Raw genomic sequence first — 57,671 nt, forward strand, 5'->3', positions numbered from 1 at the left:
TCAGCTAACTATCCGTGTATCAGGTTATGCTGTACGCTTTAACTCTCTGACTCCAGAGCAGCAGCGTGACGTTATTGCTCGTACATTTACAGAATCTCTTTAAGATTTAGCACATAGTAAAAAGCCACGGTTAAAATCTGTGGCTTTTTCATACATTAGCTATCTCTCTTCTGGTTGCCCAAACCGAACAATCTTGCCACCGCTCTCTTCCTTATCAGCATTCTCAAACAACTTATCGCGCTCATTGAAGGGAACGCAATCGAATAGTGCCGATATGAGATGAAATTCATTCTCTTGCAAGCCCTTGAGAGTATCTTCTTGTTCCTCAAGCAACTGGTCTCGACTTTCCAACTTATTGTTTAACAGTTCAACTTGTTCTCTTAACTCGCTGTACTTTTCGTCTCTTTTATCAACCTCATCTTGGCGTTCCTGTTGCTCACCATCTTTTCCCGCATTGATAAGATCAATCTTCTCCATGATGTTTGGGTGCTTTTTTAATGCACCTCGTGTTACTCCCGCTTCAATTTCTACTGTATTGTAGTTCAATTTAACGGTCTTTCTGTTGAGTAACGTCTTTGATGTATATGTACCATAGCGAATAGCATCTATCGCATTGATATATTTTTCCAAAGCATTAGACATTAACCACCTCCACGTTCTCGTTACCATCAATTATCGCCAACAGCTCATCTGGAACCTCGTAAACTTCATGCTCAAAATCAAGATCCTGAAGTATTTTTTCCGCTGAGCGAATATCAAGAAGGTACTTGGTAGCACTACTTCTGTTCAGTTCATTGCTATCCAATAGCAATATGATGTTTCTCATGGCTGTCATTCGCAATGATTCTGCTGTTAAGGCATCTTCTATGATATCCCATGCGCAACCAACACATTCAGAAAGGTCAATGGATGCCCTCATTGCACAGGTTCTTTTTGTGCAATACATGCCTTGTCCTATAGCGTGTATGTGGACTTTTCCTGTTTTTATTTGGTCTTCCCAATAGGTTGCGTCTAGCTTTCTTTGGTTTTCTCTTTTAGAAAAGTAATCTCTGTCTTTCATGGTATCTCGAACCAAACCAGTACCAAGACCACCTGCTAGACGCTCTTTATTCGCAAGCTTCGAGTAAAGCCTTGCAATCAATTTTGAGCATTTAGCATTTCGCATGTTTTGAACTTCGGTGTAAATCTTTTTAAATGACCATGCATTTCTTGCATACCATTTTGTCATTGCCATCGAAACATGACTAAGCTGCTGCTTCAATTGAGGGTAATCCATTAACTCATAACCAATAAGATAATAAGCAAAAGAACGTCTGCACTGGTGGTTAGTAAAATGGAATTTATCACCAACGTTGAACGTCTTCTCAGGTTCTGAAGCTTTCAAAAAATCTATGTCATTCAAATTTAACGTGAGCAGGTCTGTATATATTGTATTGATTGCTGAGTTTACAACCTTACCAAAACCAACTTTACCAATAGGTTGAGGATGATAGACTTCGCTTAGAGCAGCAAAAAAGTATGAATACTCCCCCTCTTTAAACCTTTTCCTAAATGGCTTATGGATCGAATTAAGCACCTGATAAGCTCGAAACCCTGTTCTGCTGGTAACATATATGTCATCTTTGGTCTGACTATCAAATGTAATTTTCTCTTGCTTGGTGGTAAACATGTAAATTGTCCCACCTTTTACTTTTATATGGTCTTGAGCGCCATATTCTGTAGATACTCCCCATAGTTCTCCAATTCGCATACCACTTAATGAGCAGCACAAAAAACAACAGTGTCCTTGAAGTTCACGTAAGTAATCATTGAACTGGCTTCTTCCCTTTATGATCCTACTTCCTATCACCACCTTGAACTCAGGGTAGTGCTTTTTTACACAATCAAAACTGTACTGAATCTTGTAGCCATTCCACACAGAAAGCCATTTATCGTTACTATTTTTTTCGTTATCAACTATTGCAATACCTGCTTCTAAAAAGGACTTCTGTATGTTTAATGCCATATCCTTATAACTTGGAGCTAAACACGTAGTTAGACTTAGCGTTCCAGTTCTTAGCCGATGAATTATATCGGCTTTAATCGAATCAGTTTCCGCGAGATAACATTCCGTTGCTTCACTTAGAGCTTCTATGTGCTTAAAAGCATTCTGCATTTCATCAGAGGAAGTATTTACCATTTCGAGAAACTGCCTGTGTGGGATAACAGGATACTGCTCGGATTCGGTAACAACTTTATTAAATGTTTCTGGCTTTAGCTTTTCATGGATCGGTATAGCAATGGATATGTGCGCAGAAGCTTGAACAAGTCTATTTATGGCTGACAGTGTTTTGTTTCCTTTACCGTTAACCGTAAAGCCCTGCTCATTAATCATCTTGAAAATCGCATCAATATCGAGTTCATGAAACCCTTCCAGACCAATATCAATTGCTGTTTTGGCAATATGAGTAAGCTTACCAACCGTATCAGAAATGTTCTGATATCCATAAGGAACGGTGTCTGAAAAAAGTTCCCAAGCAGCAAAGCATTTGATTTGGTTCCTGAAACAAGTTGGCAAAATGTAACCATCAAATGATTTTTTTGTACTGTGATTAAAAAGCAACCTTTCTGATTGAAAACCATCGCCAAACTCTGAGACTGACCATGAGTTGCAGGAATACATAACTTGCTTACCTGTACCTTTCTCTTTGAGTACAGGCATTTTTTCCAGAGACTTCCAATCCCCTTTTTGTACAGCAGGTAAGAGAACATCAGTTAGGTGGTCTTCTTCAAAGTAGCTAAGAAACTCTTCGTAAGATACGGTTCTAGCATTGCTTTTACTTTTGATGTTTTTCACTGTAAATACCTTCCTAACAGCATTTGAGTCTTGTAAAAGTCAAGCAAACAGGAAATACCTGCCTTTCTCTTCCATGATTTTTAGTGCTTCTTCAATCACTTCTTCACTAATATTTTCCTGTAAAACCCTCTCAAGTCCATCCAGTCGTTCTTCTAGTTCATCGACATTTGCTGGATGATTGTCAATAGTGTCAGTCAATGAATCCAAAAAAGAAATATACTTATAGATCTGATATGGATGCTCTACTAGCTTACACGAGCCACATTCATAACATTTGTCATACTGGAAACAGGCTATATCCCCCCCCTCAGATACCTCCATTTTCTTTGCTTGAGCCTTTGCCAATTTATGCTCTTTGCCTGCAAAGTCTGGTTTACCATTGCAATGTGTTCCGTTGGGGTTTGTTTTGGGTTTGCCTTTCGCCAAATACTCGTCAAATGTTAATACATCCACTTTCCAGTCTTTCCTGACAATATCTTTTGCCAGCTCTAAATCCGCGCCCTTAGCAATTTCTTCTAGGATTTGTATAGACTGAGCAGTGATTTCATTGTTGCGTTCAGGGTGTCCGTTAACATACCTTGATTCAAATATCTCTTTGGAGTTCTGAAGCATTAAGCGAGCTGAATACTCATTACCTTGCAGATACTCATTGTCAGCATTAGTTAACCTGATACGTCTAGAGTTAAGTGATATAAAAAAATACGAAGTGCTAATGCCCAACATGCTCAGCAGCTCGCTATCAACAGGGTGCATATTGTAAGGCGTGGTTTCTTGTTTCCGTCCTTTGGGTAATAAATATGCTGGATTTTTGGCTGGCTCTATAGGCCGCTGGCTTTCTTCTTGTCCCGTAAGGTCAATATGTTCTCCAGTATATTGATTAATGCCTTTGGGGTTTCGCGTAAAGCGGTATGGAGAGTTCCTTTCAAACGCCAGTTCTTCCACCAATTTGACAGCGTCAATATGCTGCACTGGCACTTTAAATGTTATCTGTTTGCCATCAGTATCTTTAGTGGTAACTGTAACGATATTATTTTCATCTTTATCAGAGTACGTTAGTGGGATTGTAGCTGTTCGCAATGTATCACTCGTCATGCACTGTAAGATAGCTGTTGCTATACGATGAATTGCTAGAGTTCTCTGGTTAGTGCTTGGCTTATAATACTTGGTCTCATGTTTGATCACGTAGTGGTCATCAGCCAGAGTTTTCTTATATGTTTGCACCCTGTTATGCTTCACTAATTCAGTAAATGCTTCAGACAAACGGTCTATAAGTGACACCCTAATATCAGCGAACAGCTCAAGCTCCCTCGCAACTTCATCATGATCTGAACGAATAGCTAGCTCTACAACTTCTCCATCTTCATCAATATCATATATAAGCAAACCTTTTTCATCAGGATTAAAGGTGGCAGATAGTTCTTGAAGCATTAGTAAAAAAGCTATGCCATTTCGCTTGTCAATACTGGCTTCCAGTTCACCTTCATGGTTGGCGATTTCATTACTGAGCATGGACTGCACAACTTTATTGCCACGCCCTTTATAGGCTGTAATTCTCGCAAACTTTGATGACTTGCCCTCTACGCCTGATTTTGTAATGCTGATTGGACGACATACTCTAGCAACCACTGAATCGTTGAAAGAGGTGTAATGACAAAATATGTAATAAGCAATCTCCATACAGAAAGAAAACAACGCCCTTGGTGTTTTTTTTCGAAGGCAAAGCATTGATAAACCAGAAGGTGTATTAGTCTTCCCAAGAGACTCTATTACTAATTTATGCGCGAATTCTGTTGAATTTGAGAACGTAGTATCACCTTTAAACTCAGATATAAGCAAAGGAGCGATAATAAAGAACATTTCATTAAGCTTTTGAATTGATTCGGTATGTTCTCTAGGAGAGTAGGGGAAAGTAGGCTTCTTTGGTAATCCAGCTAGAGAGAATTGTTTTAATCCCTTATCCCAAGAAAATATATCCAGCCCCACTGACTTGAAAAAAACGTTTAACAACCGCTTTTTACCTGCTGCCGTTTTTTCAGAAATACCTAGCGGTTCACCATCTTCATACATGAACCTATGTGCTTTAGTTCTGCTGCCATACTCAACTAGCGTCCAAAGGAAGCCTTTTCGCGAAAAGTAAGCTCGATAACCAGCTTTGGAGAGAGGGTCGATATCCTTTTTGTCCAGATACTGTAAATAATGCCTAGCTGCCAAATATAAGTTCTTAGCTTGGCTGTATTGCTCAGCTCTAATGTTATCCAATATCTGAATTTTGAGCTTTTCAATATATTTATATTTGATACTGGTAGGCTTATACACATCCAGTTCAGTTAAAACTAGCGTTCTGGTATTGCCTCTATTTTGATATGAAACTTTGTCAGGTATTGATATCGGTTTAGGTGCTGTTAGTTCAGTGCCAAGAACATCAAGTATTGGACTTTTAGCCATTTGCCTTCTCCTATGCAGCCAATTTGTTGTGTCGTGACGCTATGTGCCTAAACGTTTCTTTATCCTCTAAAAAGCTAACGTAAGCTTCAGTTTCAGTATGTTTAGAATGCCCCATGAGCGATTGCAGCTCTCCTCTATGGAAGCTGTAGGGTAATTTGCTTTTTGAGGCTGTTCTGATCAGAAAATCTGTGGCAAACGTTGATCTAGTGTCATGAAATCTGTAGTACCAACTGGGGTGTTCCATCCTTATTTCAGCTCTGATTCCCGACCAAAATTTCTGGATTGTTTTCTTGCTATAATTGCCTGCTGAGTAAGAGCTAATGAATAATCGCGGATCATCATTAGATATATCATCATCTGACTTATTAATATTCTGCTCTGACTGGTCGTGTTCTAAATTTTCAGAATCCTTCTCATTTGCATCCTTAAGAGCCTGTGTTCGTATTGCAGATGATTTGTACTCAAAGAGCCGTTCCATTAGCTCCGTAGGTATCTCTGTTGTGCGGGTTTTGCTGTTCTTAGTTTCAACTCCTTCCTTGACATCTAGAACCAAAGAGCATGTTTCAGTATTATGCATAGGTTGGTAAATCGCACTCTCATTCAATGTGGCAATTTCATTGATTCTTAAGCCCCCTTTGATGCCAAGTTCAACCCATAGCTGTTGGGTTTCTGCCTGATAAAATTGCTTTTCTTTTCCAGAAGCACGATCTAACTTGCTGTTAAGGTATCGGTAGAGAATATCTTGATCTTCTTGCGTGATCGGCTTTAAAGACAAATGCCTCGGTATATCAATATCCTTGGGAAAGCCAGACATCAAGCTGTTGGTCTGGACTGTGATCATGGTGTTCTTCGTTATATGACTAAGCATCTCATTTTCACCAAGATCATCTCTTTTTTGTCTTGGTATACGTGTAGTCTTGAATTCCAAAGGCTTACGGGAAGAACTCCACTTCAAAATCGCCTCTTTATTCAAAAACTTGTAATAACGAGCAATAGATCTAGCATATGTTTTAGCTGTGCTTAGTGATAAATGACCTTTCTGGTATGCATTGTTTTTCACCAGAGCTTTAAGCACTTCACCAAACTGATGCACTACACCATCAGCAGGGTCTTTGAATACATCCCTATACGACTTGCCCTCACCATCGAGCCATCTAGCGAACATCAGGAGAGCATATGCATCTGACGCAATGGATTTTGTTGTCTTCGCTCGATCCCTAAGAAAAAGGTTTGCAGGAAAGTCTAAATGACCATCTCCCCTGACTAGCAAAGGCACTTTTTTTCTTGACTTTGTCAATCTGAAATTTGGATATTCATCGCCATCTTCTTGTTTCACCACAAGGTTGGGATAAAGACAAACTTCAAAGTAACCAAGTCTAATCTTGCACTCACCATAAGATTCAGCTTCATGCATAGTCATCATTTCCAAGAAAACCACCAACCTCAATATTACATCCAAGCATTTAAAAACCACAAGGCAGCAACAGAAAAGAAAGGCAAACAGTCTACTTTGGTCACATTTTGATGACCTACTTTTGATAAGCAACTTTACGCATTAAATTTTACTTATGTGTAAAGTTGTAAGGAACACGAAAATGGATGACTGCTTGCGTAACAGCAGCACAAGATAGACAAACACTACTGTTCTCTAGGTGCGATAACCAACTGGAAACAGAGGGGGTAAGGTGTCTCCACGTAAATTAGCTGCAATGGTTGATATCTCACACACAGCCGTAGCTCTTGGCTTTACCTTTGGCTAAGGGAGTTACGATGGAAGATGTAGAAGAAAAAAGTGAAATAGCTAGGGCGTGTTGATCTTTGCTGTACATTTCGCGTTCAACAATACATCGGTAACCACATTAACATGAATGCCAGCGATAACATGCTGGCATAATTCCTTTCTAGCTTGTCATATCTAATTGAAATAGCTCGATAATGCTTAATTCTCCCAAAGGCATTTTCGACCAAGTGACGATACTTGTATAGACACCAATCCATACTGTCTTTGTCTATATCTTGTCCGTAATTGCGTTTAGCAATTACTGTTTCTCCGCCACGTTCCTTAACAAAAATGCGGAAAGGTTCGCTGTCATATCCTTTATCACAAACGATGGTATTCACTTCATCGAGTTGCTCAACTAAGCTTTCGGCATGCACTATATCGTGGCGTTGTCCTTCTGATAAATCAAAGCAAATCGGCAGGCCACCACTATCCACGGCTAAGTGAATTTTGGTTGAGTTGCCCCCGCGACTTTTTCCTATTTGCTCTGAGCTTTCAGTCGCTGCACCTGTACTATGCTGATGCGCTCGAACTATAGAGCCATCAAGAAAGACCCATTCAAAATCTGCCATGCTAGATAAGCTTTTGAAAAGTTTATCTAAAACCCCTTTCTTTGACCAAAGATTAAATCGTCTGTAAACGGTACTCCACTCTCCGAACTCAGAGGGCAGATCCCGCCAAGGAATGCCTGTTCTCATTCGATAAAGTATTCCTTCAAATGTCATTCGATGTTCAGTTTTATCGTAAATACGACCCGTACTTTTCATAACTTGGAGTAGCAGTTCCCAGCGAATATCAGTTAGCATTGTTCTTGGCATGGTATTGGTTATGGTTTTACTTTTGGCGAAGCAAATTATAACTCTTTACCATGCTGTTCAAAAAACACTCACGAAAGATCAACACGCCCTAGTAATCTATGTTCGGAAAGCACTGTTAAACAGGAATCACCCTTTCTATAAAGATGCATTCCTGAGTCCAGTAAAAAGCCCATAATATCTTTACTATCAATTCGTTAGTAAAGCCCCTTCCCTAACAACCATGCGAACAAGATCACATGACTAACCTTTAGAATAATATTATATTGTTTACATAATACAGCAAGAAGAGAAACCAAAAAATGCTAAAAGGATTTATGTCTCTATTTGAAGATAAGTTTTCTAAACAAAATATCTTGGCGCAATTAGACAAAGATATCGCTTCTGGAGAGGGATTTTGGACAAGATTCAACCAGCACGATTTTGACATAAGTAAAACTAAGGAAGGGGATGATTTCAAATCAATAGTTCTTGTTCACATTAACTCCGCGATACTTGAGTATTGGCTTATCGAAAATAACTACGTTGAACCTCTACTAAGAAAGCAAAGGCAGCTAACATATGTTGATGAGTATGGAGATAAAAATACAGATGATTTTGACAAGGAAATTGATAAATTTGTAAAAAAAAGAAGGTACTCCATTGAAGACTACGTATATCAATCAGCTCCAAACTATTACAAAGAACTTGCTAAGTCATTTGACGGTGAGATCTATTTATTTACTGATGACTTAAGTGACTTACTATTAGGGATGAGTAGCGCTGTCTTTTCCGTGCTTTGGGATGCAGCAGAGACCTCAAGTGATACAGATAACTACCAAGAAGATAACGATGATATTACACCATATGAGTATGAGAAACTGATATCACAAAGACTTACTGAGCTAGGTTGGGACTCTTACGCTACTAGCGGCTCAGGAGATCAAGGAGCAGATGTACTAGCTGAAAAATATGGCGTTAGTATGGTAGTCCAGTGCAAAATGTACTCAAAGCCTGTAGGAAACAAAGCTGTTCAAGAAGTTTCTTCCGCTAGAGATTACTATGAAAAAGATCTCGCACTAGTAGTAACAAATAATGACTTTACCAAGTCTGCACGCCAGTTAGCTGACTCTCAACAAGTTTACTTGTTACATGACTCTCAGATTGAAGAATTCGATTCGCTCCTGTTCGCAGAAGAGCAGTAGTTAGCTGCCCTGTCAGAACTCACAATAAGGAGATAATATGAATTTTTCCGATTTCTCAGTCATAGGTTTAATTGTTCTTGCGGTACAAGCTATCATTCTGGCGATTTATACTGGATATCTTAAGAATGGGTATCTCCCAGAAAAAGGGAAACTACGAGCTTTAGCAGAAGAAAATGAAGATATACGCGAGAGACTAATTAAGAATACAGATATTGTGGAAAGCATACGTGACGATTTAGCAAACAAGTCATGGGCAATGCAGCAGGTATGGGCAGCAAAGAAAGCTTCATACGACCAAGTATGGAAGAACCTTCTAGATATGAAAGAGTATGTTTCTGACCGTATGGCCGTAGATGGCTCATACTACGAAATCTTCATAAACAACTGTGGCTATTCTGGCATTGATGAAGACATGTACCCAGAAGAGCAAGTCAAAGACTATTATGAAACTGCTGACCAAGAAATTAAATTGGAAAAGGAAAAATTCAATCGAAAATACAATACTGAACAGTATGTTTCAGAGCTGGAACTAAAAAAGAAGCAGTATATCAAAAACCTGAATATATCCATCAATAACATAGAGTTACAGTCTATATACTTATCTCCTGATATAGCAAAGGTAAGCTCCTTCCTGAAAGAACTAGTTTCACACCAATTCAAAGATAACTCATATACATGGGAAAACTCTGAACAAGGGAGCCTCTCTATGTGGGAATGGTACGAGCACATATTAGAAGAGTATGAAAGGCTATCGAACGAGATAGATCAACAAATGCTGTACGTTAAAAACCTCGCGAAGCAGGAACTACATCTTTGAGCAAAGAACTCTGACACTTATTTATTCAATTAATTCATAGCACTGACACGCACTAGACTTAACCATTTAAATGTGTCGCTTCGCCCCAACTTCAAAGTTGGAATGCAATTATCCGCGAACAGAGGTAAAACTCTCAACAGATAACAATGACTTGTACTGAGTGGCTCTGCTAGTCCTCAGAACAAGGATACAGCATGGATCTAGCCAGTGTGTATTTGGCGGTAAGAGTCGCAACGGCAATCGTTGTGCTAGTCACTTCTTGCGTAAAACTTTACAAAGAGCTGCGTAAGTAAACTATAGGTCAAATGAAAATCAAAACTTACCCTTAACGGGTCTCAGGACAACCAAAGTGAGTTAGTCTTGAATACATCGAAAAATAAATCTTAAATTAGTAGCGTCTTCACCTCGCATGATTGCCGAGTTTGGCGCTCTCCTCATAAAAACGAGAACTCACATTCAGAAAGAATAGCAGCGGTCATATTGCGCCAATTATGTGTAAATAATTCAGCCTCGTGTTGATCATGCAACTACCTCCACCGTACAGTGGTGAAGCCATCCATTTTCAACCAAGCTTCCAGCTTGAAATGTTCGATTCGAGGCATAATTCCACAGAAATAGATTTCCACTTACACTTTTTACACCTGTAATCACATGTAAAGTTCTAAGGTCGGATTCAACCTCTGGTTGCTCAACTATAGATTTCTTTTTTTGTTTTTTATCTTCCAAAAAACAGAAAGTCATCATTTTTTCGAGAAAACCTCCACTTTTTTCGTGAATTTCAAACCCCCAACTTTACACCTTAACGTTAACGTTCTTAACCGCGAAACTCTTGAAGACGCAGTTAAGCACCCAGAGAAATACCCTCAGCTAACAATCCGTGTATCTGGTTACGCTGTACGCTTCAACTCTCTGACTACAGAGCAGCAAGCTGACGTAATCGCACGTACATTTACTGAATCTCTATAAGCTCACGCTTAATAGACAAGTAAAATGATATTAGCCCCGCCAATGTGCGGGGCTTTTTTATATCACCCAGAAATTTATTATTTCGTCTTCACTATACGAAACGTCAGATTGAGCAAAAAAACCCGTCATCTATTCACTTTTTTTTCACACCTAAACTCTAATTACGGTACTATCTTGGTTCATAATTTAAGAGTAACTGCTCCATGAAATACCTGCGTTGTTTACCCCTGATCCTTCTCTCTTTTTCATCTTTAGCATCTGAGCGTTCTACGCTAACTTTTGCTTTAGATAATGATGGTATTTTTGGTGTCGACCAAGACTATACCAATGGCTTATTTCTGGGTTACACATCGTCAAGTATTACGCCATACAATTGGGTGAAACCATTGAGTCTTTCCTACTGGGGCGCAAGCTCTCTAGATAAATGGGAAATCACCATTGGCCACAAGATGTATACGCCTTCTGATATTGAGTTAGAAACGCCATCGGCTAATGACCGCCCATACGCAGGTTACCTACATACAGAATTTAACTACATCAGTTTGAACCCACAACAAGCCCAACGTTTTAACATTACCTTCGGTACCACAGGCGAACGTGCGCTGTCTGAAGATGCTCAAAAGTTGGTTCACTCGATCACAAAATCAGATGAGCCTATGGGTTGGGAATATCAGGTTGATGATGAGTGGGCGGGGAGCGTTGGTTATTTAAGTCATTTCAACCTAATGCGTAATCAAGCATTGGCGAATACTGACTACGAGATCTCTAACGTTTCAGAGATCAATGTGGGTAACTTTAGAAGTGATATCTCGACTGGCTTTATGTTCCGTTGGGGCACTGACTTAGGCGGCAACTTTGGTGCAGCTAACATCAGCACTGAAAACCCATTTAAAGCTGGCATGATTGGCGCATCTAATACGGGTTGGTTTACCTATGCTGGCCTTGAAGGACGTTACCGATTTAACGACCTAACAATCGAAGGTGATCGTTCAGGTGTCGACGAATACGCCAATAAAAATAGCCAAGATCCAGCTATCTACGACGTAACGTTAGAGAACATCCAAGCGACAGCCGTACTGGGTTTTGCTTGGTATAACCAATATGTTGGTGCCTCTTTCGCGCTAACGGCCAAAACGCCTGATTACGAAGAAGCGAAAGAATCAATGTACACCACTGGCGGCATCACCATGTTTGCATTCTTCTAGCCACCAGCAAGGGCTTTCGTCCTTAACTTTTCAAGTTTAACAAAGGCAATCATCTTCACAGGTGATTGCCTTTATTTTTAAAGACCTCGTTACCATTTGACCCTATTTTATGTACCGTTTTTGTAATAAAATAAACGGTATAAATTCCTCTACGAGAATAGCTCATGTCTACAACTGGTCGCATTCACTCATTCGAATCTTGTGGTACCGTCGATGGCCCTGGTATCCGCTTCATCGTGTTTCTTCAAGGCTGCTTAATGCGTTGTATGTACTGCCATAATCGCGATACATGGGATCTTCATGACGGAAAGGAAGTAACGGTCGAAGAGATCATCAACGAAGCAAAATCATACCGTCATTTCATGAAAGCCTCTGGTGGTGGTATCACCTGTTCTGGTGGCGAAGCGATGCTACAACCTGAGTTTGTTCGTGACTTTTTCCGCGCAGCTCAAGCCGAAGGCATTCACACCTGTCTTGATACTAATGGCTACATTCGTAAGCACACAGAAGTGATTGATGAAGTACTCGAAGCCTCTGATCTAGTGATGCTTGATCTTAAGCACATGCGAGATGAGATTCACCACGATTTCATTGGTGTATCGAATAGACGTACTCTGGATTTTGCACGCTACCTACACAAAATCGGTAAGAAGACTTGGATTCGTTATGTGATTGTTCCTGGCTACACGGATACGCCTGAAGATGCTCATCTTCTTGGTGAATTCATCAAGGATATGGATAACATCGAGAAAGTAGAACTGCTTCCATACCACAAACTTGGTGCTCATAAATGGGAAGCTCTGGGTTACGACTACCCGCTTGAAGGTACAAACCCGCCAAGCAAAGAGAAAATGGACGAGATTGTTGCCGTTCTTAGTCAGTACCATTCAAACGTAAAATACTAATTTAGACTTACGTTAATAGTGATTTCAAACGCCTCAATTTCGATTGGGGCGTTTTCTTTTTTGGTTAAAACAATCCTTTCACTTTTCTTTACAACTTTTGTTTATCAATTCAAAAAATCATATTAAATCCGTGTTGAGATCATGTTTCCACTCGTAGGAATGCTGTTACTCTTACTGCAACAAAAGAATATAACATTTAGTTTTTTAGTGAGGCTCCTCCCATGGAAATGACCAATGCTCAGCGTCTAATTCTATCAAATCAATATTACCTAATGTCTCAAATGGATCCTGAGAACTCAGCTAAATACCAACGTCTACAAACGGTTGTAGAGCGTGGTTACGAACTTCAAATGCGTGAACTGAACAAAGAATTTGGTTGTTTGACTGAAGCAGAATGTCGCGAAGTTATCGACATCATGGAGATGTACCATGCCATGCAAGAGTCGAACAAGATGCTAGCAGAACAAGAGCGCGCTGAAGTTGATCAACGCCGCCTGCAGTTCCTAGGTTTTGATATCGCTTCTGAAGCACAAATCGTACATTACGTACGTTTCCTTGTTGATTCTGAAGGTCTTTACCCTCAATTCGACAAAGCAGATCACCACTTCAATAGCCAAATGCCAATGCTAGAGAAATACCGCCGCATGCTAACAACATGGCGTAATTGCCCTCGTCAGTACCACCTATGTGCGACAGAGCTTTCTCAAATCTTTAGCGCTTAATACGTTAATACATAAGCTTTAAGTTGGCTTATCACAGTTTCGAAAAAAGGGTTACTCATGATGAGTAACCCTTTTTTAATGTTCGTGTATAAACAGACAAACCAAAGTAATTAGAAGACGTAAGCAACACCGACGTTTGCAGCCATGTTAATGCCACTTTCAAGTATTGGGCTGTTCTCAATATCACCTTCAAGGTTGGTATAACGAACACCGCCGGTTACTCGGATATTTGGCGTCACATGCAAATAACCACCTAAGCCAATAAAGTACTGACCATCCCAGTCTGCATCGAACTCATTCAAATTAGTTCTCGCCGCTTCTGCTGAACTCACCCCGTACAAGTGATTATTCAAACGCTCACTGTTATAGGCATAGCCAATAGAAGGGGTAATCGCCCAACCATTGCGACGAATAGGTAAACGCCATGCCGCTTCTGCATAGATGCCATTGTGTCTAAACCCTAAGTCAGAGCCAGCTGTCGCTTCAAACATCCCCACCAAGGTGATCACTTGGTAGCTGATACCACCTAACACTGATGCTTTACGTTCATCTAATTTTTGAATATCAACGTTATCAGAATCACCCGGCTTTAATGTTCTCGAATCATAAACCGCTCGAAACACAATATTCTGTGGAGAACCAGCAGGAAGTAAGCGATAACCTGCACTGAATCCACGCATGAAAAAGTGCTCACCTTCATAACCAATCATAGGGATCACAGCACGGTTTGACGGTGTATCTTTATAGACAGCAGGAGAATAAGAAGCGGCGACGCCCAGTGACCACTGTGAGATTTTTGCATGTGTTGCTGTCGAAGCCAGTAACGCAGCACTGATAGCCACTATTTTAAACCCATTATTCTTCACTACATCTACCTATTTATTGAGCAATTTTTGATAACGCCGCGCATTATATGGTACTTCATTCTAGGAAATCAATAGAGCTCAGTTATACATCTAATACACATAAATCTAGTATGGGTATTATTAAGCGACCTAAAATCACAAAACAAACGGCTATATCCTCTCGAATGTAAAATAATTGGATTCTACACGCCTCAAGTTGCCTATTGCTCTCACTACGTTTTTCACACGCAAAATTGTAAATAAATACATAATTGTTAAGCAAAATTGTGGAAGCGGGTCTAATCTTAAAATGTAGGGAGAGCCTATTTTTCAATCGCTCATCAGTTTTGACTGGTTAACAAGGGGAATGTGACTATGAGTATTTTTGACCACTATCAATCACGTTATGAAGCAGCCAAGGAAGAAGAGCTCACATTGCAAGAGTTCTTAGGGCTGTGTAAAGACGATAAAAGTGCTTACGCTAACGCTGCTGAGCGCTTACTACTGGCCATCGGCGAACCGGAGGTTATAGACACCGCTCAAGACCCCCATCTAAGTCGTATTTTCTCGAACCGTGTCATATCGCGTTACAGCGAGTTTAAAGATTTCTATGGCATGGAAGATGCGATTGAACAGATTGTTTCTTACCTAAAACACGCTGCACAAGGTTTAGAAGAACGTAAACAGATCCTTTATCTACTTGGCCCTGTGGGCGGTGGTAAATCTTCTCTTGCTGAAAAGCTAAAAGCACTGATGCAAAAACTGCCAATCTATGTGCTGTCTGCTGATGGTGAGCGAAGCCCAGTAAATGATCACCCCTTCTGTCTGTTCGACGTAAACGAAGATGGCGATCTTTTGAAGCAAGAGTACGGAATAGAGAAGCGCTACATCCGCTCTATCATGTCACCTTGGGCTGCAAAACGCCTCCATGATTTCGGTGGTGATATTTCTAAATTCAAAGTCATCAAGCTGCGTCCTTCGATTCTCGACCAAGTTGCGATCGCGAAGACAGAGCCGGGTGATGAAAACAACCAAGATATCTCTTCACTTGTAGGTAAAGTCGATATTCGTAAACTTGAGCACTTCTCTCAAGATGATCCGGATGCCTACAGCTACTCTGGTGCACTGTGTAAAGCCAACCAAGGTGTGATGGAATTTGTGGAGATGTTCAAGGCGCCAATCAAAGTCTTGCACCCTCTACTTACGGCAACACAAGAAGGTAACTTCAACGGTACCGAAGGGCTTTCCGCTCTGCCGTTTGATGGCATGATTTTGGCTCACTCGAATGAGTCAGAGTGGCAAACATTCCGTAATAACAAGAACAACGAAGCCTTCCTTGACCGTGTGTACATTGTAAAAGTCCCTTACTGTCTACGCGTCTCTGAAGAAGTGAAGATCTACCAGAAATTGCTTGAGCACAGTGAACTCTCAAATGCACCATGTTCACCAAGTACACTCGCTCTGCTATCGCAATTCAGCATCCTTTCGAGACTGAAAGAGCCTGAAAACTCTTCTCTGTTCTCAAAAATGCGTGTTTACGATGGTGAGACTCTAAAAGACACCGATCCAAAAGCGAAGAGTTACCAAGAATACCGAGATTATGCTGGCGTTGACGAAGGCATGTCTGGACTATCAACGCGTTTCGCCTTTAAGATTCTGTCTCGCGTGTTCAACTTCGACCAAGCCGAAGTGGCGGCAAACCCGGTTCACTTGTTCTACGTTATTGAACAACAGATCGAACGTGAGCAGTTCCCTCAAGAAACCGCTGAGAAGTATCTTGAGTTCTTGAAAGGATACCTAGTACCGCGTTACGTAGAATTCATTGGTAAAGAAATTCAGACCGCTTACCTAGAGTCTTACTCTGAGTACGGACAGAATATCTTCGACCGTTACGTCACTTACGCTGACTTCTGGATTCAAGACCAAGAGTACCGTGATCCAGAAACCGGACAGCTATTTGACCGTGCTTCTCTGAATGGTGAACTTGAGAAAATCGAGAAAACAGCTGGTATCAGTAACCCTAAAGACTTCCGAAATGAGATTGTGAACTTCGTGCTTCGTGCCAAAGCCAACAATAACGGTCAAAACCCAGTTTGGACGAGCTACGAGAAACTGCGCACTGTGATTGAGAAGAAAATGTTCTCCAACACAGAAGAGCTACTTCCTGTTATTTCGTTCAATGCTAAGACCTCAACGGATGATCAGAAAAAACACGACGACTTCGTTGCTCGTATGATGGAAAAAGGCTACACCGAGAAACAAGTGAGACTGCTATCCGAGTGGTACCTAAGAGTTCGTAAATCCTCATAACCAAACTGTACTGAGCTGTTCAAGTGAGCAGCTCGTACAAACCAATAACTCTTACAACCTATAAAAGTAGGATCGCGACATCAGCTGAGAGGGAGTTCTTATGGCACAATTTATCGATCGGAGGCTCAATGGCAAAAATAAGAGTGCTGTAAATAGACAGCGCTTCTTAAGACGCCATAAAGAGCAAATCAAAGAATCTGTGGCCGATGCAGTTAACCGACGCTCAATCACCAATACTGAAACGGGTGAAGACGTTACTATTCCTCATAAAGACATCAAAGAGCCTAGCTTTCATCAAGGCCAAGGCGGCGTAAGAGAACGTGTTCATCCAGGTAATGACCAGTTCATCACGGGTGACAAGATCGAACGCCCTAAAGGTGGTGGTCAAGGTGGCGGTTCAGGTCAAGGTGATGCGAGCCCTGATGGCGAAGGCCAAGACGAATTTACTTTCCAAATATCAAAGGATGAGTACCTAGACATTCTCTTTGAGGATTTGGCACTCCCTAATCTTGAAAAAAATCAGGTCAACAAAATCACTGAATGGAAGATACACCGCTCCGGTTACCAAAGTGCGGGGATTCCATCCAATATCGCTATTGTCCGCTCTCTACAACAATCTCTCGCTCGAAGAACGGCGATGACGGCGGGCAGAAAGCGTGAATTAAATACTCTAATGGAGCAGCTCGACCAAGTTAAAATGACTGAGCCTGCACAACCCTTTGAAGAAACACGTCTAAAAGAAGAGATCGCCGAACTGCGTAAACGCATTGAGAGCGTGCCATTCATTGACACTTTCGATTTACGTTACAAAAATTACGAGAAGCGCCCTATTCCATCCAGCCAAGCGGTAATGTTCTGTCTAATGGATGTATCGGGCTCAATGGATCAAGCAACCAAAGACATCGCTAAGCGCTTTTATGTGTTGCTCTACCTGTTCTTGAACCGTACTTATGAAAACGTCGATGTAGTGTTTATTCGTCACCATACTCAGGCTAAAGAAGTCGACGAACATGAGTTCTTCTACTCGCAAGAAACTGGCGGCACCATCGTTTCTAGTGCACTGAAACTAATGAAAGAAATTGTCGCAGATCGTTATCCTGCTAATGAGTGGAATATCTACGCAGCACAAGCTTCTGATGGAGATAACTGGGCTGATGACTCGCCTCGCTGTAAAGAATTGCTGGTCAATACACTATTGCCGACTTGCCAATATTACTCTTACATCGAGATTACGCGCCGTTCACACCAAACGCTTTGGCACGAGTACGAGAAGCTAGAAGCGAGCTTCGATAACTTCGCCATGAAGAACATTAAAACGGTGGATGATATTTTTCCTGTGTTTAGAGAACTGTTCCAGAAAGAGACAGCGTAAGGGGGCTTGCCATGACAGCGAAATCAAACGTTGCAGAAAAAGACAAAGCGACACAGAAGAGAAACGACAAGATGCTGCCTGATGGTCCAGATTGGACGTTCAACCTCTTAGAGCAATATCACGTAGAAATTAAGCGTGTGGCGCAGCATTACCGCTTAGACACTTATCCGAACCAGATTGAAGTGATTACCTCTGAGCAGATGATGGATGCTTACTCCAGTATTGGTATGCCCATCAATTACAACCACTGGTCTTTTGGTAAGAAGTTCATCCAGACAGAACAAAACTACAAACACGGCCAAATGGGCTTGGCGTACGAAATCGTGATCAATTCAGATCCGTGTATCGCTTACTTAATGGAAGAGAACACGGTCACCATGCAGGCGCTGGTAATGGCTCACGCTTGTTATGGCCACAACTCTTTCTTTAAAGGCAACTACCTGTTCCAAACTTGGACTGATGCAAGCTCGATTATCGACTATCTATTGTTCGCGAAAAAATACATTACTGATTGCGAAGAAAAATACGGTGTAGCTGAAGTCGAGAAACTTCTCGATTCTTGTCATGCTCTCATGAACTACGGCGTAGACAGATACAAACGCCCAGAGAAGATTTCCATTGCGGAAGAAACCGCAAGACAAGAAGAACGTGAAGCGTATCTGCAATCTCAAGTGAACGAACTTTGGAGAACGGTTCCTCAGAACAAAAGTAAGGAAGAAGAAACCAAGATACGTTTCCCTAGTGAACCTCAAGAAAACATTCTCTACTTTATTGAGAAGAACGCCCCACTGCTTGAACCTTGGCAACGTGAGTGTGTTCGTATTGTTCGCAAGGTAAGCCAATACTTCTATCCTCAGAAACAAACTCAAGTAATGAATGAGGGCTGGGCAACCTTCTGGCATTACACCATTCTTAACCACCTTTACGACGAAGGCTTGGTGAGTGATAAGTTCATCTTAGAGTTCCTACACAGTCACACCAGTGTGGTTGCTCAACCCGCCTACAACAGCCCTTATTTCAGTGGGATAAATCCTTATGCACTTGGCTTTGCGATGTTTAGAGATATCCGACGCATCTGCGAAGAGCCCACCGATGAAGATAAAGAGTGGTTCCCTGAATTAGCCGGAAGTGATTGGTTAGAAGCCGTGCACTTTGCGATGCACAACTTCAAAGATGAAAGCTTCATCAGCCAATACCTTTCTCCAAAAATCATTCGTGACTTTAAGCTGTTCTCAGTACTCGACGACGACCGTAAAAATACCATTGAAGTCAGTGCGATTCACGATGATCCTGGCTATCGCCTGATTAGAGAAAAGCTCGCGGCGCAGTACAATCTAAGCAACCTTGAACCGAATATTCAGGTGTTTAATGTCGATGTTCGTGGTGATCGCTCAATGACACTGCAATATGTGCCTCATGACCGTATCCCGCTAGATAAAGGCTACGATGAAGTATTAAAACATCTTTATCGCTTATGGGGCTTTGATGTGATTTTGGAAGAGCTCAAAGACACAGGTCATAGAGAAATATTGACCACCTGTCCGAAACGAAATGATTATGGAGCCAAGATTTAATGCTAATCACAATAAGTAAGTGATTGGTATAAGACTCCGCTCCCCCTACAACATAGTGGTTAAACCCGCTCGGAAGTGGAGCAATAAAAAAGCGCATAAGTCTGATGACTTATGCGCTTTCTTTTTTAAGGCTCAAACATCTTCAACAGGTACTAAACCTAGAACTAGATATTAGAGGCAAAACTAAATAAGCTTAAACAATCGGCTTTTGACCGCGTTCAATCAGCTTCATCAGCACGCTGTCTGCAGATTTACCTGCAACGCCTGCTAGCTTATCTGACAGTTTTTTCTTTTGTACGTAGTGAATCGCTAGAACCGTCTTGTCCTTACATGCCGCTACGACTAAATCATCAGAAGTGCTAATCTCATCCACCAGCCCAAGTTCATGCGCTTGTGTACCAAACCAGTGCTCACCCGTTGCTACTTTTTCAAGATCTAGCGCAGGTCGATGGTCACGAATGAAGTCCTTAAACAAACCATGAGTTTCCTCTAGCTCTTCTTTAAACTTCTCGCGTGCTTTATCACTGTTCTCACCAAACATAGTAAGCGTGCGTTTGTACTCACCTGCCGTTAGCTGTTCGAATTCAATGTCGTGCTTTTTAAGCAGTTTGTTGAAGTTTGGCAGTTGAGCGATAACACCAATAGAACCAACAATAGCAAAAGGTGCAGATACAATTTTGTCTGCGATACATGCCATCATATAACCGCCACTTGCTGCGACTTTGTCTACCGAGATAGTCAGAGGCAGACCTGCTGCTTTGATACGATCAAGCTGAGAAGATGCCAAACCATAGCCGTGAACCATACCACCGCCAGACTCAAGCTTAAGCAACACTTCGTCACCTTCGCGAGCCACAGCCAAAACCGCCGTCACCTCTTCACGTAGAGAAGCCACTTCTTTAGCATCAATGCTGCCGTTAAAATCAAGAACGAAGAGGTGTGGTTCACGCTTGCTATCAAGCTCACCCTCTTTCGCTGCTTTCTTCACTTCTTTGCCACGTGATTTTACTTTTTCTTTTTCCGCTTTCTTTTCTGCTTTATCACGTGCTTTGATGAAAGCATCATCATGCAAATGGTGCTCTAGTTGTTCAATCGTTTGTTTGTGGTGCTCAGATAGGTTCGTGATTTCCAGCTCACCTTTAATTGCGCTTGATTTTCCACCCACAGATTTAGCTATCACTAAAATTGCAATGATGGCGATTACAACGGTCGCAATCTTGGCTAAAAACAAGCCGTAGTCCAACAAAAATTCCAATGTCATATCCCCTATTGTATGAATTAGTGTATTGTAACCATCTTGTCACGATTACCAAGAATTTCTCATCATTCCTGCGGTTATCTGTGTGATTAAACATCAATGGAATGACGAACATAATAAAAGAAAGAAGGATAAGCACAGTGGATTACCCAATCTCTACAGATGCCCTCAAAGATAAAGTAATTTTGGTTACAGGTGCCGGTGCTGGCATTGGTCGCCAAGCCGCACTAAGTTTCGCTCAACATGGTGCGACTGTTATTCTGTTAGGCCGCAATGTCAAAAACCTTGAATTAATTTACGACGAAATCGAAAGCGCTGGTTACCCACAGCCTGCGATTATCCCATTGGATTTAAAAGGTGCGACAAAACAGAACTACATCGACATGGCTGAAACCATTGAATCACAGTTTGGTCGTTTAGATGGTCTACTGCATAACGCAGGTGTACTTGGCACGCTAAGTCCATTTGATCAAATCGATGAAGAGACGTTTGATGGCGTCATGCAAATCAACGTTAAAGCTGAATTTCTAATGACTCAAGCGTTACTGCCTGTCATTAAGAAAGCGGAAGCGGGTCGTATTGTCTTTACCTCTTCAACGGTTGGTCACTCTGGTCGTGCGTTCTGGGGCACTTACGCGATTTCAAAGTTTGCTACAGAAGGCATGATGCAGATCTTAGCCGATGAGCTTGAAGGTACCGATATCCGTGTTAATGCGATTAACCCAGGCGGTACTCAAACACGCATGCGTGCAAAAGCGTACCCAGGTGAAGATGCGAACAAACTAAAAACGCCACTCGACATCATCCCGCTGTATCTACACTTAATGAACCCAAGTGTGACAGACATTCATGGCCAATGTATCGACGCTCAACCTAAGTAGTTGATATTATAACCAATAACAAGAAGTCGCTTTAATAGCGGCTTTTTTTGTATATAAATCAACCATCTAGCAGTTGGTTCACCGAATTTTCGTCATTTCTCTTTGCATCTTTTTCATTGTTAAATATACTGTATAAATATACAGGTATTTAATTATGCATGAACTAATAAAAAACTTACAAGACCGCCAGTTAATCTGGAAAGGATTACAATCAACAACGCAAGGAAGTACCACTTCGACAGGCTATCCTCAATTGGATAAACAGCTTGATGGAGGCTTCCCGACGCACGGCGTTATTGAGGTTGAATCACAACAAGGGATCGGCGAACTTCGTCTACTCACGCCTTATTTAGCTCAACAAAACTCACAGAAATTGGCCATTTTCATCAATCCACCAGGGAAGATCTGTGCTGAGTATTTCAACGGCCAAAACATTCCACTAGATAACATCCTAGTCATCCAACCTCAACGTGATCTCGATGCATTGTGGGCCGCAGAGCAGTGCCTCAAAAGTGGTGCCTGCCATTGTGTTTTGCTATGGGGAGCGGATCTAGAAATACACCAAACCAAGCGCCTGCAAGCGGCAAGCGAAACGGGCAAGTGCCTGCAGTTTCATTTTAAAACCACCAGCCATAATCAGTTATCCCTACCCGTATCTTTAAGCATGAAGCTGTCTTCTCACACCCAAGGGTTAAAGGTTGAAGTCACGAAAAGAAAAGGCAGCTGGTCGTATGGCAGCTTTGTTCTGGACATGAGCCAGAACTGGCCGTTACTCACAGAAAAAGTCATCAATGAAAACAATTCGACTCACGCTTTGTCTGGTAACACAGTGCTGGCTTTTCCTATTGCGAATCAAGGCTAACGTATGCTGTGGCTGTATCTGCATTTCTCATCCCTACAATTGGACACCTTATTTAACTCTAATGAATTGGGTTCGAACGAAGAATCACACAATCAGCCTCTTATCATCGTCGATGAGAAAGATCATCGTGTGCTGCAAGCTAACCAAGCCGCGTTGCAATCGGGTATCACACTCGGCATGGGGCTAGGGTCTGCGGCCGCGCTTTGCCATAACTTACACGTCCACCCTTACAGCATTGAGCTAGAAAAAAGTAAGCTGAAAGAGATTGCTCAATGGGCCTATCTGGTCACTTCTGATATGGCGTTGTTGCCACCCAATGGTTTGTTGATTAAAGCCTCTAACATGCTGTCGCTTTACGATGGGCTAGATAACTACTGGCATGAACTCAAAAGCCATTTAGAAACGCTCAATATCCAGTTCAGCTTTGCTACAGGTTATTCGCCGCTTTCTGCAATCCTTTTAGGCAAACAATCCATCAACCAAGCGACGAACAATGTTCAACAGATGAAGGCTTGGGTTAACCAACAAGCTCTGAGTTCAAGCGAGCTAGCAACTAAGCAAGTTGAGCGCCTGAATCGTGTTGGTATCAATGTCGTAGAAGACCTATTAAAGCTGCCTTTGCAAGATGTCGCGCGCCGCTTTGATATCGACTTGGTGAACTATGTGGGTCGTCTTAATGGGCAGTTCAAGCACCCGATTGATTTCTATCACCCACCAGAGAGTTTCCAACAATATTTGGAGCTGTTGTTTGATATTGAAAACATCCTATTCATCGAAAAGCCTTTACTGAAATTGCTGAATCAGCTCGAATGCTTTTTGAGGTTACGTGACCGAGTGGCTTTCGAGTTAACGCTGACTCTGCATCTTAGGGATAAAGACGACCATCATGTCTCTTTTTATTCAGCACAGGGTGATTATCTTGCTGTCAAATGGGCGAACCTAACGCATCTAACCTTAGAGTCACTGAAGATAACAGCACCCGTACAGGGGCTGACTCTCTCTTTGATTCGTCATGGAGAACCGCAAGTCGCCTACTATGATCTTTTTGATGGTAATACCGGAACGCTTGCTTCGTTAGATTTGCTCTCGCTGCTTCAAGCAAAGCTTGGGCAAGCTTGTATTCGAACACCGAAAATACAGCATGACCCAAGACCAGAGAAGGCCAACCAATATTCACTACCGACACTGGGAAATACGGTAAAAAAGGGACAAATTTCCCAAGAGGCCACGCAACAAACTGCGACAACTCCCAGCATCAACCAACAGCGACTCAGACCGAGTATTCTACTTCCCGTCCCCGAAGCCTTAACCGAGAGTGTCACTTTATCTCAAGGCCCTGAACGCATTGTTTCTGGATGGTGGGATGGCGAGAAAATCATTCGTGACTACTTTATTGCTCACAGTGAAAACGGCCGCTGGCTATGGGTATTCAGAACACCCGATAAACAATGGTTTTTGCACGGCTTATTTAGCTAGTCTGTAAGAAAGTCAGTAAGACAATTTAGTCGCTCACTCCGTACGACTTACTGACGATTTCAACGTCCCTTTTCAATCATGTTCACTCGCAATGGTTAAGTGAGATTACGTTATGTCTCAGCAATACTCAGAGCTCTTCTGCCAAAGTAATTACTCCTTTCTAGAGGGAGCTTCGCATGCGGAAGAGCTTGTTTTACAGGCCGACTTTTTACGCTACAAAGCACTCGCTGTTACAGACGAGTGCTCGGTGGCGGGCATCGTTAAGGTTCACTCTGCGATCAAGCAACATAAACTGTCGCTCAAGCAAATTGTCGGGAGCATGTTTTGGTTAAATGAAGAGTGCCAAGTTGTCTTGTTATGTCCGAATAGAAAAGCCTACGCCGAGCTGTGTCGTATTATTACCAATGCGAGACGTCGTAGCAGCAAAGGACATTATCAGCTCTCTGAGTGGGATATCATGTCGGCTAAACACTGCTTCATTCTTTGGCTTCCTCAACAGAAAAATGAAGACGCACATTGGGGGCAATGGCTTTCTCAACACCACTCCGGTCGATTATGGATTGGCTTACAACGACACCTAAAACAAACCGACCAGCAGTACACGGATTACTGTGTTGAGCTGTCACAACATCACCAACTGCCGATTACTGCCTGTGGTGGCGTGCTGATGCACAACGCTAATCGCTTACCCTTGCAGCATTCACTCACTGCGATCAAGTGCCAACGTCCGATTACTGAAGTGGGTAGTCACTTACTCGCCAATGCCGAGCGCTGTTTACGCAGCATCAATAAGATCTCTCATATATTCAAAGCTGAGTGGCTAGAAGAGAGCAACCGAATCTCTGAGCTGTGCGAATTTGATTTAGACAGCTTGCGCTACGAATACCCGAGCGAGCTGATACCTCAAGGTGAGACACCCATGAGTTATCTACGCATGTTAGTCGAGAAAGGAAAACGAGCTCGCTTCCCGCAAGGCGTGCCTAACGACATTCAACAAATCATAGAGAAAGAACTGGGGCTGATTGACGAGCTTGACTACCCTTTCTTTTTTCTCACGATCCACGACATCGTCATGTTTGCCAAAAGCCAAGGGATTCTTTACCAAGGTCGAGGTTCAGCGGCCAATTCCGTGATCTGTTACTGCTTAGAAATCACCTCTGTCGACCCAAGACAAATCTCAGTGCTATTTGAACGCTTCATCAGTAAAGAACGTGATGAGCCGCCGGATATTGATGTCGATTTTGAGCATGAGCGCCGTGAAGAAGTCATCCAATACATCTACAAAAAATACGGTAGAGAACGCGCAGCACTTGCCGCCACTGTCATTTCATATCGCTTTAAAAGCGCGGTCAGAGATGTCGGCAAAGCATTAGGGCTACAGGAAACCCAGCTTGATTACTTTATTAAGAACACCAATCGCAGAGACAAAAGCTTAGGTTGGCAAGCACAATTAACTCAATTAGGACTACAACCTGATTCGTTGAAGGGGCAACAGTTTATCCATTTGGTTAATGAAATCATTGGCTTTCCACGTCACCTGTCTCAGCATGTTGGTGGCTTTGTGATCTCTTCTGGGCCTTTGTATGAATTGGTTCCCGTTGAGAATGCGGCAATGCACGATCGAACCATTATTCAATGGGATAAGGATGATCTAGAAACCTTAGGCTTGCTGAAAGTCGATGTGCTCGCGCTTGGTATGCTTTCTGCGATTCGTAAATGTTTTGACCTTATCAAACACTTCCATGGACGCTCTCTCTCTATCGCTGAGATCACTCGTCTTAAGGACGATCCTCAGGTTTACGGCATGATTCAACGGGCAGACACGGTCGGTATCTTCCAAATTGAGTCACGAGCGCAAATGAGCATGCTACCAAGGCTTAAACCGAGGACTTATTACGACTTGGTGATTCAAATCGCTATCGTACGTCCAGGGCCTATTCAAGGCGATATGGTTCATCCGTTTCTAAAACGTCGAGACGGTATTGAGCCAATCAGTTATCCGTCTAAAGACGTGGAATCGGTACTGTCGCGCACCTTGGGTGTACCTATCTTTCAAGAGCAAGTGATTAAACTCGCGATGGTCGCTGCAGGGTTCACAGGTGGTGAAGCGGATCAGCTCAGACGCGCGATGGCCGCTTGGAAAAAAAATGGCAACGTCTTTAAGTTTAAAAACAAGCTTATCGAGGGCATGCAAAAGCGTGGCTATGAGACAGAATTTGCCGAACAGATCTTTAAACAGATATGCGGCTTTGGCGAGTACGGCTTTCCTGAAAGCCACTCGGCTTCATTTGCAGTATTAGCGTATTGCTCAGCTTGGTTGAAATGTTACTACCCAGAATGTTTCTACGCATCTTTACTGAATAGTCAGCCTATGGGTTTTTATAGCCCCTCACAGTTGGTACAAGACGCACAACGGCACAATGTGGCGGTTCTTCCGGTATGTGTGAACGCCTCACAAGACAACCACACTGTCGTCGCTCATCAAAATGGTTTGGCTATTCGCTTAGGGCTACGACAAATCAAAGGCCTAAGCGAGCATGGTATTCAAAGCGTGCTCGCCAATCGCCCACATTTAGGGTATCGCCATCCTAGTCAGGTAAAACAACTATCGATCAATAAAAAAGACATCGAGCTGCTCGCCTCGGCTAATGCGCTGCACAATGTTTCAGGTGATCGTTTCCAAACTCGTTGGGCACTCATGGACTCCGCTTCTGACCTACCTCTATTTCGTCAGGCTTATGACAAGATAGAACACGCCTTGCATAAGCCAAATGAGATGCAGGATCTATTGGAGGATTTCACCAGCGTTGGCGTATCGTTAAACAAGCACCCTATCACCTTGCTAGAAGAATCGAACCGACTTGGTCGATTCACCCATATGAAAGACTTAAAACAACAAAGACACAAATCCATGGTCACGGTTGTTGGATTGGTCACTGGCAAGCAATCACCCGGTACCGCAGCCGGTGTCACCTTTGTCACATTAGAAGATAACACAGGCAATATTAACGTTGTGGTATGGGGAGCCACTGCACGCGCACAGCAGCAAGCTTATCTGACAGCGAAGGCTTTAAAGGTTCAAGGAGTCTTAGAGAAGGAAGGCGAAGTCGTGCATGTGATTGCGGGGAAACTTATCGATATAACTGATGAAATTGTTGGCTTGAACACCAAATCTCGAGATTTTCATTAGCGATTCAAATAACCCTTTCATAAACGCCAGAAAAGGAAAAGGGAGGCATCAGCCTCCCTTCAATTCAAATCGTTGAGTTATGACTCAACTTCAGCTTCCGTACGTCTTTTCTTAAATTCCCTATATAGTAATAAGCTCAAAGTCATTACGACTTTTGAAGTCAACCATATCATTAAGAGGAACTACCTTAGATTGTGAGTGAAAAGTTACGCTAGTAGTTGAGCATATTTTGTTAAGAAAAATATGCTCCGTCAATATTAGCAAACGTTTTCCATAAGGTCACTCAAAACAAACCGTACAGCTGCATTAATTATAAAATCTGGCGCATTCGCTCTTGAGTCACTTCAACCAAGAGATCCGGTTGGAATTTAGAAATAAAGCGGTTACACCCTACTTTCTCAACCATGGCTTCATTAAAACTTCCACTTAATGAGGTATTTAGCGTGATAAACAAGTCATGCATTCTAGGGTCAGTACGCACTTCATGAGTCAGTTTATAACCGTCCATTTCAGGCATTTCGGCATCGGTGATCATCAGCAGTATTTCTTGATTGATGTCTTTGCCTTCGTCACACCACCCCTTCAGCAGATTAAGCGCTTGTAGGCCATCGCAACATTCAATAATGTTCAAACCCAGTTGCGATAAGGTGCCTTTGATCTGATTGCGCGCGGTTGAAGAGTCATCAACGATAAGCACACTACGCCCAACCATTTCATTAGCAAGCTGCTCATCTAAAACACCGTCAGAAATCGAAACGTCATAATCGATGATTTCAGCGAGTACCTTTTCAACATCAATGATCTCAACGATCTTATGTTGCTCTTCTTCTTGAATGTGCGTGATAGCAGTTAAGTAGTTTGCACGACCCGTTGTCTTTGGCGGCGGCTGAATTTCAGTCCACGTCGTATTCACGATATTACGCACTTGTCCAACCAAGAAGCCTTGTACGGTTCGGTTGTATTCGGTGATGATTAAGTTATTTTCTTGAGTCTCATCACGAGATGGCGGGAAGCCAATCGCACTACGTAAATCAATAACAGGCACCGATTCACCACGCAAAGAAGCCACGCCCGTAATATGATGGTGGGAGCCCGGTAAGCGGGTTAACACTGGCACTTTTAGGACTTCTTTCACTTTAAATACGTTAATCGCAAATAGTTGACGACTATTTAAGCTGAATAACAAGAGTTCCAGACGGTTTTCACCGACTAGTTTGGTTCTCTGATCAACCGAATTTAAAACGCCAGACATACAACACCTTAGTGACAAATAATAACTGAGGCTACAATAGCCTACTTCAATAGGTTAAAGCAAAGCGCCATTGCACAGAATGCTTAAACTAAGTACAACAAATAACGTTATACATAGTTTAAGGAGATGATAAGAGTTAGGTAAGGCTATAGGAAGAGTAAAGAGGGATTAACCTTCAATGACTTTCATCAATAATTGACCATCGTATAAAGCTTGTTTAACAAGCGCAGCGCCCGGCATGGTTGCTTGTTTATAGAAGCGAGATTCCACCAGCTCTAAATCTTGATGGTAAACCGATAAACTCTGCTCTTCGATACACTTTTGAATCGCAGGATACAACACGCTTTTAGCCTGATTAATAACACCACCCACCAAGATCTTCTCAGGGTTGAATAGGTTAATCACAATCGCAATCGCAGAGCCTAGGTAACGGCCTAATTGTTCAATCACTTCTACCGCTAGTGGATCACCCGCCGCTGCGGCAGCACAGATTTGTTCAATCGTGACATCTTCAAACACAGTAAGTGTTGATTCTTCACCATTGGCTAATCGCTCTTTGACTTGCTCACGGATCGCCTGCGAGCTCGCCACCGTTTCTAAACAGCCTCGGTTACCACAATGACAAAGCTTGCCCTCTTTCTCGATCTGAATATGACCCAATTCACCGATGTTACCGTGACGACCTTGTAGAACTCGGCCATCTAGGATAATCCCAGCACCGACACCATGGTGAATCGAGATAAGAACTGAATTATCGTTATCTTGTGAGTGACCAAACAGCTTCTCAGCTAATGCCCAAGCTCGAGTATCATTGGCAATAAAGACCGGTAGACCTGTTTCTTTGTAGATCTCGGGGCCCAACGCTAAATTTTTAACGTTGTAGTGCGGCATCTGCAGCACAATACCTTGCTCAGAATTCACGAGGCCCGGCAGAGTAACGGCAATACTGGTTACCCTATCGAGCTGTTCCGCATAGGTTTGGAAAAACTCATCAATTTCATGAAGAAGACGAGCAAGCACATCCTCTTGGTCACGTTCGTGAATATCAATTTTAGTATCGATAAGTACATCGCCACCCAACTCATGAAGCGCGATCGTGAGATACCCACGACCAAGACGCATCGACAGAAACTGCCAACCTTCATTATTGGTTTGCAAACCCACAGCAGGACGTCCACGAGTCGTGGCTTCTTGAACCGTCGTCTCATGGATAAGGTGGGCTTCAATAAGTTCGCGGGTAATTTTAGTAATACTCGCCGGAGCCAACTCACTTTGCTTGGACAGTTCGATACGAGAAATAGGACCTTTAAGGTCAATTAGTTTATATACACGACCAGCATTGACCTGTTTGATATGATCAATATGGCCCGGTTGAGCCATGTACATTTTACGCTCCAGAAATCATCAACGGGTTAATTTTTTTACTTTGCGAAGTAATTGTGAAGTGACTTGGTATATCGCCGTGACCAGTATCACGTATATACATGAATCTTTGTGTATCTAGTCAAATAGTTTAAGAAAAATTAACACCCACATCGATAATTTGAGACTTAATTTTCATAAAAAAACATCGTGTTTGAGTCCTAAATTCAATAAATAACAGCAAATACAGAAATATCTTCCTAGCTCCCAATAAATTATCAATTAATGCATATACTTAATTCTGTCTTGTACAAGATTTTCTAGGTCTCACCTTCGGAGCATTCATGACATCAGAATTAAGAAAAACAAAAATCGTCACCACTTTAGGACCATCAACAGATAAAGGTAACGTCCTTGAAGAGATCATCAAAGCTGGCGCCAATATCGTCCGTATGAACTTCTCTCACGGCAGCAGCGATGACCATATTCAACGCGCTGAAAAAGTCCGAGCAATAGCAAAAAAGTTCGGCACTCAAATCGCAATCCTCGGCGACTTACAAGGTCCCAAGATTCGAGTGTCTACTTTTAAAGACGGTAAAATCCAACTCGCAGTAGGCGATAAGTTCACGCTCGACAGTAGCCTAGGTTTAGGTGAAGGCAATCAACAAGCCGTAGGCCTCGATTACAAAGAATTACCAAATGATGTGTCAGCTGGCGATGTGCTGTTGCTTGATGATGGTCGCGTTCAATTAAAAATCACCGAAGTTGAAGGCTGCCGCGTTCATACTGAAGTCACCATTGGTGGCCCGTTGTCGAATAACAAAGGCATCAATAAGAAAGGCGGTGGACTGTCTGCAGAAGCGCTCACCGACAAAGACAAACGAGACATCATCACCGCCGCTCAAATCCAAGTCGACTATTTGGCCGTGTCTTTCCCACGCAACGGCGCAGACATGCACTACGCTCGTCAGTTGGCGCGAGAAGCAGGATTAGAAGCTCACCTTGTCGCTAAAGTCGAGCGAGCGGAGACCGTTGCCACTGTGGAGAACATGGATGACATCATAATGGCCTCAGATGTCGTCATGGTGGCTCGTGGTGACCTCGGAGTAGAAATTGGCGACCCAGAGTTAGTTGGAGTACAAAAACAGCTTATACGCCGTGCTAGAGCGCTTAATCGAACAGTGATCACCGCAACTCAAATGATGGAATCGATGATCTCCGCGCCAATGCCAACTCGTGCAGAAGTCATGGATGTGGCCAACGCCGTACTAGACGGCACCGATGCCGTGATGCTTTCAGGTGAAACCGCAGCGGGTGATTACCCCGTTGAAACAGTGAAATCAATGGCCGAAGTCTGTATCGGCGCTGAAAAGATGGCGGGCATTAACAACCAGTCTAATTACCGTATTGACCGTACCTTTGTCACGGCCGAAGAAACTGTTTCCATGGCAACCATCTACTCTGCAAACCATATGGAAGGCATTAAAGGTGTGGTGACTCTAACCGAATCAGGCCGCACTGCTCTGATGATGTCGCGCCTAAGTGCCGATATGCCTATTTACGCCTTATCTCGTAATGAAGGAACGCTGAACCGCTGTACTTTGTATCGAGGTGTTACCCCTATCTACTTCGAGACAGAAGCCAAAGACAGCTTTGATATCGCACTGTCTACGCTCACTTGTTTGAAAGAGAAAGGACACCTTAAATTTGGTGACCTAGTGATCGTCACTCAAGGCGACATTATGGATGTGGCGGGCTCAACCAACTGCATGAGAATCTTGCCTGTCACTTAATCAGTTAGTGTTTGATTAGGTCAGTTCGTTGATGAGCGACCCTGCCAAGATCAAAAAAGGGTTATTGAACTAAGTTCAGTAACCCTTTTTCACTTCAGAATCTTATTAGCCCATTGCGTACTAACTTTCAAATTCGAGTATGACTTATCAATTTCGAATATTATTTATCAGCAGCGCAAGTCACCAACTGGGGCATATGTGAGCTGCGAGCGTTTTCCGTTGAAGTATAGGTTTCGACAAACCGGTAACCCGCCTCCAACCCTAAGTCGTAATCGTACAGCAAGTCTTCCTTGTCACTCATCAAAGAGCTCGACTTAAGCGGTTTGCTAGGTGCAATTTGAACAACAAACGCATCGTCCGGTGGGGAATTCAAAAAGTTCTGAGTTAATGAGTAGGTCTGATAATGAACCATCAACATGTCAGCTAAGCCAGAATCAAACTTATCGCCAATCAAATGACTTAAACGATAAATATCATCAGCACCAAATAGCCATCGTCCACCATTGAGCAGATCAAGGTGCCCTCTATCGCGCTTTTGCTCTTTTGAACGAAGAATTTGCTGCTGAAAGAATGACGTCCAATCGGTTTTCCATTGTTCTACTTTTTGTTGCCAATGGTCTTGCACACTATCAAACGACTCACGGAACCATTCCAACTCTTCTGCCGAGATCGGCTTAGGTGCTTTCACTAAGGCGTGTTTACGTTGAATCTCATTGGATAGCTCAATCCCCTCTTCCAACACAGGCTCTGTACGTATCACGACTATCGAGCGAGCTTGCCTACGCCATGCTTCTTGCACAGGAATAGACGCAGACACGCCACCGTCAACATAAGCACTGTCACCAATGAAGATTTCATCATTGTACAAACGAGGGATGGCACAGGTCGCAATCATCACCTTGTACCAGTCTTCTCCCATCAACGGAAAATAATGGTCTCGTAAATCTTTTGAATCGGTTACTGCCGCAGAGAAATGGCGATCACCTAAGGTTTGTCGTCCCAAATCAAGATCAAGCTTGTATGGGTAAGCCATGATTTGTTCTAAGGCCCACTCTAAACCTAAGTTCTGGCGCTTTCGTATATAGGAGAAAAGATTGAAGAATTCTGGAGCCGTCGTTAAATCAAGAACAAACGAACGACCTAGCCCTTTATCGCGGCACAGATAGGCACACAAATTAAGCGCACCCGCTGAGGTGCCAAAGAATTCGTCGAAGGGGTCAAAATTAGAAAGAAGAAATGCGTCCAGCACACCAGCCGTAAAAATACTTCGCTGTCCGCCGCCTTGGGCAACCAGTGCTGTTTTTCCAGCAATAAACTTAGCGTAGTAATCTAAGTCTATTGCCGAATCAATATTGGTTATAATCCCACTATTCATTATTCCCTGAGTATAAAAACTCAGCCTCGCAATAGGTGGTATTAGCTACCAATCGCAATAAAGCCAAATGAAAGAATGATGGTGTAGATTACGACTGTTATTTGTAGCGCATTTTTCAGATTATGGTCCATAAACACCTCTGGCTTATTATTAATTTGTCGAGTCTCTATTTAAGTATTATCAGGTGTGTGAAGTATCTTCAAGAATCGTCGAAATTAGTCGCACAATATTGATGTAACCATCACAATTAGTAAGTGTATGGATAAGGATATACTCATGAATAACAAAGCAAATATGATTGCGCTTGTTGCGCTCATTTCCGCTTCAAACTTGTATGCAGCACCGGAAATTATTATCACTCCGATGATTGGTTATACAGGTGGTGGTAGCGTCGAAGACCAGGATGGTAATACTTATGATATGGAAGGTTCAGAAAACTTCACCTTCGCCATTGAAACTCCGCTTGAGAAAGGTCGTATCGGCTTTTTCTATTCTAATCAGAGCTCTGAACTAGAAACACTCAATCTAAGCTCCTCAATTCAATACCTACACTTTCAAAGCAGTATCTACTACCCAGCTTCCTCTGCGTTGTCAGGATATCTAGGGTTAGGTCTTGGTGCGTCTTACGTTGATGTAGATTGGGCGAAAGATAAATATGGGTTCTCAACCTCCATCTTCGGCGGCTTGGAATACAAATTTAGCGATCGCTTAGCACTGAATACACAAGTGCGTTGGTTAGGCACGGTTGTCGATAACGACACATCCGGTGTTTGTAACGTGCCAAGCAATGGCCAAGACTGCATTATCCGTTTTGATACCGACTGGATGAATCAATTTCAAGCTAATGTTGGATTGAGTTTTACCTTCTAGGTTGAGTCCCCATATTGACTCAATAAGCCTTTAGACTAGAAGTATTCTAACGAAATGAAAAAGCCAGCTGGATGCTGGCTTTTTCATTATAAAAACAGTTTTTAGTTCAAGTTAGAACTTGTAGGTCACACCCAGTGCACCACCTATTTGTAACTCAACACCTTTATACATGTCGAGCTCAGGGTGAACTTGTGCGTAAGCATTCCAACCTTCGTAGAAATTCACTTTCACGCCTAACGGCACACGCAAACCAAAATCATCATTCCATTCAGCCCACGCACCAGCACCGACATACCAGCTTAAAGGCGCTTCAGTCTCAAACTGACCGCGCTTAAAAATATAATCGAATGCTGCACCATCATTACCGACTGTGGCGCGATACTTCTGATCGAACTCAACAACAACACTTAGATCTTGGTCGACGGCTAAGCCAACTTCTAGGTTTGGAGCTTCAGAAGCATGAGCTAGCGATACTCCGCTGCAACACATAAGGCCAATTAGGTAACGATGTTTCATAATATTCTCAGACTGTGTTCAAAAAAGATAGATTACTTAAATCAAAACGGATGTTGTCATCATAAAGTTAAAGATAAGAGGTACCCAAAGCGGGCAATTGAGCATTAGCACATCGAGTTATTCGATAACTGATTGAGTTGAAAAGAGTAAGCGTAAAAAGGGATGCCATTGAGCAGAAAACAAAAAAGGAGGCCTTTCGGCCTCCTTTCAATCTATTGAATCAGTGAATTAACCGTTGTTACGGATCCACTCATCCATGTCTGTCTTAAGGTTGTCAGACTTAGTACCGAAGATAGCTTGTACGCCACCAGCAACTACAACAACACCTGCAGCGCCTAGTTTCTTCAGTTTGTCTTGGTCAACAAGAGCTGTATCAGCTACTGCTACACGCAGACGAGTAATACAAGCGTCAAGACCAGTGATGTTCTCTTTGCCGCCGAATGCAGCAACTAACTCACCAGCAAGCTCTGTACCAGTTGCAACGATTTCGTCTTCTGACTCGTCTTCGCGACCTGGAGTTTTAAGGTCAAGTGCTTTAATCACAGTGCGGAATACGATGTAGTAAATTGCAGCGTAAGCAATACCACATACAACCATTAGACCCATCTTAGACGCGTTGCCAGATAGAACTAGGAAGTCGATTAGACCGTGTGAGAAAGAAGTACCGTGTACAAAACCTAGAGTGTTCGCAAGAACGTATGCAGAACCAGCTAGTAGAGCGTGGATTGCGTACAGTACAGGAGCAACGAATAGGAATGAGAATTCGATTGGTTCAGTGATACCCGTTAGGAATGAAGTTAACGCAGCAGAAGCCATGATACCCATTACTTTAGCGCGGTTTTCAGGTTTAGCTGAATGTGCAATCGCGATTGCAGCAGCAGGTAGACCGAACATCTTGAACATGTAACCACCAGCTAGCTGACCGAAGCCATTGCCCGCTGCACGAGATGCGTCATCAGCAACTAGGTAACAAGTAAGAACACCGTTTTGAGTTTCGCCAGCAGCGTTTACACAAGTACCAGCTTCGAAGAAGAAAGGTACGTTCCAAACGTGGTGAAGACCAAATGGAATCAGAGAACGCTCAACGATACCGTAGATACCAAACGCCACTTGTGGGTTCTGGTGAGCAGCCCAATCAGAGAACGCAGAGATAGCGCCGCCAACTGGTGGCCATACTACAGATAGTAGGATTGCTAGACCAATCGCAGAGAAACCTGTGATGATTGGCACGGCACGCTTACCAGCGAAGAAGCCTAAGTACTCTGGTAGTTGAATACGGAAGAAACGGTTGAATGCCCAAGCAGCAACACCACCGACTAGGATACCACCTAGTACACCAGTATCGATTTTATCAACGCCCATTACACCAGCCATTACGCCAAGTGTAGCAGTCATGATGCCGTAACCAACGATAGCAGCTAGACCAGCTACACCATCGTTGTTAGTAAAGCCAAGTGCAACACCTACTGCGAACAGTAGTGCCATTTGACCAAATACTGAACCACCCGCTTGTTCCATTAAGTTTGAAACAATTTCTGGAATGAAAGGAAGATCTGCTGCACCGACACCTAGCAAAATACCCGCAACTGGTAAAACTGATACTGGTAGCATCAGAGACTTACCAACTTTCTGCAGGCTAGCAAAAAGGTTCTTAAACATGTTTATGCTCCTGATAAAGATAAAATAATTATATGGGTCCTAACGGCACACCCCCGTAGCCTATATGTTAGCACCCTGCGAAAATGTAACCATGTATTGCATTATATTTTCTGCCGCTAAATATATATTGATGGGGAACTAACTTTCTAGTCACTTACGAAATTTAGTTTCAAAACACGTCTTGGATCACATGTCAAATCAAGAAATGCAATGCTTTACAAGCCAGTAAAACATTGAAAATAAACATTATTTTTAAAGGCTTCTATTATTTTACTGGGTAAATAAAATAGGAGCTAATGTTATTTTTAGTAACAAAATTACAAATGTTAGAAATAGGGCTCTCAAGTTCAACATAATTAGTAAACATTAAAAAAAAACGCACTTTTGGTGATCAAAAACACAAAAAGGGAGCTTTCGCTCCCTTTTATTTCTTAACTTAGTTTTTTATCGCAAAAAAAGTTTTTGGTAGTTTTTGGTCGTTTGTTCAGCAACCTCTTTCATTGACAGTCCTTTCAACTGAGCAATATAAGCTGCCACTTCGACCACATATGCAGGCTGATTTTGGTTACCACGATATGGAACAGGAGCCAAATATGGAGAATCCGTCTCAATTAACAGTCGTTCAAGCGGTAAATTCTTTACGACTTCTTTAAGTTCTGTGGCTTGCCTAAACGTAACGATCCCTGAGATCGAGATATAAAAGCCAAGTTCCATAGCCGCTTCAGCGAACGCTTGATCCTCAGTAAAGCAGTGAATCACACCACCGCACTTCTCTGCTCCACCATCGCGTAAAATAGCTAACGTATCTTCACGCGCATTACGAGTATGGATGATCAAAGGCTTATTTAGCTCTACTGCCAACGCGACGTGTTGCTTAAATCGCAGTTGTTGGAGCTCTGCTGTCTCTGGTTGATAGTGATAATCTAAGCCAGTTTCACCAATCGCTACCACTTTGGGATTGCTTGCGTATTCACGCATTCTGTCTAAGCAAAAGTCGCTCTCAACATCGAGAGGATGCACGCCACACGAAGCCTTAACGTTATCAAACGGCGAGATCATCTCGAGCATATTTTCAAACGAATCCAACGTAACACCAACAGAAAGGAGGTGATCAACGTTTGCTGCTTTCGCTTTATTAACCACGTCTTCTACGCTTGTGTGTAAATCTTGGTAATCCAGTTTGTCTAAATGACAATGGGAATCTACGAACATGTTTCCTCGCAAGTGGCAATCAGCCAATTCATTATGAGTAGCTCCGTATTGAGCCCAGGGTGTTGCTTTAATTGTTCAATCAATATCAATAGTTTATTCGACGCTGCATAAGCACTTTGGTAAGACATCACTCCCGACAACACACTAGCGCTTGGGGTAACCGCTTCACTAACCAAGCCAAAATGCAGCTTTTGCACGTCAGACAGTAAGTGCCATAGCCAACCTAATTGAACCAGAGGCTCCTTACTCAACTCCGTAGAGAACTTCAACATGTCTGGTTGAACGCCTTTAATAACATCCACAAAGCCATCTAGTGCTTTGGTAGAAGCTTCGACGCCACCTTGATCAAACATTGCTTTAGCTTTCAGAGGTGCGTTGTCGTTCAGTGCCAATATGTACTGAGGAACCGTTTTACCGACTTCTCCATTTAACCATGCCGATCCTGCATCCAATTGCGGGCACACCACATTAAATTGCTGGCAACGGCTAAGAATAGTTGGCATTAAGTGATTACTGTTGCGCGTCGAAAGAATGAAAATACAATTACTCGCAGGTTCTTCCAGCGTTTTCAACAGCGCATTAGACGCCGATTCATTCATCGCTTCAGCCGGATTCAACAAGATGACACGCAAGCCGCCTAACTGGGAAGATTGTTGAGCCCAGCGGTTACTCGCACGCACTTGATCAACGGTAATCGACTTACCTTCTTTCTCAGGTTCAATCACATGGAAATCCGGGTGACTCCCCGACTTCATTAATTCACAGCTGTGACAAAAGCCGCACGCTTCACTTTCGTAGTTAACACACATCAGTGCCGACGTGAGCTGACTAACCAGCGCTTCCACGCCAAGCCCTTCAGGCGCATTAACAATCACAGAGTTAGGAAAACGTTCTGCGTCGAGACTTTTTTTCCACTCACTCCATACCGGTGTGAGCCAAGAATACACTTCAGCCATGATTACCTACTGTTTATCAAGCCAAGCACCTAGCGCGACTTTGATATCAGCAGCCACTTGCTCAATCTCTTGCTGTGCATTAACCACAAGAACCGTTTCATCTTGTGCTGCAATCTCAAGGTAACGTTCACGCGTACGATCGAAAAACGAGATATCCATCTTTTCGATTCTATCGAGCTCACCACGGCCTCTAGCGCGTTCAAGCCCTACTCTAGGGTCAAGATCCAAGTATAGGGTTAGATCTGGCTTAAAACCGCCTAGCGTAGTTTCTTTCAGTGATTCCATCGTAGTGCGTGCGATCTGACGGCCACCACCTTGATAAGCTTGAGATGACATATCATGACGATCACCCAACACCCATTTGCCACTTTCTAGTGCAGGCTTGATGACGTTTTCTACTAATTGAACACGCGCCGCGTACATCAGCAGCAATTCTGTCATGTCTTGAAGCTTCTCGCCTTCGTGTTCTTCTTTGACCAATGAGCGCATCTTCTCGGCAAGCACGGTACCACCGGGTTCACGAGTATTAACGATGTCCGCGACACCAGCTGCTTTCAATGTCTCAACGATGGCATTAATAGCTGTACTTTTGCCAGCACCTTCAAGGCCTTCAACCACGATAAATTTCGACTGATTCATAATTCTTTCTTTATTTGTTTTTTCTTAATTGCTTTAAGTAAGCTCGTACTGCACGGTTATGCTCAGTCAAACTCTTTGAAAATACGTGACCACCTGTTCCACTCGCAACAAAATACAGGTAGTTGCTCTTCTCTGGATTCAGAGCCGCGTTGATAGACGCTTTACCCGCCATCGCGATCGGTGTTGGCGGTAAACCGCTCATTGTATAAGTGTTGTACGGCGTTGGTGTGCGTAGATCTTTCTTTCGAATGTTGCCCTTGTAACTATCGCCCATGCCGTAGATAACCGTTGGGTCAGTTTGCAAACGCATACGCTTGTTCAGACGGTTAACGAACACAGAAGAGACACGCTCACGTTCTGACGCAACAGCAGTCTCTTTCTCGATGATAGACGCAAGGATTAACGCTTCATAAGGCGATTTAAGAGGCAGCTTATCCGCTCTGTTTTCCCACTCTTCATTCACCACATTCATAAGATCTCGGTGGGCGCGTTTCAACAGATCTAAATCCGTTGTGCCATAGGTGTAGTGATACGTTTCTGCTAAGAAAAGACCTTCAAGCTTTTCATTTTCAATACCCAACTTTTCAGCGATCTCTGTCTCAGACACACCGTCCAACGTCTGTTGAATGAATTCGTTATCTTTTAGCTGAGCAAGCCACTCATCAAAACGACTGCCTTCGACGAAAGTAATCGTGAATTGGTGCTCTTTCCCTTCGACCAGCACTTGTAGCGCTTGCTCAAGGGTTAAACCCGGCTCAAGCAGGAATGTACCCGCTTTTACGTCTACAAGCTCAGGATGTAACTTGCGAATCAGCTTCTCGTACGGAGACGCTTCAAACAGGCCTTCATTAATCAGCTGTGCGAGAACGCGGTTAAAGCTGCTGCCTGAAGCAACGGTAACCACCTGCGGTTTTTCTAATTGAATAACTTGTTTCAGGTTATCTTGCGCTTGGTTGTAAACGTAGAACCCAGCAGCACCGGCTGCAATTAGGCACAAGATAATAAAAATAAATAACTTTTTGATCACGAGTTTAGTTGTCCTTGAAGGCTACGAGTAACGGTTCCAATGTTGAATTGGGTATCACTAATACGGGTAACGGGGGCAACCCCTAAAATGGAGTTGGTCATGAAAATTTCATCAGCTTGCATTAGCTGGGATAGGCTGTAGTCACTAATTGTAACGGAAAGTTCAACCTGATTCAGCGCGGTTAACACTTGCTTACGCATAACCCCGGCGACACCACTTTGCGTCAGTTGAGGAGTGTGAATCGTCTGCCCTTTTCGCCAAAACAAATTGGCCATGGTGGTTTCAATCACATTACCTGAGATATCAAGCACCACACCATCAACTTTATCGACCTGATCCATTTCATCTTTCATCAAGATCTGCTCAAGACGATTATTGTGCTTATGGCCTGCGAGCAGTGGGCTCAAACCCAATGCTTGTTGGCAGATACCGAGTTCTACACCAGAATCTTGCCACGCGGAATAATGACTAGGGAAATCAAATGTACTGATGGTTATCGTTGGCTTGGCGATATTCTTGGTACTGTAGCCACGACCGCCAGCCCCACGACTAACGTGCAGCTTAATCCCTGCTTTTTCATTGTGAGGCTTGTTTTTGTCTTGAAGATTCGTTGAACCATCAAGGCTCTTTGTCCCATGAAGATCAATATCTTGGATATGTTGAAGCGCATTATCGAGCCAAAGGTTAACCACATCCCAATCAAGTGCGGAAATGCGTAACGCTTTAAGGCAATCATCGACACGACGCTGATGATTGTGTAAATGTTGAATCTGACCATCTCGGACAAGCATTGTCGTGAAACAGCCGTCTCCGTACTGAAACGAGCGATCCAAGATATCGATAGTTTGTTGGCTTTCTCCATCAACCCAGAACATGTTTTTCCCCATAAAAAGAAACGGCTCAATGCTAAAGCATCAAGCCGTTTAAAAACAAGTCTAATTGTGACTATCTACGAGTGTTTATGTCTTTAATAAGATGATTAAATCTTTTTGAAGATCAAACAGCCGTTTGTACCACCAAAACCGAATGAGTTACATGCAGCATATTCCATGCCGCTAACTTTACGCGCGGTGTGAGGTACTAAGTCAATATCTAAGCCTTCTTCAGGATCATCTAGGTTGATTGTCGGTGGGACAATTTGGTCAACCAAAGACATCGCTGTGATGATCGCTTCAGCAGAACCCGCAGCACCTAGAAGGTGGCCAGTCATTGATTTCGTAGAAGAAACCAATACTTGCTTACAGCCTGCTTCGCCAAGAGCACGTTTAATACCCTTAACTTCAGCTACATCACCCGCAGGAGTCGATGTACCGTGTGCGTTAACATAACCGATTTGTTCACCAGTCACGCCAGCATCACGCATAGCCGCTTCCATCGCTAGCGCGCCACCAGAGCCATCTTCACTTGGAGATGTCATATGGTAAGCGTCACCCGACATACCGAAGCCAACTAGCTCACAGTAAATCTTAGCGCCACGAGCTTTCGCATGTTCGTACTCTTCAAGAACCATCATGCCTGCACCGTCACCAAGAACGAAGCCATCACGACCTTTGTCCCATGGACGAGAAGCTTTTTGAGGCTCATCGTTACGAGTAGACAGTGCTTTAGCCGCACCAAAACCGCCCATACCTAGTGGTGTAGATGCTTTTTCAGCACCACCCGCTAGCATTGCGTCAGCATCGCCGTATGCAATCATACGAGCCGCGTGACCAATGTTATGTAGGCCAGTCGTACATGCCGTAGAAATAGCGATGTTTGGACCGCGTAGACCACGCATGATAGACATGTGACCCGCAATCATATTCACGATCGTCGACGGAACGAAGAACGGGCTGATTTTACGAGGGCCTTTTTCAGTTAGAGCTTGGTGACCTGCTTCGATCAAACCAAGACCACCAATACCAGAACCGATAGCAACGCCAACACGAGGGGCGTTTTCTTCAGTAATAGTTAGGGCTGAATCATCTAAAGCTTGAATACCTGCTGCGACGCCGTACTGGATGAACAAGTCCATCTTACGAGCATCTTTTTTAGTCATATACTCTTCGCAGTTAAAGTCTTTAACTAGACCTGCAAAACGAGTTGAGAAATTGGTTGCATCAAAATGATCGATATTAACGATACCACTTTGACCAGCTAGCAGGGCTTTCCAAGAAGATTCTACAGTGTTGCCTACCGGCGACAACATACCCATGCCAGTGACAACTACACGACGCTTGGACACGATATTACACTCCGGGGATTGAGGTGATTTAAGATGAGGATAGATGAGTTAGATAAAACACAGGCGGTCAAGGTGACCGCCTGGGAGAGATTATTACTGAGCGCTAGTTACGTAATCGATAGCAGCTTGAACAGTAGTAATTTTCTCAGCTTCGTCATCTGGGATTTCAGTGTCGAATTCTTCTTCTAGAGCCATTACTAGCTCAACTGTGTCTAGAGAATCTGCACCTAGGTCATCAACGAAAGAAGCTTCGTTTTTAACTTCAGCTTCGTCTACACCTAGCTGTTCAACAATGATTTTCTTTACGCGTTCTTCGAGGTTGCTCATTTTTTCTTTTCCTTTACAGAGTTCGCTTTATGCGATGTTTTCCGTAGTTTATTCAATCTATTGAAAGTTGCAAGGTCAACTTTTCTGGTCAAACCACAATTTTCACGATTTTAACCGAAATTACGTATGATCTTGACTTAAATCATGCACAAATGTTGCACATAATTTACACCATGTACATACCGCCATTGACGTGAAGTGTTTCACCTGTGATATAAGCTGCCGCAGGTGACGCCAAAAATACCACAGCTTCAGCGATTTCGCGAGGGTCACCTAGTCGACCTGCTGGTACATTCGCCAAAGTTGCTGCACGTTGGTCATCATTTAGCGCTTTAGTCATATCAGTTTCGATGAAACCTGGAGCAACAGTGTTCACTGTAACGCCACGAGATGCAACTTCACGAGCCATTGATTTAGTAAAACCAATCACGCCAGCTTTTGCAGCTGCGTAGTTAGCTTGACCAGCGTTACCCATAGTACCTACTACAGAACCAACGTTTACAATACGACCTTGACGCTTCTTCATCATGCCACGCAATACAGCTTTAGACATGCGGAAGATAGGCGTTAGGTTAGTATCGATGATGTCATTCCATTCGTCGTCTTTCATACGCATAAGTAGGTTATCACGAGTGATACCTGCGTTGTTAACTAGAATGTCGATCGCACCAAATTCATCGTTGATGGTCTTCAGTGTAGCAGTAATTGAGTCAACATCCGTTACATTAAGAGCAAGACCTTTACCGTTCTCGCCAAGGTACTCGCTGATTGCAGCAGCGCCGCCTTCAGACGTAGCAGTACCGATAACTTTAGCACCACGCTCAACTAAAAGTTCAGCGATTGCACGACCAATGCCACGGCTTGCGCCTGTAACTAGTGCAACTTTGCCTTCTAAATTCATCATAACTTCTCTATTAATTGGTTATTTACTTAGCAGCGTCTAGTGATGCAGTATCATTAACTGCAGCAGCTGTCATAGTTTTAACAATACGTTTTGTTAGACCAGTAAGAACCTTACCTGGACCTAATTCTAGTAGCTTTTCAACACCTTGCTCATTCATCGCTTGTACACCTTCAGTCCAACGAACTGGGCTGTATAGCTGACGAACAAGTGCGCTTTTAATTTTTGCAGGGTCTGTTTCAGCAATAACATCGACGTTATTGATAACAGGCAGTGCCGGCGCGTTGAACTCTAGAGCTTCTAGAGCAACCGCTAGCTTGTCTGCTGCAGGCTTCATAAGAGCACAGTGAGACGGCACAGATACAGGTAAAGGAAGAGCACGTTTAGCGCCTGCTTCTTTACATAGTGCACCAGCACGCTCTACTGCCGCTTTGTTACCCGCGATAACAACTTGACCAGGTGAATTGAAGTTAACTGGAGACACAACTTCGTCTTGTGCCGCTTCTTCACACGCTTTAGCAATCGCTTCATCATCTAGACCGATGATTGCGTACATTGCACCAACGCCTGCAGGAACTGCTTCTTGCATCAGTTGGCCACGTAGCTCAACTAGCTTGATCGCTTCTTTAAAGTCGATAACACCCGCACACACGAGTGCAGAGTATTCGCCTAGGCTGTGGCCTGCTAGGTTTGCAGGTTGCTCTAGACCAAGCTCTTGCCATACACGCCAGATTGCAACAGACGCTGTTAGTAGAGCCGGTTGAGTACGGAAAGTTTCATTTAGATTTTCTACTGGACCATCTTGAACCAATGCCCATAGATCGTAACCAAGTGCTTCTGAAGCTTCAGCAAATGTCTTTTTAACAACATCATACTGTTCGCCTAGGTCAGCAAGCATACCGATAGCTTGAGAGCCTTGGCCTGGGAATACGATAGCAAATTTGCTCATTGTAATTTTCCTTTAAGCAAAGCAAAAAATTGAATAAGGCACATAAGTTATGTGCCTTGTTTGTTGATTATCGCTCGGGGTTAGAATTTAACTAACGCAGAACCCCAAGTGAAGCCGCCGCCAAATGCTTCAAGTAGAAGCGTTTGACCACGTTTAATTCGCCCGTCGCGAACAGCCTCATCAAGGGCCGTTGGTACGGTAGCTGCCGACGTATTGCCGTGCTTATCAAGAGTAATCACTACTTGATCAAGCGACATAGTCAGCTTTTTAGCGGTTGCCGAGATAATACGGTAGTTCGCTTGGTGTGGAACTAACCAATCAAGCTCTGACTTATCCATATTGTTCGCCGCTAATGTGTCTTTAACTAGCTTAGAAAGCTGAGTTACCGCCACTTTAAATACTTCGTTGCCCGCCATGTGCAGCCATTTGTCTGCATCACCGCCACGCTCTGGAACTTCTAGGCTTAGAAGCTCGCCATATTTACCATCAGAGTAAATGTGAGTAGACAAAATACCTGGCTCTTCGCTTGCGCCTACAACCACCGCGCCTGCAGCATCACCAAATAAGATGATAGTAGAGCGGTCAGTCGGATCACAGGTTTTTGACAGTGCATCCGCACCGATTACCAAAACGTTTTTACACATACCTGTCTTGATATGTTGATCAGCAACAGACAATGCATAGACAAAGCCAGAACACGCCGCAGCTAAATCAAAGGCAGGACAGCCTTTGATACCAAGCTTACCTTGTACCTGACATGCCGAAGACGGGAATGTATGGCTACTGCTAGTTGTCGCAACGATGATTAAATCAATATCTTCTTTGTCGATACCTGCCATCTCAATGGCATTCTCAGCAGCGTAAAACGCCATATCCGCAACGGTTTCGTTTTCCGCTGAAATACGACGCTCTTTAATACCTGTTCTAGCAACGATCCACTCATCGCTAGTCTCTACCATTTTCTCTAAGTCTGCGTTAGTACGCACCTGAGATGGCAAGTAGCTGCCAGTACCTAAAATTTTGCTATACATGAAGACTAATAATGCCTCTCGAGTAAAACCGCTTCCAAACGATCGCTAATGCGGCTGGGGACTTGTCGTTTGACCTCGTGTACTGCTTCACCAATCGCGTTGACGACTGCAGACACATCAGCACTTCCATGACTTTTAATGACAATGCCGCGCAATCCTAACAAACTTGCGCCGTTATACTGGTCGGGGTTCAAGGTTTTTAATTCAGTAAATAGCTCAGAAAACAACATTCTGGCGATCCAACCCTTTATTGTTGAAGCCATCATGCGCGTTTTTAGCTTATCAATAAAGAGCTGAGCCGTACCTTCGCACGTTTTTAAGCAGACATTGCCCACAAAACCATCACATACGACGACATCGGCAGCATCTTGAAGTAATTGATTACCTTCAATATAGCCTATGAAGTTCACAGACTGAGTATTAGACAACATTTCAGCGCATCGTTTCACAAGGTCATTGCCTTTGATTTCTTCTGCACCGATATTCAAGATAGCGACACGTGGAGCGCGACCTAAATGTTGTTCCGCTAATGCACTGCCCATTACAGCAAACTGAAACAGTGAATCTGCATCACTAGAAACGTTCGCTCCTAAATCAAGCATCCATGTACGGTTGCCAGAAGCAGTAGGCAAAGCTGAAACCAATGCAGGCCTATCAATACCGGGAAGGAGTTTGAGTCTGAAACGAGATAACGCCATCAGTGCGCCAGTGTTACCACCACTCACACAAGCATCAGCCTGTGATTCGGCAACCAGATCGATAGCAGCACGCATAGAACTACCCTGACTATTACGTAAGGCTAGTGAAGGTTTTTCAGAATTGGAAATAACTCGATCACAATGCTGGATACTCAAACGAGAATCAGGCATTCGACCTAATGAAGATAATTGAGATGTGATCGCGTTTCGATCACCTATGAGAATGACTTTTAGCTCTGGGAAATACGACAGTGCCTGCACGGCGGCAGGCACTGTTACACGAGGACCGAAGTCCCCGCCCATTGCATCAAGCGCAACGGTTAGATTTTGCAAAGGTCAACCTTACTTGTTGATAACCTTTTTGCCGCGGTAGAAACCTTCGGCAGTCACGTTGTGACGTAGGTGAGTTTCACCTGAAGTTGCGTCTACAGAAAGTGCAGCTGTAGTTAGCGCATCGTGTGAACGACGCATGCCACGCATTGAACGTGATTTCTTGCTCTTTTGTACGGCCATTGACCCTACTCCTATGTAAATTCTTAAAGATACTTACTAATAAGTTACTTCTTTAAGTTTTTTAAAACATCAAATGGATTCGGCTTTTTATCTTCCTCAATTTCTTCAGGAAGTTCACCAAACACCAAGTTATTTGAGTTAACGCTACATTTTGCATCGTCGTGCATTGCTATTTGTGGCAATCCAAGGATGAACTCGTCTTCAACTAATTGAATCAGGTCTAACTCACCGTACTCGTTCAGATCTACCAAATCGTACTCTTCCGGTGCTTCCTCTTCACTTTTCTCGCTGTAAACAGGAGTATAAGTAAATTGGACATCGCACTCATGTGCGAAAACCTCATTACAACGTTGACACTCTAAATCGACTTCGACGTTAGCTTTACCAGAGATAACGACTAATCGTTGTTCATCAAGCCCAAATGACATTGAGACTTGCGCGTCACGTTTTACGCCTTCAGTTGTTTCAGTTAAACGCTTCAAAAGACTGACTTGAATGATACCATTCATATCGAGTCGTTTTTGAGCCGTTCTTGCCGGATCAACTGTACGCGGTATTTTTTCCTTTTGCATAGGGCGCGAATCTTATCTTCCAAATCGTGTTTAGTCAAAGGAAATGGCAAAAAAAATGTACTTTCCTACCTTTCCTGTTCAGAGCATTATGAATAGCAGGATAAGTTACGTTATCCTGAACTAAATGCTTACACGAATTGTAAATTAAAATGAGAAATTACCAACTAGTTTTAGCTTCTACCTCACCATTTAGGCAAGAGATCCTCAAAAAACTACAGTTAGGCTTTGTCACAGCGAAGCCTGACTGCGATGAAACGCCACTTCCAGAAGAGACACCTCAACAATTGGTAATGCGTCTTGCCGAGACAAAAGCCAAGTCTTGTACTGTCGAACAACCAAGCCTAGTGATCGGTTCCGATCAAGTGTGTGTGATTGACGGAGAGATCATCGGCAAACCGCATACTCGTGAAAAAGCGATTGAGCAGTTGTCTCGTCAAAGCGGCAAAAGCATCACTTTCTATACAGGGATAACCGTATGGAACAGTGAAACCAATCAAGCCGACACTCGCTTAGATACCTTCGTCGTGCATTTCCGCGATTTAACCGAGCAACAGATCATTTCTTATGTTGAGAAAGAGCAGCCTTATTACTGCGCCGGCAGTTTTATGTGCGAAGGGTTAGGTATTGCATTATTTAAGCAAATGGAAGGTAAAGATCCGAATACCTTGATCGGTTTACCTCTGATCGATTTAGTCGATATGCTTGAGGCACAAGGAATGAATGTGTTGTAACGGGTACTTACCACTCTGTTGGAGATTCCCTACTCCTTCCTTTGTCAGTCTAGGGAATGACGCAAGACGCCACTTTATTTAATCAGCTCATAATATAGAACGTGACTTTAAAAAGTCGTCATCCTCAAGAGCGAGGGACGAGCGAGTTGGGGCTCTTCTACAACAGATGAAAACAAAAAAAGGTTGACGATATTCGTCAACCTTTATCATTTGCGGATAGCTAATACTAAACCCTGGAAGAATTATCTCTTCCGTATCTTGTATCTTGTATCTTGTATCTTCTTAAAGCTTACGTAGGCCAGTCAGTGCTTTTTCCAATCTCGCTTCCATTGGCGCCGAGATATCCATCTTCTCTTCGCTACCCGGGTGGGTAAATTTGATATTGGCTGCATGTAAGAACAGACGATTCAGTCCTACTTTACCCGTATAAGCATCGAAACGACGATCACCGTAACGGTCATCCCAAGCAATTGGGTGTCCAGTGTATTGAGCATGCACACGAATTTGGTGTGTACGACCCGTAATTGGACTTGCCTGAACCAAAGTTGCGTCTTGGAACTTTTCTAAAACTCTAAAGCGCGTTTCAGAAGCTTTGCCATTTGGATTAACACGAACAATACTGTTCACTTCGTTCTTCAGCAGTGGAGCATTAACAACCTTACAGCTGTTCTTCCACTCCCCCATAACCAAAGCAAAATAGTACTTCTGTACGGTTTTCTCGCGGAACTGTGCTTGAAGGTGTCTTAGCGCAGAACGTTTCTTGGCGATAAGCAGAATACCTGACGTATCTCTATCAATACGATGCACAAGTTCAAGAAAACGCGCGTCGGGACGAAGTGCTCTTAACGCTTCAATTGCGCCGAACTTAAGTCCGCTACCACCATGAACCGCAGTGCCTGATGGTTTATTCAAAATCAGCATGTGATCATCTTCATAGATGATGCACTGTTCCAATTCCGAAACCTTATTGAGTTTCGTGCTTGGTACACTGTCTTCTGTTTTCTCTTCAATAGTGACTGGCGGGATACGAACTAAATCACCTGCTTTTAGTTTGTATTCAGCCTTGATGCGTTTTTTATTAACGCGGACTTCGCCTTTACGCACGATTCGATAAATCATGCTTTTCGGGATGTTTTTTAATTGGTTGCGTAAGAAGTTATCAATACGCTGACCAGCCATATCTTCGTCAATGTCGACGAACTGGACTTGGGTTCTAATTTCGCTCATGCGGCTATTGTATCACTGTCACTTTTGATAATTGAGGTTTTCTTAGCACTATTCCGTACTAATTTATCCTTAATCCTCACGGAATCCTCCCTAAATAGCGACTGAAGTCCTATATTTCTTTGATTCTTCGAACAAAAAAGCATCAAGATTCCTGCAAATTAAAATATCAATTGATAAATTATTTATAGACAGTGAGTTAGAGCTATCAAAACCCAAACAAAAACTGTTTTTTTTACCGCATTCCGACAAAGCAGATTGCTGTGTTTACCGACCGCTGCTATAGTTCACAGCTGCTATCAGTGGTTTGACTATTATTTAAACAGCTAACCATTCATAAGCAAGTAAATGAGTAGATAACTCAGATTAGACAGTGCTGCAATCGGCGTAAGACACGGTCAACTGAGTTCCTTATCGCTCTACTCACGTACGCTCATGTTGAGTATTCACCGCCACATCGCGGATCATAGGCTAACTCCCTATGATGACTGACGTGCCCCAGAGCATCCCTCTCCAGCCGGGAGGCTGCACCGATAAAGCCATGGGATCTGGCACCATGAGAAACGAATAAAGCGATAAGAACAATGATGAAAATAAGAAAAGACAATGAGAATTTCTAAATGAAAAGAATGTTAATTAACGCAACTCAAAAAGAAGAGTTGCGTGTCGCTTTGGTTGATGGCCAGCGACTGTTCGATCTAGATATCGAAAGTCCAGGTCACGAGTCAAAGAAAGCGAATATCTACAAAGGACGTATTACCCGTATTGAACCAAGCCTAGAAGCGGCATTTGTTGATTACGGCGCAGAACGTCACGGTTTCCTCCCTCTTAAAGAAATTGCCCGCGAATACTTCCCTGAAGGTTATACATACCAAGGCCGTCCTAGCATTAAAGAAGTGCTAAGAGAAGGACAAGAAGTAATCGTACAAGTTGAGAAAGAAGAACGTGGTAGCAAAGGCGCTGCACTGACAACTTTCATCTCTTTGGCTGGTAGTTACTTAGTTCTTATGCCTAATAACCCTCGTGCTGGCGGTATTTCTCGTCGTATCGAAGGTGATGAACGCACTCAACTGAAAGCAGCATTAAGCACTCTTGAGCTACCTCAAGGCATGGGCTTAATCGTGCGTACAGCTGGTGTTGGCAAAAGTGCAGAAGAGCTAGAGTGGGACTTGAACGTTCTATTGAATCACTGGGGCGCTATCAAGCAAGCTTCTGATTCAAATGCAGCTCCTTTCCTTATTCACCAAGAAAGTAACGTTATCGTTCGCGCGATTCGTGACTATCTACGTCGTGATATTGGCGAGATTCTAATCGACAGCAATACTATTTTTGAACGTGCACAAGCGCACATTCAATTAATACGCCCAGATTTCATGAATCGCGTTAAGAAATACGATGGTGAAGTACCACTATTCAGTCATTACCAGATTGAAAGCCAGATCGAATCTGCTTTCCAACGTGAAGTTCGTCTTCCATCTGGTGGTTCTATCGTGATCGACCCAACAGAAGCTCTGACTTCTATCGATATCAACTCTGCTCGTGCAACAAAGGGCGGCGATATCGAAGAAACAGCACTTAACACTAACCTAGAAGCAGCCGATGAAATTGCACGTCAATTACGTCTACGTGACCTAGGTGGTCTTGTTGTTATCGACTTTATCGATATGACTCCGGTTCGCCACCAACGCGAAGTAGAAAGTCGTCTACGTGATGCTGTTCGTTTAGATCGCGCACGTGTTCAGATTGGTCGTATTTCTCGCTTTGGTCTTCTAGAGATGTCTCGTCAACGTTTGAGCCCATCACTAGCAGAAGCAAGCCACCACATTTGTCCTCGTTGTACAGGTACTGGCGTTGTTCGTGATAACGAATCTCTAGCACTATCTGTTCTACGTCTGATCGAAGAAGAAGCTCTAAAAGATAACACTGCGCAAGTTCTTGCTGTAGTCCCTGTTCCTATCGCTTCTTACCTATTGAACGAGAAACGTCGCTCAGTAAACCACATCGAGAAGAACCAAGAAGTTAAGATCACTGTTGTTCCTAACTCTGACATGGAAACGCCACATTTTGAGGTTATCCGTGTACGTGAAGGTGAAGAGTTCGATCTACTGTCTTACCTACTGCCTAACAAGCTAGAAGCTCTAAAAGAAGCGGAAAGCAAAGAACCAGCAGAACAGACTATTCGTCCTAAGAAGATCGAAGAGCCCGCTCTGAAAGGTTTTGCGGCTCCAGCTCAATCAGCACCGACTCCTGCTCCAGCCCCTAAAGCTGTTGAAGAGAAGAAAGTTGAACCAGCTGCTGCAACGCAAGAACCAGGTCTAATTGGTCGTTTCTTCAAAGCTATCGGTAGCTTCTTATTTGGATCTTCAACTCAAGAAGAGAAGAAAGAAGAAGAGAAGCAAGAAGAGAAGCCTAAGAACAACCGTAACAACGGCAACCGTCAACGCCGTGATCGTAACGACAACCGTCGTCGCAACCAACGTGGTGAGCGCGGTGAACGTAATGAGCGCAGCGAACGTGGTGACAATCGTAACGAAAACCGTGACAGCAAACGCCGTCGTAAGCCTGTACGTGATGAGAAGCCTGAAGAGCAAAAAGAAGCAGCTCCACAGCAAACTCGTCAACCACGTCAACCACGTAAGCCTAAGCAAGATCGTCGCAATAAGCCACGTGAAGAGCAGAAACTACGTGAAGAACAAGCTCCATCTAAATTAGCAGAAGAAGGTCTACAGCTAGCAGCAGAAGCGCAAGCTGATAAACCTGAAGCGCCGAAGGCGAAGCCTGAAGCAAAAGCTGTGAAGATTAAAGAGCGTCGCCAGCGTCGTAAACTGAATAAGCAAGTTCGTGTTAAAGACCAACTAGCTCAAGCAGAAGCTGACAACAATGCCGATAACGCTTCAAAAGAGCAAAAGGCACAAGCTGTAGCTCAAGAACAGAAGGTTGCTGAGCAAGTTGAAGCAACTCAAGTAGACGCAGAGCAAACTGAACAGGAAGAGCCGAAGCAACGTCGTAACCGCCGTTCGCCACGTCACCTACGTGCAAGTGGCCAACGTCGTCGTCGCGGTCGTGATCGTCGCCCTAACCCATTCCGCCTGCGTAAAGGTGGTGTAGCTTCTCCAGAGATGGCTATGGGTAAAGTGATGCCTCGCTTCATTCCAAAACCTCACCATAATCAGACAAAACCTGAAGTGGCAGAAGTTGAAGTAGCAGTTGAAACTCAAGTTGTTGTACAAGAGCAAAACGTAGCTCAAGAGATGGCACCGCAAAGTAACACAGCTATGGCAGGCGGCTTTGCATGTCCTGAACTTGCGATGGGTAAAGTCATTATCCGCCGTGAAGAAGCTGAAACTGTCGTTGAAGCTCAGGTAACTGAAGCTCCTGCGGTAGTTGAAGAAGCTCCGGTAGTTACAGCACCAGTAGTTGAAGCTCCTGTTGAGACAGTTAAAGCTGAAGAGGTTGTAGCAGAAACAATTGTTGAAACTGAAGCTGTTATTGAACCAGCAAAAGCGGTTGAAGCGCCTAAAGCTGAAAGTGCGAAAGTAGAAGAAGCTCCTGTGGTAAAAGCACAAGCTCCTAAAGCAGCACCGAAGGCAGTAGAAGCGAAGAAACAAGCTGGCTCTCCAATGACTAAAGCTCCTGGTCCTCAAGAGATCAAAGAGATTCAAGTTGTTGCGGCTCCATTCCGTACTGAGCGTTTTGTATCGAAAGGTGCAGGTAGCCAAGCAGCGTCAAATAAAGCCGGCGCTGGCATGACTAAACCTCAATACTAATGAGCTTCGCGGAGTAATCTGCAGAGAACTATCTAAGGGCGACTTATTCATAAGTCGCCCTTTTTTTATATCCACAGTTCCGATTAGTTATAATAGATATATTACTCAAAATGGGGTTCAACCTTGAACTTAATCACATTTTTGGGTAGCATTCGCGCACTTATATTTTCGACACTTAGCTATTGCCGCTCTTTTTCATCACTGTTTGGCTACGCAATACACTCGTGTCGGTAAACCCATTTTAAGCATAGCTGAGCAAACATGTTCGAATTCCCACAATTTTCAAAGCACTCTGTAAAAAATGATGTGCTTTCAGGTCTTACAGTAGCCTTAGCTCTGGTACCTGAAGCCGTAGCATTCGCCTTTGTTGCAGGCGTTGACCCAATGGTTGGTCTTTACGCAGCATTCATCGTAGGTTTAATCACTTCTGTCTTCGGCGGTCGTCCAGGTATGATTTCTGGTGCAACTGGCGCAATGGCTGTAGTAATGGTGAGCCTAGTAGCAACCCACGGCGTTCAATACCTCTTTGCGGCAGTTATGCTGGCTGGCCTTCTGCAAATTGCAGCGGGTGTATTCAAGCTAGGTAAATTTATCCGTATCGTTCCGCACCCAGTAATGATTGGTTTCGTGAACGGCTTAGCGATTGTTATCTTCTTAGCACAACTTGGACAATTTAAAGCACCAGACGTAACCGGTGCACTAACTTGGCTACCAAGCGGTCAAATGACACTGATGTTAGGCCTAGTTGCGCTAACAATGGGTATCATCCACTTCCTTCCTAAACTAACAACAGCAGTACCATCTTCACTGGTTGCTATTGTTACGGTAACGGCTTTGGTTGTAGGCCTTGATCTTGAAACTCGTACTGTTGTTGATTTTCTACGCACTATGTCTGGTGACGAAGCTGCGACACTTGCAGGCTCCCTACCAACGTTCTCTATTCCGGCTGTTCCGGTTTCTTTCGAGACGCTACAAATCATCCTGCCATACGCAATTATCCTTGCGGCTATCGGTTTGATTGAGTCTCTACTGACACTAACGGTACTAGACGAAATGACAAACACTCGTGGTCAATCTAACCGTGAATGTGTGGGTCAAGGTATGGCTAACGTAACGTGTTCAGTATTTGGCGCGATGGGTGGTTGTGCGATGATCGGTCAATCGATGATCAACGTAAACTCAGGTGGTCGTGGTCGTCTTTCAGGTATCGTAGCTGCAGTTGCACTACTGATGTTCATCCTGTTCGGCTCTGCGCTTATCGAAATGATTCCTCTAGCAGCGCTAGTGGGTGTTATGTTTATGGTTGTTATCGGTACGTTTGAATGGGCAACCTTCAAACTGGCTCGTCGCGTTCCTAAGCAAGACTTCTTCGTTATCGTTCTTGTAACTGTAGTTACAGTACTAACAGACCTTGCGGTAGCAGTTGGTGTGGGTGTTGTAGCTTCTGCACTAATGTTTGCATGGCAACATGCTAAGCACATCTACGCAGACACATCAGTAAACGCTGAAGGCTCAAAAGAGTACAAAGTTAATGGTCCAATCTTCTTTGGTTCAACCGCTAACTTCCTTGAGTTGTTTGACTCATACAACGATCCACAAGATGTTATCGTTGATTTTGCAAACTCACGCGTTACTGACCACTCAGCAATTGAAGCAATCGACACTATTGCCGATCGTTACGCTGCTCTGGGCAAAACTCTTCATCTTCGTCACCTAAGCCAAGACTGTGTTGCTATGCTGCACAAAGCGGGTAGCTTAGTTGAAGCGAACGTTGCAGAAGACCCAATCTATAAAGTAATGTCTAAGTAATTTTAGCCATCGCTTACCGTTAGATTTAGAAAGGCCGACATTGAATGTCGGCCTTTTTTATACCTGTCATTTTATATCGATTGCGAACATAGATTCGGCGTTAAATAGAGCGCAATATCGCTTCACTAGACTCTTCAATTAAGTCCAAAACCAACTCAAAACCATTCCCTTCGCCATAATACGGATCGGGTATCTCTTGATATTGGGACTCTCCAAAGCTCAAGAATAGCGCAAGCTTGTATTGGAGGTGAGCCGGACACTGGCTCATTAAATCATCCAAATTTGCCTTATCAGCCGCGAGTATTAGGTCAAACTCTTCAAAGTCATTCATCACGACTTTGCGTGACGTAATACCTTTGAAGCTGTAACCACGTTTCTCACCTGCTGACTTTGAACGAGAGTCTGGTGGGTTGCCTTGATGGAAACCAATCGTCCCTGCAGAATCTATAACAACATCCACTTCTAGCTGATTAGCTTTCTTCCTTAATACCGCTTCACCTGTTGGCGAGCGACAAATATTTCCCATGCAAACAACGAGTATCTTCTTCATTCGTAATCACCTGTTCTTCCGATGGTTTTTGCTATGGTTAAGTTAGGCTATGATAGGTGCAATCACAACTTAAAAGGATTTGTTATGTCGACTGAAGACAACAAAGAGCAACGCCACAAAGCAAGGCAACAGAAAGTAAAAGAACAAGTCGATGCACGTATCGCAGCCGCGCAAGAAGTGAAAGGGCTGTTATTGGTTATCACTGGTAATGGTAAAGGTAAATCAACATCAGGATTTGGCACCATCACTCGTGCCGTCGGTCATGGTAAGAAATGTGCGGTCGCTCAGTTTGTGAAAGGAACTTGGGATAACGGCGAAAAGAACGTTCTCCAAAAGCTGGATGTTGAATTCCAAGTCATGGGAACTGGCTTTACATGGGAAACCCAAGACAAAACAAAAGATATTGAAGCCGCACAACGTATCTGGAAAGAATGTCAGCGTATGCTAGCTGATGAGTCCATTGACGTGATTCTGTTTGATGAACTGACCTATATGGTGAGTTACGGCTACATCGAGCTAGATGAGGTGGTAGAGGCTCTCAACAACCGCCCGAAAATGCAATCTGTGATCATTACCGGTCGTGGTGCACACCGCACTCTGACAGAGATGGCGGACACGGTATCTGAAGTTCGTAACGTGAAGCACGCTTTCGAGTCCGGTGTTAAAGCACTACAAGGTGTCGATTGGTAATCGCATTCAACTAGAGATTCCCGACTCGGTCATTCTTCCCTCTCGAGGATGACGACTCTTCAGTGTTACTCCCTCAAATAAAGGACGAGCACCGCTCGTCATTCCCTAGAACGAGGAACGAGTCTCATAGGGAATCTCTTTGCTTACTCAGCCCGGATAATAATCAGCTCCCAAACAAAAGCGCCATTCCTACAACAGGAATGGCGCTTCTTTTATATGCGAGTCAGGTAAAGATTAGTTAAAGAAACCTTTCAACAAACCATCAACCGCTTCTTTAGTCTTCTCGTCTTTGATCTTATCCGTTAGCTTATTCACGCCACGGTCGATCTCTTTCTGTGCTTTTTGTTTCAGCACATCATCAAAAACAAGCGCAAATTTCGGATCAGCCCACTGGCCTGTCACCTTAATAGGAATCGTCACATCTTTCAGATCATCGATGTTCTTACCACCCTGACCTTCTAATGAACCAACAATTGACGTTCTTACTAAGAAGTCGACGGTTTCATTAATGAAGTTTGCTTTGCCTTGGCCAGTAACACGTAGCAGTGGCGACTGTGCAGATAAGTCGTTAGTTGAAACCCAACCCTTATCGACCTTCAGTGTCGCTTTCATTGCGCTGAAGTCAGTCTTTTGAGCCTCATCTTTGCTTTCGACTTTTTCGCCTTTGATCTTCGCGTAGTTTTCTCGAATCAGTTGAGCAACGTTAATACCATTCACCGCGCCATCTTCAAAGTTAATCGCGATGGTTCCAACTAGGTTCTTCTTGATTCCAGTTGGCGTCAGGCTCTTACCCTTAACGTTAACATCGATATTACCGGTACCTTCAAGCATGTCGTTGTTTGCAACATCAACCAGCAGTGGTTGAACCTTCACGCCTTTGATTTTCTTCTTAGCCGTGTAAGTCGCCGGAGTTTTACGAGCGTCTAACTTCGCAGTAGCAGAAATAGAACCTTGGTAAAGATTCGATGTGAATGAGGTTAGCTCTGCGATACCACGGTTTACCGAGAATGCTGCTTTAACGTCCTGCATTTTCGCATTGCTCGCCTTGAACTTATCAATCGTGATGTCACCTTTCACGTCGAGCGTTTTCAGTGCCGAAAGATCCGGTTCAACTTCTTTCGCTGGAGCCGAGCTGCCAGCACTTGAAGTTGAGCCACCAGCTGAACCAGAAGGAGCCGTACTTGCAGTTTCTGTTGCGTTACCTAAACCTAAGAACTCATCTAAATCGATGTTCGGGCTATGAAGAGAAAAACGAACCTTTGGTATTTCAGATAACGTTACGTCGGCTTTACCATCTAACGCGATAGAGTTAGCTTGCAGCTTCTCTAACACAAAGCTCAAGTGGCTCTTAGTTAGATCAAAGCTTAGGTCAGACAACATATCCACTTTCATTGGTGACTGAGGAAGCGTGTCACCTTTGAATGTTGAGTCTAACGTTAGCTTGTTCAATGTTACTTTTGAAATCGCGCTATCGACTGTTAGCTCACCACCACCTTTAAGATCAAGGTCAAGACCAGCCGCATTACCAATCACAGCGTAAGTCAGTTGGTTAACCTTATCGAACTCAAACGTATTCAAGCC

Annotated in this window: 49 protein-coding genes (2 of these 49 running past the window's edge); 20 read left to right on the forward strand and 29 right to left on the reverse strand. The window is 43.4% G+C overall.

Features of this window, described 5'->3' with window-relative positions:
• On the forward strand, nucleotides 1-103 hold the final stretch of the coding sequence (grcA, locus tag QWZ07_RS16620) for an autonomous glycyl radical cofactor GrcA (protein WP_102460145.1). Its footprint begins 275 nt before the window's first position; the window shows 103 of its 378 coding nt (coding positions 276-378); the start codon falls outside the window, past its left edge; it ends in the stop codon at nucleotides 101-103.
• Between the two features lie 56 nt (nucleotides 104-159).
• On the opposite strand, the gene QWZ07_RS16625 is transcribed toward grcA, so the two are convergent.
• The 5 genes from QWZ07_RS16625 to QWZ07_RS16645 all read right to left on the reverse strand — a co-directional run bounded on the left by QWZ07_RS16625 (nucleotide 160) and on the right by QWZ07_RS16645 (nucleotide 7,879).
• Complete coding sequence (locus QWZ07_RS16625; RefSeq protein ID WP_192852872.1) at nucleotides 160-642, reverse strand: hypothetical protein; 483 nt, start codon at nucleotides 640-642, stop codon at nucleotides 160-162.
• Complete coding sequence (locus tag QWZ07_RS16630) at nucleotides 635-2,836, reverse strand: site-specific integrase (RefSeq protein WP_192852871.1); 2,202 nt, start codon at nucleotides 2,834-2,836, stop codon at nucleotides 635-637. The genes QWZ07_RS16625 and QWZ07_RS16630 overlap by 8 nt, the downstream gene beginning before the upstream one ends.
• Nucleotides 2,837-2,875: 39 nt before the next feature.
• Nucleotides 2,876-5,281, reverse strand: a complete 2,406-nt coding sequence (locus QWZ07_RS16635; protein ID WP_192852870.1) for a hypothetical protein — start codon at nucleotides 5,279-5,281, stop codon at nucleotides 2,876-2,878.
• Nucleotides 5,282-5,291: 10 nt separating this feature from the next.
• Complete coding sequence (locus tag QWZ07_RS16640; RefSeq protein WP_225998424.1) at nucleotides 5,292-6,704, reverse strand: tyrosine-type recombinase/integrase; 1,413 nt, start codon at nucleotides 6,702-6,704, stop codon at nucleotides 5,292-5,294.
• Nucleotides 6,705-7,117: 413 nt separating this feature from the next.
• Nucleotides 7,118-7,879 carry an IS5 family transposase gene (locus QWZ07_RS16645; protein WP_192854765.1) on the reverse strand — a complete coding sequence of 254 codons (762 nt, stop codon included), beginning with the start codon at nucleotides 7,877-7,879 and terminating at the stop codon, nucleotides 7,118-7,120.
• Between the two features lie 314 nt (nucleotides 7,880-8,193).
• Here QWZ07_RS16645 and QWZ07_RS16650 point away from each other — a divergent pair, with 314 nt between their 5' ends.
• The 6 genes from QWZ07_RS16650 (at nucleotide 8,194) to QWZ07_RS16675 (ending at nucleotide 13,675) form a co-directional block, all read left to right on the forward strand.
• Nucleotides 8,194-9,060 carry a restriction endonuclease gene (locus tag QWZ07_RS16650; RefSeq protein ID WP_192853697.1) on the forward strand — a complete coding sequence of 289 codons (867 nt, stop codon included), beginning with the start codon at nucleotides 8,194-8,196 and terminating at the stop codon, nucleotides 9,058-9,060.
• 37 nt (nucleotides 9,061-9,097) lie between these two features.
• Entirely contained in the window at nucleotides 9,098-9,877 is a 780-nt protein-coding gene (locus QWZ07_RS16655; RefSeq protein WP_192853696.1) for a hypothetical protein, read from the forward strand.
• A gap of 708 nt (nucleotides 9,878-10,585) precedes the next feature.
• On the forward strand, nucleotides 10,586-10,843 hold the full coding sequence (locus tag QWZ07_RS16660; protein WP_353959759.1) for an autonomous glycyl radical cofactor GrcA: 258 nt from the start codon (nucleotides 10,586-10,588) through the stop codon (nucleotides 10,841-10,843).
• 203 nt (nucleotides 10,844-11,046) lie between these two features.
• Complete coding sequence (locus QWZ07_RS16665; RefSeq protein ID WP_102514165.1) at nucleotides 11,047-12,048, forward strand: lipid A deacylase LpxR family protein; 1,002 nt, start codon at nucleotides 11,047-11,049, stop codon at nucleotides 12,046-12,048.
• 164 nt (nucleotides 12,049-12,212) lie between these two features.
• A complete protein-coding gene (gene pflA, locus QWZ07_RS16670; protein ID WP_102278160.1) occupies nucleotides 12,213-12,953 on the forward strand; it encodes a pyruvate formate lyase 1-activating protein in 741 nt (246 codons plus the stop codon).
• A 221-nt stretch (nucleotides 12,954-13,174) separates the two neighbouring features.
• On the forward strand, nucleotides 13,175-13,675 hold the full coding sequence (locus tag QWZ07_RS16675) for a YfbU family protein (RefSeq protein WP_017111072.1): 501 nt from the start codon (nucleotides 13,175-13,177) through the stop codon (nucleotides 13,673-13,675).
• Between the two features lie 110 nt (nucleotides 13,676-13,785).
• On the opposite strand, the gene QWZ07_RS16680 is transcribed toward QWZ07_RS16675, so the two are convergent.
• Entirely contained in the window at nucleotides 13,786-14,541 is a 756-nt protein-coding gene (locus tag QWZ07_RS16680) for a MipA/OmpV family protein (protein ID WP_017111073.1), read from the reverse strand.
• A 354-nt stretch (nucleotides 14,542-14,895) separates the two neighbouring features.
• On the opposite strand from QWZ07_RS16680, the gene QWZ07_RS16685 reads away from it, so the two are divergent.
• From QWZ07_RS16685 to QWZ07_RS16695, 3 genes are all read left to right on the forward strand, one after another.
• Complete coding sequence (locus tag QWZ07_RS16685; protein ID WP_029223565.1) at nucleotides 14,896-16,830, forward strand: PrkA family serine protein kinase; 1,935 nt, start codon at nucleotides 14,896-14,898, stop codon at nucleotides 16,828-16,830.
• A gap of 100 nt (nucleotides 16,831-16,930) precedes the next feature.
• Nucleotides 16,931-18,202, forward strand: a complete 1,272-nt coding sequence (locus QWZ07_RS16690; protein WP_017107264.1) for a YeaH/YhbH family protein — start codon at nucleotides 16,931-16,933, stop codon at nucleotides 18,200-18,202.
• An 11-nt stretch (nucleotides 18,203-18,213) separates the two neighbouring features.
• Complete coding sequence (locus tag QWZ07_RS16695; RefSeq protein ID WP_065103239.1) at nucleotides 18,214-19,776, forward strand: SpoVR family protein; 1,563 nt, start codon at nucleotides 18,214-18,216, stop codon at nucleotides 19,774-19,776.
• Between the two features lie 193 nt (nucleotides 19,777-19,969).
• Here QWZ07_RS16695 and sohB read toward each other — a convergent pair whose 3' ends face one another.
• Complete coding sequence (gene sohB, locus QWZ07_RS16700; RefSeq protein WP_009849001.1) at nucleotides 19,970-21,031, reverse strand: protease SohB; 1,062 nt, start codon at nucleotides 21,029-21,031, stop codon at nucleotides 19,970-19,972.
• Nucleotides 21,032-21,174: 143 nt separating this feature from the next.
• Between sohB and QWZ07_RS16705 the strand changes: the two genes are divergently transcribed.
• From QWZ07_RS16705 to QWZ07_RS16720, 4 genes are all read left to right on the forward strand, one after another.
• Nucleotides 21,175-21,915, forward strand: coding sequence for a YciK family oxidoreductase (locus tag QWZ07_RS16705; protein ID WP_009849000.1), 741 nt, complete (start codon nucleotides 21,175-21,177; stop codon nucleotides 21,913-21,915).
• 154 nt (nucleotides 21,916-22,069) lie between these two features.
• A complete protein-coding gene (imuA, locus tag QWZ07_RS16710) occupies nucleotides 22,070-22,777 on the forward strand; it encodes a translesion DNA synthesis-associated protein ImuA (RefSeq protein ID WP_192853695.1) in 708 nt (235 codons plus the stop codon).
• Nucleotides 22,778-22,780: 3 nt separating this feature from the next.
• Complete coding sequence (locus QWZ07_RS16715; protein ID WP_192853694.1) at nucleotides 22,781-24,253, forward strand: Y-family DNA polymerase; 1,473 nt, start codon at nucleotides 22,781-22,783, stop codon at nucleotides 24,251-24,253.
• Nucleotides 24,254-24,365: 112 nt separating this feature from the next.
• Nucleotides 24,366-27,443, forward strand: coding sequence for an error-prone DNA polymerase (locus QWZ07_RS16720; protein ID WP_192853693.1), 3,078 nt, complete (start codon nucleotides 24,366-24,368; stop codon nucleotides 27,441-27,443).
• 310 nt (nucleotides 27,444-27,753) lie between these two features.
• On the opposite strand, the gene QWZ07_RS16725 is transcribed toward QWZ07_RS16720, so the two are convergent.
• The gene (locus QWZ07_RS16725; RefSeq protein WP_017107271.1) at nucleotides 27,754-28,695 is read right to left on the reverse strand and encodes a chemotaxis protein CheV; all 942 of its coding nucleotides are present in this window, start codon (nucleotides 28,693-28,695) and stop codon (nucleotides 27,754-27,756) included.
• A gap of 168 nt (nucleotides 28,696-28,863) precedes the next feature.
• Nucleotides 28,864-30,081, reverse strand: a complete 1,218-nt coding sequence (gene mlc, locus QWZ07_RS16730) for a sugar metabolism global transcriptional regulator Mlc (RefSeq protein WP_017107272.1) — start codon at nucleotides 30,079-30,081, stop codon at nucleotides 28,864-28,866.
• A 320-nt stretch (nucleotides 30,082-30,401) separates the two neighbouring features.
• Between mlc and pyk the strand changes: the two genes are divergently transcribed.
• Nucleotides 30,402-31,850, forward strand: coding sequence for a pyruvate kinase (gene pyk / locus QWZ07_RS16735; RefSeq protein WP_017107273.1), 1,449 nt, complete (start codon nucleotides 30,402-30,404; stop codon nucleotides 31,848-31,850).
• Nucleotides 31,851-32,010: 160 nt separating this feature from the next.
• Here pyk and QWZ07_RS16740 read toward each other — a convergent pair whose 3' ends face one another.
• Nucleotides 32,011-33,225, reverse strand: a complete 1,215-nt coding sequence (locus QWZ07_RS16740; RefSeq protein WP_102343846.1) for a patatin-like phospholipase family protein — start codon at nucleotides 33,223-33,225, stop codon at nucleotides 32,011-32,013.
• A gap of 41 nt (nucleotides 33,226-33,266) precedes the next feature.
• A complete protein-coding gene (gene cydH, locus QWZ07_RS26415; protein ID WP_099165371.1) occupies nucleotides 33,267-33,356 on the reverse strand; it encodes a cytochrome bd-I oxidase subunit CydH in 90 nt (29 codons plus the stop codon).
• Nucleotides 33,357-33,501: 145 nt separating this feature from the next.
• Between cydH and QWZ07_RS16745 the strand changes: the two genes are divergently transcribed.
• Nucleotides 33,502-34,095: a hypothetical protein gene (locus QWZ07_RS16745; RefSeq protein ID WP_026012218.1), complete on the forward strand. Its 594-nt coding sequence runs from the start codon at nucleotides 33,502-33,504 to the stop codon at nucleotides 34,093-34,095.
• Between the two features lie 111 nt (nucleotides 34,096-34,206).
• Here QWZ07_RS16745 and QWZ07_RS16750 read toward each other — a convergent pair whose 3' ends face one another.
• The 15 genes from QWZ07_RS16750 to yceD form a co-directional block, all read right to left on the reverse strand.
• The gene (locus QWZ07_RS16750) at nucleotides 34,207-34,611 is read right to left on the reverse strand and encodes a hypothetical protein (protein WP_017107275.1); all 405 of its coding nucleotides are present in this window, start codon (nucleotides 34,609-34,611) and stop codon (nucleotides 34,207-34,209) included.
• Nucleotides 34,612-34,839: 228 nt separating this feature from the next.
• A complete protein-coding gene (gene ptsG / locus QWZ07_RS16755) occupies nucleotides 34,840-36,270 on the reverse strand; it encodes a PTS glucose transporter subunit IIBC (protein WP_102277241.1) in 1,431 nt (476 codons plus the stop codon).
• Between the two features lie 444 nt (nucleotides 36,271-36,714).
• Nucleotides 36,715-37,482, reverse strand: a complete 768-nt coding sequence (locus QWZ07_RS16760; RefSeq protein ID WP_192853692.1) for a TatD family hydrolase — start codon at nucleotides 37,480-37,482, stop codon at nucleotides 36,715-36,717.
• Nucleotides 37,473-38,438 carry a DNA polymerase III subunit delta' gene (locus QWZ07_RS16765; protein WP_192853691.1) on the reverse strand — a complete coding sequence of 322 codons (966 nt, stop codon included), beginning with the start codon at nucleotides 38,436-38,438 and terminating at the stop codon, nucleotides 37,473-37,475. The genes QWZ07_RS16760 and QWZ07_RS16765 overlap by 10 nt, the downstream gene beginning before the upstream one ends.
• 6 nt (nucleotides 38,439-38,444) lie before the next feature.
• Nucleotides 38,445-39,077, reverse strand: a complete 633-nt coding sequence (tmk, locus tag QWZ07_RS16770; RefSeq protein ID WP_192853690.1) for a dTMP kinase — start codon at nucleotides 39,075-39,077, stop codon at nucleotides 38,445-38,447.
• Nucleotides 39,078-39,087: 10 nt separating this feature from the next.
• Entirely contained in the window at nucleotides 39,088-40,104 is a 1,017-nt protein-coding gene (gene mltG, locus QWZ07_RS16775) for an endolytic transglycosylase MltG (RefSeq protein ID WP_192853689.1), read from the reverse strand.
• Nucleotides 40,101-40,979: an aminodeoxychorismate lyase gene (gene pabC / locus QWZ07_RS16780; RefSeq protein WP_192853688.1), complete on the reverse strand. Its 879-nt coding sequence runs from the start codon at nucleotides 40,977-40,979 to the stop codon at nucleotides 40,101-40,103. Before pabC ends, mltG begins: the two co-directional genes overlap by 4 nt.
• 104 nt (nucleotides 40,980-41,083) lie before the next feature.
• Nucleotides 41,084-42,328 carry a beta-ketoacyl-ACP synthase II gene (gene fabF / locus QWZ07_RS16785; protein WP_017107282.1) on the reverse strand — a complete coding sequence of 415 codons (1,245 nt, stop codon included), beginning with the start codon at nucleotides 42,326-42,328 and terminating at the stop codon, nucleotides 41,084-41,086.
• A gap of 93 nt (nucleotides 42,329-42,421) precedes the next feature.
• Nucleotides 42,422-42,655 carry an acyl carrier protein gene (gene acpP / locus QWZ07_RS16790; RefSeq protein ID WP_012603569.1) on the reverse strand — a complete coding sequence of 78 codons (234 nt, stop codon included), beginning with the start codon at nucleotides 42,653-42,655 and terminating at the stop codon, nucleotides 42,422-42,424.
• 166 nt (nucleotides 42,656-42,821) lie between these two features.
• Entirely contained in the window at nucleotides 42,822-43,556 is a 735-nt protein-coding gene (fabG, locus tag QWZ07_RS16795; RefSeq protein ID WP_029223568.1) for a 3-oxoacyl-ACP reductase FabG, read from the reverse strand.
• 25 nt (nucleotides 43,557-43,581) lie between these two features.
• A complete protein-coding gene (gene fabD / locus QWZ07_RS16800; RefSeq protein ID WP_017107284.1) occupies nucleotides 43,582-44,505 on the reverse strand; it encodes an ACP S-malonyltransferase in 924 nt (307 codons plus the stop codon).
• Nucleotides 44,506-44,585: 80 nt separating this feature from the next.
• Nucleotides 44,586-45,536 carry a beta-ketoacyl-ACP synthase III gene (locus QWZ07_RS16805; RefSeq protein ID WP_010437276.1) on the reverse strand — a complete coding sequence of 317 codons (951 nt, stop codon included), beginning with the start codon at nucleotides 45,534-45,536 and terminating at the stop codon, nucleotides 44,586-44,588.
• 5 nt (nucleotides 45,537-45,541) lie between these two features.
• Complete coding sequence (plsX, locus tag QWZ07_RS16810; RefSeq protein ID WP_017062152.1) at nucleotides 45,542-46,567, reverse strand: phosphate acyltransferase PlsX; 1,026 nt, start codon at nucleotides 46,565-46,567, stop codon at nucleotides 45,542-45,544.
• 9 nt (nucleotides 46,568-46,576) lie between these two features.
• Complete coding sequence (gene rpmF / locus QWZ07_RS16815) at nucleotides 46,577-46,747, reverse strand: 50S ribosomal protein L32 (protein WP_004737376.1); 171 nt, start codon at nucleotides 46,745-46,747, stop codon at nucleotides 46,577-46,579.
• Between the two features lie 44 nt (nucleotides 46,748-46,791).
• Nucleotides 46,792-47,319: a 23S rRNA accumulation protein YceD gene (yceD, locus tag QWZ07_RS16820; RefSeq protein ID WP_017111090.1), complete on the reverse strand. Its 528-nt coding sequence runs from the start codon at nucleotides 47,317-47,319 to the stop codon at nucleotides 46,792-46,794.
• 149 nt (nucleotides 47,320-47,468) lie between these two features.
• Here yceD and QWZ07_RS16825 point away from each other — a divergent pair, with 149 nt between their 5' ends.
• A complete protein-coding gene (locus QWZ07_RS16825; protein WP_017111091.1) occupies nucleotides 47,469-48,050 on the forward strand; it encodes a Maf family protein in 582 nt (193 codons plus the stop codon).
• 282 nt (nucleotides 48,051-48,332) lie between these two features.
• On the opposite strand, the gene rluC is transcribed toward QWZ07_RS16825, so the two are convergent.
• On the reverse strand, nucleotides 48,333-49,277 hold the full coding sequence (gene rluC, locus QWZ07_RS16830) for a 23S rRNA pseudouridine(955/2504/2580) synthase RluC (protein ID WP_017107288.1): 945 nt from the start codon (nucleotides 49,275-49,277) through the stop codon (nucleotides 48,333-48,335).
• 617 nt (nucleotides 49,278-49,894) lie between these two features.
• On the opposite strand from rluC, the gene rne reads away from it, so the two are divergent.
• A complete protein-coding gene (gene rne / locus QWZ07_RS16835; protein ID WP_192853687.1) occupies nucleotides 49,895-53,041 on the forward strand; it encodes a ribonuclease E in 3,147 nt (1,048 codons plus the stop codon).
• A 261-nt stretch (nucleotides 53,042-53,302) separates the two neighbouring features.
• Nucleotides 53,303-54,850, forward strand: a complete 1,548-nt coding sequence (locus QWZ07_RS16840; protein ID WP_017107291.1) for a SulP family inorganic anion transporter — start codon at nucleotides 53,303-53,305, stop codon at nucleotides 54,848-54,850.
• A gap of 100 nt (nucleotides 54,851-54,950) precedes the next feature.
• Here the strand turns inward: QWZ07_RS16840 and QWZ07_RS16845 are convergent, their stop codons facing one another.
• Nucleotides 54,951-55,400 carry a low molecular weight protein-tyrosine-phosphatase gene (locus tag QWZ07_RS16845; protein ID WP_017111093.1) on the reverse strand — a complete coding sequence of 150 codons (450 nt, stop codon included), beginning with the start codon at nucleotides 55,398-55,400 and terminating at the stop codon, nucleotides 54,951-54,953.
• Between the two features lie 84 nt (nucleotides 55,401-55,484).
• Between QWZ07_RS16845 and cobO the strand changes: the two genes are divergently transcribed.
• Nucleotides 55,485-56,090, forward strand: coding sequence for a cob(I)yrinic acid a,c-diamide adenosyltransferase (cobO, locus tag QWZ07_RS16850; RefSeq protein WP_029223569.1), 606 nt, complete (start codon nucleotides 55,485-55,487; stop codon nucleotides 56,088-56,090).
• Nucleotides 56,091-56,324: 234 nt separating this feature from the next.
• Here the strand turns inward: cobO and QWZ07_RS16855 are convergent, their stop codons facing one another.
• A protein-coding gene (locus QWZ07_RS16855; protein ID WP_192853686.1) for an AsmA family protein crosses the window boundary here: on the reverse strand, nucleotides 56,325-57,671 show its 3' portion. The gene runs 780 nt beyond the window's last position; 1,347 of the gene's 2,127 nt are visible here — the last part of the coding sequence; its start codon lies off the right edge, out of view — the gene reads right to left on this strand; the stop codon is at nucleotides 56,325-56,327.

Source organism: Vibrio lentus (genome assembly GCF_030409755.1).
Taxonomy (GTDB): Bacteria; Pseudomonadota; Gammaproteobacteria; order Enterobacterales; family Vibrionaceae; genus Vibrio; species Vibrio lentus.

Excerpts from the sequence above, each read along its gene's own strand:
- cydH (WP_099165371.1), bottom strand. The coding sequence starts at position 33,356 with ATGGACCATAATCTGAAAAATGCGCTACAAATAACAGTCGTAATCTAC.
- acpP (WP_012603569.1), bottom strand. The coding sequence starts at position 42,655 with ATGAGCAACCTCGAAGAACGCGTAAAGAAAATCATTGTTGAACAGCTA.
- pabC (WP_192853688.1), bottom strand. The coding sequence starts at position 40,979 with ATGTTCTGGGTTGATGGAGAAAGCCAACAAACTATCGATATCTTGGAT.
- QWZ07_RS16625 (WP_192852872.1), bottom strand. The coding sequence starts at position 642 with ATGTCTAATGCTTTGGAAAAATATATCAATGCGATAGATGCTATTCGC.
- imuA (WP_192853695.1), top strand. The coding sequence starts at position 22,070 with ATGCATGAACTAATAAAAAACTTACAAGACCGCCAGTTAATCTGGAAA.
- QWZ07_RS16765 (WP_192853691.1), bottom strand. The coding sequence starts at position 38,438 with ATGGCTGAAGTGTATTCTTGGCTCACACCGGTATGGAGTGAGTGGAAA.
- pflA (WP_102278160.1), top strand. The coding sequence starts at position 12,213 with ATGTCTACAACTGGTCGCATTCACTCATTCGAATCTTGTGGTACCGTC.
- QWZ07_RS16825 (WP_017111091.1), top strand. The coding sequence starts at position 47,469 with ATGAGAAATTACCAACTAGTTTTAGCTTCTACCTCACCATTTAGGCAA.
- QWZ07_RS16805 (WP_010437276.1), bottom strand. The coding sequence starts at position 45,536 with ATGTATAGCAAAATTTTAGGTACTGGCAGCTACTTGCCATCTCAGGTG.
- QWZ07_RS16745 (WP_026012218.1), top strand. The coding sequence starts at position 33,502 with ATGAATAACAAAGCAAATATGATTGCGCTTGTTGCGCTCATTTCCGCT.
- QWZ07_RS16720 (WP_192853693.1), top strand. The coding sequence starts at position 24,366 with ATGTCTCAGCAATACTCAGAGCTCTTCTGCCAAAGTAATTACTCCTTT.
- QWZ07_RS16640 (WP_225998424.1), bottom strand. The coding sequence starts at position 6,704 with ATGATGACTATGCATGAAGCTGAATCTTATGGTGAGTGCAAGATTAGA.
- fabG (WP_029223568.1), bottom strand. The coding sequence starts at position 43,556 with ATGAATTTAGAAGGCAAAGTTGCACTAGTTACAGGCGCAAGCCGTGGC.
- cobO (WP_029223569.1), top strand. The coding sequence starts at position 55,485 with ATGTCGACTGAAGACAACAAAGAGCAACGCCACAAAGCAAGGCAACAG.
- rpmF (WP_004737376.1), bottom strand. The coding sequence starts at position 46,747 with ATGGCCGTACAAAAGAGCAAGAAATCACGTTCAATGCGTGGCATGCGT.
- tmk (WP_192853690.1), bottom strand. The coding sequence starts at position 39,077 with ATGAATCAGTCGAAATTTATCGTGGTTGAAGGCCTTGAAGGTGCTGGC.
- QWZ07_RS16695 (WP_065103239.1), top strand. The coding sequence starts at position 18,214 with ATGACAGCGAAATCAAACGTTGCAGAAAAAGACAAAGCGACACAGAAG.
- QWZ07_RS16685 (WP_029223565.1), top strand. The coding sequence starts at position 14,896 with ATGAGTATTTTTGACCACTATCAATCACGTTATGAAGCAGCCAAGGAA.
- QWZ07_RS16675 (WP_017111072.1), top strand. The coding sequence starts at position 13,175 with ATGGAAATGACCAATGCTCAGCGTCTAATTCTATCAAATCAATATTAC.
- rne (WP_192853687.1), top strand. The coding sequence starts at position 49,895 with ATGAAAAGAATGTTAATTAACGCAACTCAAAAAGAAGAGTTGCGTGTC.
- yceD (WP_017111090.1), bottom strand. The coding sequence starts at position 47,319 with ATGCAAAAGGAAAAAATACCGCGTACAGTTGATCCGGCAAGAACGGCT.
- QWZ07_RS16690 (WP_017107264.1), top strand. The coding sequence starts at position 16,931 with ATGGCACAATTTATCGATCGGAGGCTCAATGGCAAAAATAAGAGTGCT.
- QWZ07_RS16645 (WP_192854765.1), bottom strand. The coding sequence starts at position 7,879 with ATGCCAAGAACAATGCTAACTGATATTCGCTGGGAACTGCTACTCCAA.
- QWZ07_RS16740 (WP_102343846.1), bottom strand. The coding sequence starts at position 33,225 with ATGAATAGTGGGATTATAACCAATATTGATTCGGCAATAGACTTAGAT.
- mlc (WP_017107272.1), bottom strand. The coding sequence starts at position 30,081 with ATGTACATGGCTCAACCGGGCCATATTGATCATATCAAACAGGTCAAT.
- rluC (WP_017107288.1), bottom strand. The coding sequence starts at position 49,277 with ATGAGCGAAATTAGAACCCAAGTCCAGTTCGTCGACATTGACGAAGAT.
- QWZ07_RS16715 (WP_192853694.1), top strand. The coding sequence starts at position 22,781 with ATGCTGTGGCTGTATCTGCATTTCTCATCCCTACAATTGGACACCTTA.
- QWZ07_RS16655 (WP_192853696.1), top strand. The coding sequence starts at position 9,098 with ATGAATTTTTCCGATTTCTCAGTCATAGGTTTAATTGTTCTTGCGGTA.
- QWZ07_RS16750 (WP_017107275.1), bottom strand. The coding sequence starts at position 34,611 with ATGAAACATCGTTACCTAATTGGCCTTATGTGTTGCAGCGGAGTATCG.
- QWZ07_RS16725 (WP_017107271.1), bottom strand. The coding sequence starts at position 28,695 with ATGTCTGGCGTTTTAAATTCGGTTGATCAGAGAACCAAACTAGTCGGT.
- QWZ07_RS16650 (WP_192853697.1), top strand. The coding sequence starts at position 8,194 with ATGTCTCTATTTGAAGATAAGTTTTCTAAACAAAATATCTTGGCGCAA.
- QWZ07_RS16845 (WP_017111093.1), bottom strand. The coding sequence starts at position 55,400 with ATGAAGAAGATACTCGTTGTTTGCATGGGAAATATTTGTCGCTCGCCA.
- ptsG (WP_102277241.1), bottom strand. The coding sequence starts at position 36,270 with ATGTTTAAGAACCTTTTTGCTAGCCTGCAGAAAGTTGGTAAGTCTCTG.
- pyk (WP_017107273.1), top strand. The coding sequence starts at position 30,402 with ATGACATCAGAATTAAGAAAAACAAAAATCGTCACCACTTTAGGACCA.
- QWZ07_RS16840 (WP_017107291.1), top strand. The coding sequence starts at position 53,303 with ATGTTCGAATTCCCACAATTTTCAAAGCACTCTGTAAAAAATGATGTG.
- fabD (WP_017107284.1), bottom strand. The coding sequence starts at position 44,505 with ATGAGCAAATTTGCTATCGTATTCCCAGGCCAAGGCTCTCAAGCTATC.
- QWZ07_RS16665 (WP_102514165.1), top strand. The coding sequence starts at position 11,047 with ATGAAATACCTGCGTTGTTTACCCCTGATCCTTCTCTCTTTTTCATCT.
- QWZ07_RS16635 (WP_192852870.1), bottom strand. The coding sequence starts at position 5,281 with ATGGCTAAAAGTCCAATACTTGATGTTCTTGGCACTGAACTAACAGCA.
- QWZ07_RS16760 (WP_192853692.1), bottom strand. The coding sequence starts at position 37,482 with ATGTTCGTAGATTCCCATTGTCATTTAGACAAACTGGATTACCAAGAT.